We start from the raw sequence: 57,671 nt of genomic DNA, 5'->3' as shown, positions 1-57,671 counted from the left end.
TTTCTCGTTGGTGGCAATACTTAGATGTGCTAATTTTCTTCCGCTGTCTAATGTTTTGATTTCAGGGTCATTACCTACGTTACCGATTAATTGTACTTTGTTTTTCATGGCGTATACTATTTTTTAAAGGTTTATATAAATTGAATCGTTCGTCAAATTCAACGATGCAAAGATGTGGCGAGTCTCAAAAATTAGTCGGTTATCAACTATTTACTTTCGGTTGTAACTGTTTGTAACCGTTTGTAAATGGAAATTAATTTAGTATATTTGAGATAAATCATACAAAATGCAGACAAAAATCAACAAAGTAGAATTACGAAATTTAAAATTTGAAGATTATAAAGAACTCAAAAACTCTATGGTTGAATCTTATCCGGATATGGCCAATTCTTATTGGAGAGCAAATGATATTGAAAGATTGCTTTCTATATTTCCAGAAGGGCAACTGGTAATTTTAGTAGATGGCAAAGTGGTTGGCTCTGCATTATCCCTTATTGTTGATGAAAAATTAGTAGACAAAAGGCACAATTACAGGCAGATTGTTGGAGATTATACCTTTTCTACCCATAATCCGGATGGGGAAATTTTATATGGAATTGATGTTTTTATTCATCCTAATTTCCGAGGATTACGATTGGGCAGACGTTTGTACGACGCCCGAAAAGAATTGTGCGAGCAATTGAATCTAAAAGCCATTGTTTTTGCAGGAAGAATTCCGAATTATGCGCAGCATTCCAAAAAAATGACGCCGAAAAATTATATCGACAAAGTAAAACACAAAGAATTACACGATCCGGTGCTTTCATTCCAGCTGAGCAATGACTTTCATGTTTTGCGGATTATCAAAAATTATCTGGAAGGAGACGAAGAATCAAAAGAATTTGCTGTGCTTCTCGAATGGAACAACGTCTATTATGACGAAAGTCCAAAACTGATTAATCTCGAAAAAAGCGTTATCCGCCTGGGTCTTGTACAATGGCAAATGCGTCAATTGAATAATCTGGAAGAGTTTTTCGAACAGTCAGAATTTTTTATTGATGTCGTTTCGGGCTACGGATCTGATTTTGCGTTATTTCCTGAACTTTTTATTGCGCCTCTGATGGCCGATTACAACCATTTATCAGAAGCAGAAGCCATTCGGGAACTTGCCCGCTATTCTGACCCGATCAGAAAGCGTTTTCAGGAATTGGCTATTTCATACAACATCAATATCATTACTGGTAGTATGCCATATTTAGAAAATGGCAATTTGTATAATGTTGGTTTTTTATGCAAAAGGGACGGAACTTCTGAAATGTATACCAAAATTCACATCACGCCAAACGAAGTGGTTCACTGGGGAATGAAAGGCGGATCCCAATTTAAAACCTTTGATACCGATTGCGGAAAAATAGGAATCCTGATTTGTTACGATGTCGAATTCCCTGAACTTCCAAGATTACTCGCAGATGAAGGCATGAATATCCTTTTTGTTCCTTTTTTGACCGATACACAAAATGGTTACACGCGTGTAAAACATTGTTCGCAGGCACGTGCCATTGAAAATGAATGTTATGTGGCGATTGCAGGCTGTGTAGGGAATCTTCCAAAAGTAAATAATATGGATATCCAATATGCGCAGGCAGCAGTATTTACACCTTCGGATTTTGCTTTTCCGAGCAACGGTATTAAAGCCGAAGCCACTCCAAACACTGAAATGACGCTGATCGTTGATGTTGATCTGAATTTACTGAAAGAACTACATGAGCATGGAAGTGTGCACACGCTGAAAGACAGGAGGACAGATTTGTATGAAGTCAGGAAGATAAATCCTTGATGGAAAAAAGATTTAATAAGTAAGAGACGTCACTTCGAGTGTTTTTGGCTTTTTGAGTTTGTAGTTGAAAACAAAAGTTCATTAACCAAAAATGTATCGAGAAGTCTCGTTTACATAATGGTTCTCGATACAATTTTATAAAAATATTATCGCTATTTAATAAAATTACTCAAACTGACGAATAGAATAAAAAGTAAAGATAAAAATGAAACAATCTTATGTTTATATATTAAATGTTCTGATGGAAGTTATTATACAGGAGTAACTTCAAATATTACAAAAAGAGTTTATGAACATCAGGTTGGGCATTATCCGGATTGCTATACGATAAATAGAAGACCAATAGAATTAGTTTTTTATTGCGAGTTTACAGATATTAATTTAGCAATTGAAAAAGAAAAACAAATTAAAAAATGGTCAAGGATGAAAAAGGAAGCCTTGATTAATGGTGATTTTGACACTTTAGTTAATTTATCTAAAAAAAGATTTGATAACTAAGATACAACGTCACTTCGAGTGTTTTTGGCTTTTTGAGTTTGTAGTTGAAAACAAAAGTTCATTAACCAAAAATGTATCGAGAAGTCTCGTTTACATAATGGTTTTGGATACGATTTTATAAAAATGGTATCGCTATTTATAAAATCGAACTGATGAAGAATATAAAACCATAATTCGCTTAAAATAAAAACCAAATTGTCTATACAAATAAAGACAGATCTATGAAAACATGCCTCGAATGCGCTGAGAAAATTGTAGGCCGGGAAGACAAAAAATTCTGCTCAGACAGCTGCCGTAATGCCTACAACAATAAAATAAACAAGGACAGTACCAATTTTATGCGGAATGTAAACAACAAGCTGCGTAAAAATTACCGAATTTTGTCTGAATTAAACACAGAAGGAAAATCTAAGGCAACCAGGGAAAAAATGCTCAATAAAGGTTTTGATTTTGATTTCTTTACCAATATCTTGCAGACCAAAACAGGTAACACCTACTATTTTCTATACGATCAGGGATATCGGTCTTTGGACAATGATTATTTTATGCTCGTAAAAAAAGAAATTTAATACCACAATATGAAAAAAAATCCTACTTCAATTCTGGCTTTCTTAGGAGTCTTAGGAATTCTGGCTATCATCTATGCCTCAATGATGCCTCAGTATATTTCTAAAGATGAAGAAGCTCTTGCTGAATTCTCAACTGAACGAGCACTAAATCAGGTTCAGATTATAGCTCAAAAGCCCCATTTTGTTGGCTCAACCAATCATGAATTAGTTGCCAATTACCTTAGACTCGAACTAAACAGAATTGGTCTCGAAACCTCGGTTCAGGAAGGTTTTACCCTGAATGACAAAGGTCTTTTGGTAAAATCCAAAAATATTCTGGCGCGTATAAAAGGAACTGATAGTTCAAAAGCTTTATTGTTGCTTTCGCATTATGACAGCGCACCGCACTCTTTTTCTAAAGGAGCAAGTGATGATGCCTCGGGAGTAGCCACAATACTTGAAGGTGTTCGAGCTTTTTTATACGCTAACGAAAAACATAAAAACGACATCATTATCCTTTTTTCTGATGCTGAAGAATTAGGTTTAAATGGCGCCGCCCTATTTGTCAATAAACACCCCTGGGCAAAAGATGTTGGACTTGTCTTAAATTTTGAAGCAAGAGGTTCTTCTGGCCCAAGCTATATGCTGATGGAAACGAATAAAGGAAACCAGGCTCTTGTAAAAGAATTTTCGAATGCCAAAACAAAGTATCCGGTTTCAAACTCGCTGATGTACAGCATTTATAAAATGCTCCCAAATGACACCGATTTAACCGTTTTTAGGGAACAGGGAAACATTCAGGGTTTCAATTTTGCTTTCATCGATGGTCATTACAATTACCACACGCAGCAAGACGATATTCAGCATTTAAACAAAACCACATTAACACATCAGGGATCTTATTTGATGCCGCTTTTAAAATACTTTTCTAATATTGATTTAAACTCTACTCACTCCACAGAAGACAATGTCTATTTTAATGTTCCGTTCGGATTCTTTATAAATTATCCTTTTTCATGGGTTTTCCCAATGAGCGTTATTGCTTTAGGACTCCTTGTTTTCTTTATTTTCGTTGGAAAAGTAAAACATCTCATTTCTTTCAGGGAAATTTTTAAAGGATTTGTTCCTTTGTTAGGCTCCATCATCATTGCCGGTCTGGTAACCTTTTTGGGATGGAAAATCATTCTGCAGATTTATCCGCAATATTCTGATTTACTAAATGGCTTTACTTACAATGGTCACGCGTACATTGGGGCATTTGTAACACTTAGCATCGCGATTTGTTTTGCTTTTTACCATCATTTCTCTGAAGAAAAAATTACGATGAACCATTTCGTAGCGCCGTTATTGTTATGGATTATCATCAATATTGTTTTAGCCAATCAATTAACGGGAGCTGGCTTCCTGATTATCCCGGTGTATTTTGGAGTTCTTTTATTTGGAATTTTTGTCTTCACGCATCATTACAGCGTTGGGCTGAATTTATTATTCAGTATTCCGGCTCTGGGAATTGTGACACCGTTTATTGTAATGTTTCCAATTGGTTTAGGTTTAAAAATCCTTTACGGAAGTGCCGTACTAACTGTTTTACTTTTCGGATTGCTGCTTCCTGTATTTGGATCTTTTGTAAGAAAGGGAATATGGACGATGCTTTTCTTCATCCTGTCGATCGGCTTTTTTGTATATGCCGGTGTAAATTCAGATTATAAACCCGGAAAAGCAAAATCAAACAGTTTATTATACGTTTATAATGCCGACAAAAATTCTGCTGTATGGACTACTTATGATACTAACCTCGACGACTGGACCAAATCATATCTTGGGAATATGAATCAGAAAGCAGTTGGTTTGAACGGTCTTCCAATAGCCAGCAAATACAATACTCCTTTTACTTACAGTGCTGTTGCCCCTAAAATAGAAGTTCCAAAGCCAACTATTTCCTTTGTAAGAGACAGTGTAATAGGAAGCAAAAGATATCTTAAAATAAAAATTACACCAAACCGTAAAGTCAACCGTTACGATATTTATGCCAATCCAAAAATGTCTTTTTATAATTTTAAAGCTAATGGCGTTTCGGCTTCCGGAGAAAAAGGAAACCTTTTGGAAAGAAAGGACAGCAAAATTTTATGCTACTATGTCGTAGGAAATGAACCACTTGTTATGGAATTCATCATCAATAAATCATCTGTTTTTGATATGGATCTGATTGAAAGCTCTTTCGATTTAATGACCAATCCGTTATTTAATATCAAACCAAGAAGCAACTGGATGATGCCAACACCTTTTGTTCTGAATGATGCGGTTTTGGTTCAGCAGAAAATAAAACGATATACACCACCGGTAAAACCTATAGAAACTGCTCCTGTAACAGACAGTGCAACCGTTAAAATAGATAGTCTGCCACCAGTAATGAAAATTAAGAAAGAAGTCATCAATCAATAGTGATTTCTAAAAAGGAAAGGCAGACTTATCAAACAGTCTGCCTTTTTATATTTAACAGGCACATTCAATCTTCAGTCCGCCTTTCACTCCTTCTGAGCCTTCAGTTGCGTATCCATCGAGCTTCCACCACTCCAGCCCTCCAATTAATTCTTTCACTTTAAATCCAAGTCTGACCATTTTTAAAGCTCCTTTTGTGGAAGCATTGCAGCCAATTCCGTCGCAATAGGTCACGTATAATACATCTTTATCCAAATGCTGTGTGGTTTCTAAATTCATATCCCGATGAGGAATATTAATTGCGTTCGGAATATGTTCTTTATCGTATCCTAAAGTTCTTCGGGCATCGATTGCAATTATTTTTTCTCCATTGTTCAGGGCTTCAAATAAATCTGACGAATCCATTTCAAAGGCCAGCTTATTTTCGTAATGCTTAATTTGTGCTTCCATATTTTAGTATTTTAAAGTTTTTTATTCTTTCAAAATTAGAATGGTTTACATTCTCATAAAAACGAAAAGAATTCATCAATCTCATTACTTTTTTTCATACAAAAGCCAATCTAAAATTTTGTTTCTTTGTGTATCAAATGATTAAAAATGGAAATACGCCACTTAAAACTGATAAAAGCAATTGTCGAAGAAGGAAGCATTACCAAAGCTATCGACAAACTTCATCTGACACAATCTGCACTAAGTCATCAACTCAAGGAAGCAGAATATCAATTAGGAACGGCGATTTTTTTACGAACCAATAAAAAACTGGTTTTGACCAAAGCAGGCGAAAAAATCTACGATCTCGCCAACGAAATCCTGAACAAACTCACAGAAACCGAAAACCAAATTAAACAGATGGTGTATGGTGAACATGGCGAAATCAGAATCAGTACCGAATGTTTTTCAAGTTATCACTGGCTCCCATCGGTTTTGAAGCAGTTTCATCTTTTATATCCGAATGTGGAGCTGAAAATAGTAATTGAAGCAACTCATATTCCGTTGCAGAAACTTTTAGACAACACCATTGATATCGCCATTATAAGTGATCCGATTAAAGACAGCAATATAAAATACACCGAACTTTTTCAGGATGAAGTGATGATGGTCGTTTCTGAAAATCATGCCTGGGCAGATAAAAAGTACGTTGTTGCAGAAGATTTTATTAATGAACATCTGATTATTCATTCGCTGCCGATGGAAACCGTTACCATTCATCAGTTTCTTTTGGCTCCAGCCAAAGTGACTCCCAAGAAAATAACGCCAATGCCTTTAACCGAAGCTTCCCTGGAAATGGTAAAAGCCGATATGGGTGTGATGTCAATGGCAAAATGGGCCGTTCAGCCTCACTTGAAATCCAGTCCGATCAAAGCCATTAAAGTTGGAAAAAACGGATTAAAGAGAAAACACTTTATCGCCACAAGAGCAAATGAACATTATCCGGACTATTTCAATCATTTTATCAATTTTCTGCAAACCGAAATCAATCTGCAATGGAATATTCAATAAGGAAATGTGAAATAGCTGATTTACCCAAACTCATCATTTTATGTCAAAAACATGCCGAATTTGAGCAGGCTGATTATGATCCGGAAGGAAAAGAGGAAGGCTTAAAAAAAGAACTGTTTAATGAAAATCCTAAATTGTTTTGTTTAGTTGTTGCTGCAAAACAAACAATCGTTGGTTATGTATCCTATACTTTTGATTTTTCAACCTGGGATGCTTCGACATTCCTGTACATGGATTGCTTATTTCTCGAAGAAGAAGTCCGAAGTTTCGGAATTGGCGAAATTTTAATCGAAAAATTAAAAGAAATCGCAATCAAAAATAAATGTGTCAATATTCAGTGGCAAACACCGCAATTCAACACGAGAGCCATTAAATTTTACAATCGAATGGGTGCAAAAGGAAAAGACAAAGTGAGATTTACTTTAACTTTGTGAAAAATTTAATTTCGCAAAGACACGAAGACGCAAAGTTTTTTCACAATCTTGTCATTTCGAGGAACGAGAAATCGCACATGGGATTCCGCAAAGTAAAGCGCCAATCTTTGCCGAATTTCTACTGCGATTTCTCGTTCCTCGAAATGACAAACTTTGCGACTTTGCGAGATTATTAATTAAATCTCAAAAAAATGACAAAAGTAAGCATATTAGGCTGTGGCTGGCTCGGACTTCCTTTAGCAAAAAGATTAATTGAAAAAGGAAATTCAGTAAATGGATCCACAACTTCAGAGAATAAAATTTCGATTTTAAAAGAAGCCAGGATAAATCCGTTTTTGGTTACGCTTGAAAGCGAAAGTGTCTCTGAAAACATCAATGATTTTTTAGCGGAAAGCGAAGTCCTTATTATTGATATTCCACCAAAACTGAGAGCTGTCAATCCGGATTCTGAAAAGAAAGTTTTTGTCGAAAAGATCAAAAACCTGATTCCTTTTATAGAAAAATCGACGGTTAAGAAAGTGCTTTTTGTGAGTTCAACATCCGTTTATGGTGATAATAATGATTCTGTAACTGAAGAAACTAAACCGAATCCAGATACTGAAAGCGGAAAACAATTGGTTTTAGCTGAAAAGCTTCTTCAAGAAAATCAAAATTTCGAAACGACTATTCTGCGTTTCGGCGGATTAATTGGTGAGGACCGTCATCCAGTTACTTCTTTGTCAGGAAAAGAAAACTTAGCAAATGCAGATGCTCCCATAAACCTGATTCATCAAAAGGACTGCATCAGCATCATCGAAGAAATTATAAACCAGTCAAAATGGAATGATGTTTTTAATGCCGTTGCGCCATTTCACCCAACCAGAAAGGATTATTATACACAAAAAGCAAAAGAACAAAACCTGACTTTGCCGAAGTTCAGGCCTGAAAAGTCAAATGTAAAAAAGGTTATTTCAAGTGCAAAAATTGAAAATAATCTAAACTATAAATTTCAATTAGAAAATTATTAAAAGCATATTATTTCAGGCTGAGCGGAGTCGAAGCCCTTTTTGTTTTCATAAGCTTTAGACTCCGCTCAGATGACAATTGGGTTAGCTAACAGGAAAAAATTAAATGAACTTACATCACTTATATGGTTCAAAAATTTTAGCGAACTTTGCGTAAACCCTTTGTGTCTTTGCGGTTAAAAACCAAAATTATGGAAACAGTTTATATCAATTCACCGCTGGGAATCACCAAAATCATTGGAGATGGTAACGGTATTTCGGTAATTTCTGTTTCTGATGTTGGAACAAATCAAGTCTCAGAAACTATTCCCGGAGTTTTACAGGAAGTTGTTTCGCAGTTAAACGAATATTTCGAAGGCAAAAGAACCGATTTTGACTTAAAACTAAACCCAAAAGGAACCGAATTTCAACATAAAGTCTGGAACGCCTTACTCGAGATTCCCTATGGAAAAACAGTCAGCTATATGGATCAGACTAAAAAGCTTGGCGATGTAAAAGCGATTCGGGCTGTGGCCTCTGCAAATGGTAAAAATCCGCTTTGGATTGTGGTTCCCTGCCATCGGGTTATTGGCACGAACGGTTCGCTTACGGGCTATGCCGGTGAAATTTGGCGCAAAAAATGGCTTCTGGAACATGAAAATCCTTCTGCACAGCAAAGTTTGTTTTAGTTACAATTATAACTCATTCATTATGGCAAAAATAGTTTTAGAAAGCTGGAGAGAAGGTATAAAAGGAATTTCATTTGTAAAATTGCAAAATGAAATACTAGGAATAGGTTTGAAAGAAGCTAAAACTAATTTAGACAATCTTTTAGATGACATTCAAATAATTCTGGAAATTGCTGATGAAAATTCAGCTAAATATTTCTTAGAAGAAGCAGACAAGCTAGGTGTTAATTGTAAATTCATAAAATAAATTTAATAATAGTAAGAATTTTACGCATATTTGCAAAAAGAATCTAACAAAGTCTAACAATCTAAATATCTAAGAAGTCTCCAAAAATGATTGAAAAAATAAACCTGAACAACATTTTATTTCTTGATATAGAAACTGTTCCTGAAGAAGAAAACTTCAATTCGCTAGATCCGGAAATGCAGTCACTTTGGGATTTAAAAACGCAATATCAGCGAAAAGATGATTTTACTCCTGAAGAATTCTACGATCGTGCCGGAATCTGGGCTGAGTTTGGAAAGATAATCTGCATTTCCGTTGGATATTTTACGATTCGGGGAGATATTCGGAATTTTAGGGTAACTTCTTTTTTTGGAGAAGAAAAAAAGATCCTGAAAGATTTTAATAATCTGCTGAACAATCACTTCAATCAGCCACAGCACCTTTTATGCGGACACAATGCCAAAGAATTTGATATTCCTTTTCTCGCACGCAGAATGATTATCAACCAAATTGCAATTCCGGACAAACTGAATTTATTCGGTAAAAAACCATGGGAAATTCCACATCTGGACACTTTAGAATTATGGAAGTTTGGTGATTACAAACACTTTACTTCTTTAAAATTACTGACCAAAATTCTTGACATTCCTTCTCCAAAAGGCGATATCGACGGAAGTCAGGTGGCACATGTGTATTATGTGGAAAAAGACATTGACCGAATTGTAACCTATTGCGAAAAAGATACGATTGCCGTAGCACAGATTTTCCTTCGTTTGCGAAGGGAAGATTTATTGATTGAGGAAGAAATTTTTCATATATAGTTTATTTTTGAGTTACTAAGGTTCTGAGATACTAAGCTACTAAGGTTTTGAAAAGTAAAATTTAAATGAACTTACATAACTTACATGGTTTAAAAAAATGTTTCAAATGACGCACGAGGAAATTTCACATCTTAGACTTGCTTCCCAAAAATTAGACAAAACAAGTCCTTCTTCACCGCAAGAAATTGTCAGACATCTAGGTGCCATGCAGGCTCAGGATTATGCCATGGCAAAATGGGCGATTGGTTCCCGCTGTGATGCTACTGAAAAAGAGATTGAAGAAGCCATTAATTCCGGAAAAATAATCCGTACCCATATTTTACGGCCAACCTGGCATTTGGTTGTTGCCGAAGATATTTACTGGATGCTCGATGTTTCCGGACCACAGGTGAAACGCATTATTCTTGCCGAAACGAAAAAATATGGCTGTGACGAAAAAGAATTTGACAAGATCAACTCAGCAATAGAAAAAATACTGGCCGGAAACAATCATTTAACCCGGGAAGAAATCATACAGGAACTTAATGTTAAAAATTTTTCCGGCGATTATAAATTAAGTCCTGTTCTGATCATGATGTATGCGGAATTGGATGGCGTAGTCTGCAATGGCAAAATGAAAGGCAAAAAAATGACGTATGCTTTACTAGAAGAACGAGTTCCTAAACCAAAAAACAAATTAACCAAAGAAGAAGCTTTGGCTAAACTTGCCCAGCGTTATTTTGAAAGCCGGGGTCCGGCAACAGTTGCAGATTTTTCACATTGGTGCGGTTTTTCTACAACAATTTGCAAATCCGCAATTAATGCAATTTCGTTGCAATTAAACAATATTACTATTGATAATCAGCAATATTGGTTCAGAAAAGACTATCCTAATCCAGATAATTTCCACGAAAGCGTACATTTTCTTGCCGCTTTTGATGAATATTTAATTTCGTATAAAAATCGCGAATCTTCGATTTTATTAGAACATCAACCGAGAGCTTTTACCAAAAACGGCATTTTTAAACCGACAATTGTAGAAAACGGAAAGGTCATCGGAACCTGGAAAAGAACCATCAAAAAAGATCATGTCAAAATTGAAACCGACTTTTTCGATAAAACCGAAATGAGCAAAAAACAAATTCTTTTCGAAGGAATAAAATCTTTCGAAAATTATCTTGAAACGAAAATTTTTATTGAATAAAATTCAAAAAACTACCTAAATCAATTTGCTTTAAACCACGAAATTGACTTTTGCAATTGTCATTACAATTGATTTATTACATTTACAAAAAATTACAATTATGGTATTAAGCAGATTTTGGTTAACGATTTTTATTTCTTCGATTGTGTTCATTGTGGTAAGCTTATTTACTGCGAATACCTATACGATTGATTCTGTTTTGAATGGAAAGAAAGATGATCCGATTTTGGTTTCTGAAAAATACGTTGAGCAACTTCCCGCTTTCATCAAAGACAGTATTAAAACCGCTCCGGAGCAGACCATGATTGTCAATCGTGACACCCTAAATTCTGACACGACTTATGTTTACAAAAACAAAACTGTAAAAATCTACAGCGGGCTTCAAAAATCAGACGGTTTATTACCAACCTGTAAAAGCACTCTCGTTGATTTAATTCTGCCATTGATTGCTTATCTGGCCTTCTTCTGCGGATTAATGGAACTCCTAATCGTTTCAGGAGCTTCCGGAAATTTAGCTAAAGTCCTAAGTCCGGTATTTGTAAAAGTATTTCCGAGTATTCCTAAAAATCACCCTTCGATATCGTATATGACCTTAAACTTTGCTGCAAATTTCTTAGGCTTGGATTCGGCTGCAACACCATTTGGACTCAAGGCCATGGAGAGTTTACAGGAAATAAACCCCGAAAAAGACAAAGCCAGTGATGCACAAATTATGTTTATGTGTCTTCACGCTTCGGGTTTGACTTTGATTGCGACTTCAATTATCGGGTATCGTGCCGCTGCCAATGCCAGTAATCCAGCCGATGTGATGCTGCCTTGTATTATTACATCATTTATCGGAACAATCGCTGCTTTCCTGATTGTCGGTGTGAAACAAAAAATCAATTTTAAAAGTGCTTCGCTTCTTATTGGTTTAATGACTTTAATTGCGGCTATTATTGGATTATTGATGTATGTGAACCATTTGGATTTAATTGGAAAAAACTATTTCACTTCGAATCTTTCGGGATTAATATTGGTTGCGATAATTGCTTTCACGTTGATATTTTCATTTATCCATGAAAAAAAATTCAAAGAAGCCGAAACGACTGTTTTTGACACTTTTGTAGTAGGAGCAAACAATGGCGTTAAAACCGGAGTTACTATTTTTCCTTATGTTTTGGGAATGCTGGTTGCTATTTCGTTATTCAGAAACAGCGGTCTGTTCGAAATTATCAGTGATGCTATCGGATTTATCTTTTCGAATATGGGCGTGAGCAAAGAAATTACCAATGCGCTGCCTGTAGCCATGCTGCGCCCTTTCAGCTCTGCAGGATCAAGAGGATTTTTAATTGATTCAATGAATACTTTTGGTGCGGATTCGTTAACAGCAAGACTGAGCAGTATTTTTCAATGTAGTGCCGAAAGTACGTTTTATGTAATTGCGGTTTACTTTGGTTCGGTAAATATTAAAAATACCCGTTACGCTTTGGGTACGATGCTTTTAGTGGATTTAATTTGTGTGATTACGGCGATTTTTGTGGCGACCTGGTTTTTTTAAATCTTCGAATATGGGTCGATCCTACGGATCTCTTTCTGTTGCGTTCATTAAAACGGGATTAAAATCCGGTCCTACAATATTGGTCGAGCCGATGGCTCTTTAAAATTTTGAAAATTCCTTTGGAATGAATCATATTGTAGCAACTAAATCACCTATCATTTTTGTATTGTATAAAATCCTTATTGGATTATTTAAAATTTCAACATTTTAGAAAGTTCCGGAGGAACAAATCATATTGTAGCAACGGATTTTAATCCGTTGATTATAATAAGAATCCAATATAAAGTTCCGTAGGAACGAATCATACAAGATAAAAAAAAAGAAAGTTAAATATTACAAATAATGTTATAGAATGATTTACTTTGTCAAAAATTAAAATGGCAAACACATATCATCAAATCTATATTCAGGTAGTTTTTGCGGTAAAATATAGAAATGCAGTGATTGAAGAAGAATGGAGATCTAAATTACTTGGTGTTATTGGCAATTTGATTAATGAAACTGGCTGTAAAACGATAATAATAAATGGAGTGGAAGACCATGTACATTGCTTATTTGCACTCAAACCAGCCATTTCTCTTTCTGAATTAATGAAAACTGTAAAAGCAAAATCTTCAAAATATATAAACGACAATCAATTAACCAAAACAAAGTTTTCCTGGCAGGAAGGCTACGGAGCATTTTCATACAGTCAATCTCAAATCGATTCTGTATACAAATACATTGAAAATCAAAAAGAGCATCATAAAAAACAAACTTTCAAAGAAGAATATTTGCAATTTTTGGATAAATTCAAAATCCCTTTTGATGAAAAATATATTTTCAATGGCTTAATATAAATCGAACCTACGGTTCTTAATTAACATTACATAATTTAACCGGATTAAAATCCGGCCCTACAATATTGGTCGAGCCGATGGCTCTTTAAAATTTTGAAAAATTCCTTAGGAATGAATCATATTGTAGCAACTAAATCACCTATCATTTTTGTATTGTATAAAATCCTAATTGGATTATTTAAAATTTCAACATTTTAGAAAGTTCCAGAGGAACAAATCATATTGTAGCAACTTAATATAAATCGAACCTACGGTTCTTAATTAACATTGCATAATTTAACCGGATTAAAATCCGGCCCTACAATATTGATCGAGCCGATGGCTCTTTAAAATTTTGAAAAATTCCTTAGGAATGAATCATATTGTAGCAACTAAATCACCTTTCATTTTTGTATTGTATAAAATCTTTATTGGATTATTTAAAATTTCAACATTTTAGAAAGTTCCGGAGGAACAAATCATATTGTAGCAACGGATTTTAATCCGTTGAAATCAGATTTGAATCTTTTATTAAGTTCCATAGGAACGGATCATATAAAATAATCCCAAACTTTATAAATTTCAATGCGTTTCATAATCAACAATAAAGTTCCTAAACGTATATAATTCAAATTCTTTCTTAGGTAAATAATTTTTAACTTTGCCAAAAACAAAGAAATGATTGATTTTATATACCAGGATCCCTATCCTATTTTAAAAGACGAAACACAATACCGAAAAATTACTTCAGATTTTGTACAACTTGAAAAATTTGGAGACAAAGAAGTTCTTCTTGTTGATCCAAAAGGATTAGAATTATTAGCTGAAGAAGCCTTAACAGATGTGTCGTTCATGTTGAGAACAACACATTTACAAAAACTAAGAAACATTCTTGATGATCCGGAAGCGACAGACAATGATCGTTTTGTGGCTTACAATTTACTTCAAAATGCATCTGTTGCTGCCGAAGGACAATTACCAAGCTGCCAGGATACCGGAACAGCAATCGTTATGGCAAAGAAAGGTGAAAGCATCTTTACCGGAGTTGATGATGCTGAATGGTTAAGCAAAGGAATTTTCAATACGTACCAAAAACGCAATTTAAGATATTCGCAGATTGTTCCGATTTCGATGTTTGAAGAAAAAAATTCGGGTTCAAATCTTCCGGCACAAATTGATATTTACGCCAAAAAAGGAGCTTCTTATGAGTTTTTATTCATGGCAAAAGGAGGCGGATCTGCCAACAAAACCTATTTGTACCAACAAACAAAATCATTGTTAAACGACAAATCTCTTGATGCTTTCATTCGTGCAAAAATCAAAGATTTAGGAACTTCTGCTTGCCCTCCTTACCATTTGGCTTTGGTAATTGGAGGAACTTCTGCTGAAGCTACTTTAGCTACAGTTAAAAAAGCATCTGCGGGTTATTTTGACAATCTGCCTACTTCAGGAAACATGGCCGGTCAGGCGTTCCGTGATTTAGAGTGGGAAGAACGTGTTCAGAAAATCTGTCAGGAAAGTGAAATTGGAGCGCAGTTTGGAGGAAAATATTTTACGCATGATGTACGTGTAATCCGTTTGCCTCGTCACGCAGCTTCCTGCCCGGTTGGATTGGGAGTTTCCTGTTCAGCAGACCGAAATATCAAAGGAAAAATCACCAAAGACGGAATCTTCCTTGAGCAGTTAGAAACGAATCCAAAACAATTCTTACCGGAAACTGCTCCGCATTTAGAAGCTCCGGTTGAGATTGATTTAGATCAGCCAATGGCAGATATTTTATCAAAACTATCCCAATACCCAATCAAAACCCGTTTAAAACTGAACGGAACTGTTATTGTGGCTCGTGATATCGCACATGCAAAAATCAAAGAATTATTAGACGCCGGAAAACCAATGCCGGAGTACTTTAAAAATCACCCTGTGTATTACGCCGGACCTGCAAAAACCCCTGAGGGAATGGCTTCTGGAAGTTTTGGACCAACAACTGCAGGACGTATGGACGTGTATGTTGATGAATTCCAGAAACATGGCGGAAGTATGATCATGCTGGCTAAAGGAAACCGTACGAAACAAGTGACGGATGCCTGCAGCAAATACGGTGGATTCTATTTGGGTTCTATCGGAGGGCCTGCTGCTATCTTGGCTCAGGACAATATCCTGAAAGTAGAAGTAGTTGATTTTGAAGAATTAGGAATGGAAGCGGTTCGAAAAATCACTGTAAAAGATTTCCCTGCATTTATCATTACAGATGATAAGGGGAATGATTTCTTTGAAAATTTATAATACGGAAAAATTAAAAAAAAATCCTGTCAACGAATTCTATTCACTGACAGGATTTTTTATTTACAAATATTTTCCACAAAATATTATAATTTTTTGAGATTACAGCCTAAAAAGTATTTAATCTTCCATATTCTAATATGAAAGATTAAAATTGGCGAATTTGCGGTATTTTTATGCCTTTAAAAACTCATTTTCTATCTAAACCATGAATCCGTTAATCACTATTTTCAACTCCATCCTTCCTATTTCAGAAGAAGAACAAACATTTATGAAACAGCATTTGTTTACAGAAACCCTGAAAAAAGGAGAAAAATACTGTGAACAGGGCAAAATCTGTACTAAAATCGGTTTTGTTCTCGAAGGCGTTTTGAAAGTGATGAAAGTAGATTTTGGAGGAAATGAGTACATTCCGTACTTTACAAGCGAGGGACATTTTGCAGTTGCAATGGAAAGTTTTTCAGATAAAACACCTTCTGATGAATCAGTTGTAGCGGTAACAGATTGTAGAGTTGTTACTATTACAAGTTCTGCTTTTGACTTATTTGAAAAAGAAATTACTAACTTTTCGAAAATCGTTCATCTCTTAAAAGAAAAGGCTTTTATCGAAAAGTTTAAGCTAAAAAGCGAAATGCTTATCGATGATGCCGAAACTAAATATGCCAAATTGTTGCTAAGGCAGCCTTCTATAATTCAGCGCGTTCCGCAGAATCAGATTGCATTATTTCTGGGCATAACGCCGCATACCTTAAGCAGGATCAGGGCAAAAATCTGATTTCTTGCCTTATGTCAACTTTTTTGTTTTTGCTACCCTCTACTTTTACTCCAGAAAAATAGTAAAACAATGAGCAAAGTAAAAAACAAGGTAACCGTGGTTACAGGAGCATCAAAAGGAATTGGTGCTGAAATAGCATTAGAAATGGCAAAGGAAGGTGCGAAAGTTGTCGTAAATTATTTATCTGATAAAAATGCCGCTGAAACTTTATCGGCAGCCATTATTGAAAACGGAGGTACAGCCATAACCATTCAGGCCGATGTGACCAAAAGCACAGATGTCCAGAGATTATTTGAAGAAACCCACAAAGCTTTCGGAAAAATAGATACGCTGATTAATAATGCCGGAGTGTACAAATTTGAACCTTTGGAAATGATTACCGTAGAAGAATTTCGCCGTCAGTTTGACAGCAATGTTCTGGGAACCATTTTACCGATTCAGGAAGCTTTGAAATACTTTAATGAAAATGGCGGAAGCATAGTTAATATCAGTTCGGTTGCCAGTATAAAAGCCACACCTATGACGGTATTATATTCTGCGACAAAAAGTGCTGTAGATTCTATAACAAGAACATTATCAAAAGAATTAAGCGCAAAAAAAATTCGTGTGAATTCTATTTTGCCGGGACCAACCGAAACTGCTGGTAATCCGGTTTTAGGAACAGAAATGGAGCAATACATTGTAGCCAATACTCCTTTTGGAAGAGTGGGTCAGCCAAAAGACATCTCGAAACTTTCTGTTTTTCTGGCTTCTGATGATGCTTCGTGGATTACAGGACAAAAAATAAGTGTTTCGGGAGGGTTTGATTGATTATTATTTGGAATGTACGCAATGTTTGAAGCTATTCCAGCTGTACACTGTATCTTTTGTGGAGAACCCCGCCACAAAAGGATGCCGTTTCCATCTGGGCTAAGGGTTAGTTTTCATGAAAACCAAAGTACTAGCAAGGAAAGAAGAAATCCCTTAAGATAATATTTTTGTACTATCTAAAGATACAATAAAGCTCGTTGATTGGGAGGCTTTGGTTTTTTAACGTTTAAACGGCGGCAAACTCTATAATTTTATAAAGTCGAGACTTCTGTTATAAATTACTAATTTGTAAAATTTATCTTCCTAGTTAAAAATTATTGTTATGTAAAATTTTTTATTAAGATTTTATCTATATCACATAAATAGTTTTCTCCATCCTGTTTTTTTTCAACTTTCACTTTATAATGGTTATACAGATCAATAATTTCTTTTTTAGTATTTTCTTTGAGACTTGCTATATCCAACATTTTTCCCTTGTTTAAGTCGTTTGGTTCAAACTTTTGTAAACCATTTCCATATTCACGACTATTGTCAGCAAAAATTTGCTTTGCAGTATTTGTCAATAGATAAGCAAAAAGCAAATCTATATCAGTACTTTGGAAGAGAGAATTTTGTTTTGGATAGATACAGTGAAAAGTAGTCAAATTTGAAATATTTGCTTCATTTCTAATAAATCTTAAACCTTTTCTGTTAAATACTGAAACCCAAATGGGTGCCGGAGGTCGATTCTCTATTGAAAACCATGGATTTCTTCTTGAAGTAAGAAATTTCTTATCAATATCTTCGTTTTTCCCTTTTTCTAAGTATTTCAAAACATTGACATCATTAGAATTGATCGCATTCAATAAAAAAACTGTTTTATCATCATCGCGTAATTTTTTATAATCGGAAATATTAAAAAACGCTTTCTGTGAATTTATCGACTTACATATACATGGTAGTAGATATTTCTCATCAATTGAATGTTCTTTTGCTTTTGAAATATTGAAAGTGAAATAATCGTTTGCGCCAGTTGCAATACCTCGCACAACTTTTCCATATAGGGAAAATGGAACAAGGTTTTTGAATTTAATTGAATTTTGTTTCTGATAGTAAGCTTTCCATTTTATTTCAGGATTAAGATCTGAAAATTTAAAAATCTGTTCGGAATTTTTAGAAACAGGATAACTATTTATTAGTTCTTCGATTTTACCCAAGTCTTTAATTGATTGAACATTGCTAAAACAAACTTGAGTAGATTTTTTATCATTTGCACACAAAATGATTGATGCAGTAGTCATAGCATCATCAAAAACATTTTCTTTAAAATCGACAACTATTATATGCCTTAATGTTTTACTTTTTATTAAGTATGACTTAATAAGTTTACCATAATCTGAATTAAGAAATTCCGAAGGAATAATGTATGCAGCTCTTCCGTTTTCGCTTAATTGAAAAATAGACTTTAGAAGGAATAATGTATATAAATTTGTAAAACCATTTAGTTTGCAATTTAAATTTATTTCTATTTCTTTTAATACATTTTTATTATCATAGTCATGAAACTTGAAATAAGGAGGATTGCATATAATTCCATCGTATTTACTATTCCAATCATTAAACATATAATCCTGTAAATGAATTGAAACATTTTTATAATCTTCAAATAAATTTAAAGCTTGGTAAAAAATATGTTCGTCAATATCAAACCCTTTAATTTTAATATTTTTATTTTGACTCAATAAGGCTCTTGCAAATACGCCTAAACCAAAAGCTGGATCCAAAACCGTTTTTAAATTATCATTTCCAAGAATCCATTTTGCCATCAAATTTGCAACAGGAAATGGCGTAAAAAATTGAGCAAATTTTTTACGATGCTTTAATGAAACTGATTTAGAATAATCGCCTTCAATTGCATTACTGATAATATTTTGTTGTGTATCAACCATTAAAATTCTATTTCTTCAATTCCTAAAATTTCTCTTAAATTATCAATATCAAGATAAGCGGTTCCCCCTTTAAAAGTTACATAAAATAAAAGACGACCTCTATCCATTTCCTTTCTAACACTCTGATGTAATGGTTCATCAACTTTTGATGCGATCGGAATTCCTGATTTAGATTTAATTTTAATAGTTGTTTTATTTTGATTTCCTGTATCTTTTTCGACAGAAAATATGGTTCCTTCATTATCACTATTTGAAATGATTTCTAAAATTTGTTCAAATGAAATGCCATATGCTTTATCGAAAAAAACTTGAAAATAAAAATGAGGTACATGAAATGTTTCAATCCATTTATAAACAACTTTAATATCCTCTACCTTTGGAGTTATAGAAAGATAATCTCTTTTCTGAATTTCTTTCAATGCAACTTTCAATTTTGAAAAAAGCGCTTTAACCTCCATTAATCGCTCATTTGAACTCCAGCTTGGAACTCTAAAATCTATTGCGTTTAAAGTTGTAGGAGTAATGCTATTTAAAATTGGAATATATGTACTGCGAACTGGATGATTTTCTAATATGTCAATATATTCAGAAAGGATTAATTCTTTTGTATTTAGTGCAATTTGTGCAAATCTTTCTGTCCTGGCTTGCATTGCTAATTCGTATTGGTCAATTAAAAAAGCACTTGACCTAACTTCAATTCCAGCAATTGCTTTTTTTACATATTCAGTTATTTCAGCGTGTGGCAGTTGGCTAATATTTAATCCTAATGAATCATCAAAATCTTCCTTTTTAAATATCAATAAGTCTGGTCGCTTACCGATAGTATCCAATTCTATTTGGAATTCTTTATAGAATTTATCAAAACCTAATTCACCTGCAACCAAATCATCTGATTTACCATATTTAACTGCAATAAAGTTCTTTGAATTTTCATTAATTGCCCTAGTAATTAAATCTTCAGCCCAATCACCCTGTTCTTTGTTTGTAATAAAATTAGATGTTGCTTGAGTAGGAGAATTTGCTTGCTTTCGAGGTAAAGCAAAATCTACTAGAGTAGTAGGAATATTTCTCGTTAATTCTGTAATTCTATCGTAATAACTCATTATTCTTCTTAAATATTAATCGTCAAATTTAAGGTATTTTTTTGACAAACTAATTTATCTGCATTTTGGCTTTTAATCCAATATTTAGCTAAGTTCATTTTAGCATTTATTTAAAATACCATTTCCGGAATTTCCCCCTCAATTATCAAATCAGCTTCGGTTGAAGTGATGATGTTCTCGACAGAAACTCCTGGCGCACGTTCTAAGAGCTTAAAACCTTTTTCTGTTACTTCGAGAACAGCAAGCTCAGTTACGACCTTTTTAACGCAGCCTACGCCCGTTAATGGTAAAGTACATTTTTTTAGAATTTTTGATTCTCCTGCTTTGTTAACATGCATCATGGCAACGATGATATTTTCGGCGGAAGCCACCAAATCCATAGCACCTCCCATTCCTTTTACCATTTTGCCCGGAATTTTCCAGTTGGCAATGTCACCATTTTCAGAAACCTCCATTGCACCCAAAATTGTCAGATCCACTTTCTGGCTTCGGATCATTCCGAAACTAAAAGCCGAATCAAAGAAACTCGCTCCCGGAAGCGTCGTAATGGTTTGCTTTCCTGCATTGATAATATCGGCATCTTCTTCTCCGGCAAAAGGGAAAGGCCCCATACCCAAAACTCCGTTTTCACTTTGAAACTCTACCGAAATATCCTCACGCACGTAATTCGCTACCAATGTCGGAATCCCGATACCCAGATTGACAAAATAACGGTCTTTAACTTCCTTTGCAATTCGTTTTGCTATATCTTCTTTACTAAGTCCCATAATTTTAATGTGTCAATTTCTAAATGTGCCAATTAGCCAATTTGATAATTAGATAATGTTCTCCACAATCTGGTTAATTATCTAATTGTCCCATCATCTCAATTTCTAAATCTGCCAATTTGATAATTAGATAATTTAAAACACACATAAAGAATTATCTAATTGACAAATTATCTCATTATCTAATTCTTTAGGCGAACAGTACGTTGCTCAATTCTCTTCTCAAACTTTTCGCCCTGAAAAATACGCTGTACCATTATGCCCGGTATATGAATTTGATTCGGATCCAGAGTTCCAACAGGAACTAATTCTTCTACCTCAGCAATCGTAATTTTTGCTGCACCGGCCATACAGGCGTTAAAATTTCTGGCTGTTCCTTTGAAAATCAGGTTTCCGGCTTCATCTCCTTTCCATGCTTTTACAATGGCAAAATCGGCTTTGAAAGCTTCTTCCATAATGTGCATTTTTCCGTTGAATTCACGTACTTCTTTTCCTTCTGCAACTTCGGTACCGTAACCTGCAGGTGTAAAAAAAGCGGGAATTCCAGCCTGAGCGGCACGGCATCTTTCTGCTAAAGTTCCCTGAGGTGTGAGCTCAACTTCTAATTCACCAGAAAGCATCTGACGTTCGAACTCCGCATTTTCACCCACATAAGAGGAAATCATCTTTTTGATTTGTTTCTTCTGAAGAAGCAATCCTAAACCAAAATCGTCAACACCTGCATTATTGGAAATACAGGTTAAATCTGAAATCTGGGTTTTAACTAAGGCTGCAATGGTATTTTCAGGAATTCCGCAAAGACCAAATCCGCCAAACATGATGGTCATTCCGGATTCGATACCTGTTATAGCTTCCTGGACATTGTTTACTTTTTTTGTAATCATAACAAACTGTCTTTATTACTGAGTAGTTTTGATAAAAATAAGATTTTTAGATTAAATTATAACGATTTCGTAAAAATAAATCTACATCCATCAAAAAAATATCCTTTTGTATTTATCTGATTTAAGATATCAACAAAAGGATATTTTTTATATTTTAAAAAAGCTAAAACTATAGTTCGAACTCATCTGTATTTTGTTCTGTCTGAGTCGAGTCTTTTACTACAGCAGCGGGTCTGGTATAGCAATCTACTTTAATGGAAAGATTCGCCGGACGTTCAAATTCTGCTTTTGAAACCTGAAGTGCCGGATCGGCATAACATTTTTTCATAAAGTAAGCCCAAACCGGCAATGCAGCTGTAGCTCCCTGACCATAAGTTAAACTTTTGAAACGGGCTGAACGGTCCTCACAGCCTACCCACACTCCGGTAACCAGATTTGGAACCATTCCCATAAACCATCCATCAGACTGATTTTGTGTTGTACCGGTTTTACCCGCAATAGGATTTGTAAACATATATGGATAACCTGTCCAGCGATTGTCTCCGTTACCTCCGCCCTGCGTACGCAAACGTGCACCCGAACCGGTTTCTGTAACTCCCTGAAGCAACTTGATTACAGCAAACGCTATATCTTTATTTAAAACGTCATGCGATTCTGGAATTGGTTCATAAATAACCTCCCCGCTTTTATTTTCAATACGGCTTAAAAACTGAGGTTTTACATACACACCCTGATTTGCGAATGTACTGTATGCGGCAACCATATCTTCAACAGTAATATCAACAGCTCCTAATGCGATGGAAGGCTGGACCGGAATTTCAGTTTTAACACCTAATTTTCGTGTAAGTTCTACAACAGCTTCCGGACTTGTTCTGTCAATTAATTTTGCAGAAACGGTATTGATTGAAGCTGCTAAAGCTTGTTTTAAAGTAACCATTCCGCGATATCTGTAATCAGAGTTTCTTGGCTCCCAGTCTTCTGTAACATGATGACGCCCTTTACGAATCATAAACGGTCCGTCTAAAATGGAATCACAAGGGGACATATTCAATTGCTCAATAGCTGTCGCATAAACAAACGGTTTAAAAGTAGATCCTACCTGTCTTGCTCCCTGCCCTACGTGATCGTATTGGAAATATTTATAATTGATTCCGCCAACCCATGCTTTAATTGCACCTGTTTGCGGTTCCATCGCCATTAAGCCCGACTGCAAAAAGTGTTTGTAATAACGAATAGAATCCAATGGTGTCATGGTAGTATCGCGCTCTCCTTTCCAGGTAAAGACTCTCATTTTTGTTTTTACCTTGAAAGATGCAATAATATCATCTTCACTCTTATCCATTTCCTTCATTTGAGCCCAACGAACAGAATTCTTCATAGCCTGCATCATGATTCTGTCGGTTTCAGCTTTTGTAATATTTACGAAAGGGGCATTTTTATTGGTCTTCATTTCAATAAAAAACTGCTGTTGCAAATTTTTCATGTGCTCTGCAACCGCCTCTTCGGCATGGGCCTGCATTCTTGAATCTATAGTGGTGTAGATTTTTAAACCATCTTTATAAATATCATAATCAGATCCATCTGGTTTTTTGTTGTCTGCCATCCACTTTTTCATGTAATCACGAAGATATTCCCTAAAATAAGTTGCCATACCCTCACGGTGGCTTTCTAATTTAAATTTCAAAGCTATTGGTAATGCCTTATATTTTTCTTTTTGAGCCTCCGTAATCATTTTGGCTTTCACCATTTGGCCCAATACCACATCACGACGGTTTTTAACTCCTTCAGGATTTCGCAACGGATTGTAAAGAGAGGAATTATTAAACATTCCAACTAAAATTGCTGATTCGTCTATAGTTAAGTCCTTAGGATCTTTAGAAAAATAGGTTTGAGCCGCTGAACTTACCCCAACTGCGTAGTTTCCAAAATCATATACATTACAGTACATCGCCAAAATTTCATTTTTGGTATATTGTCTTTCGAGACGGATAGCAATAATCCATTCTTTTATTTTTTGTACTATTCGAAAAGGCAGAAAACTGGATCCTCCGCGATGAAATAACTGTTTTGCTAATTGTTGCGTAATGGTACTGGCTCCTCCATTGGTCCCCAGAGAAAAAGCAGCACGCAAAGTTCCACGGCCATCAATACCTGAATGCTCATAAAAACGGGCATCTTCGGTAGCTACCAAAGCATCTACCAGATTTTTTGGCAAATCTGAATATTTAAGCTGAGATCTATTGGTTTTAAAGTACTTACCAATTACCACTCCATCTGAAGAAATGATTTCAGTAGCCAGATTAGAATCCGGATTTTCTAAATCTTCAAAAGAAGGCATCGAACCAAAAAGTCCCCATGACGCAAATAGAAAAAAGGCCAAAACACCTAATAATCCATAAGCAAAGATTCTCCAGAATTTTTTTTGATAGTATTTAATATCCTTTGTACTGTTTGTTTGATTGTTTTTTTTAGCAGCCATAACTATTTCTGATCTTTTTGTTCTATTCTAAAACCTACATCTGTAATACCTTCTAATTCCTGAACTCCCGGAATTTTTCCTGATTGTCTTACGGCTTGTTTGATGTGCACTTTGTATTTGCCCCTAAACTTAACATTTTCTCTTAAATACAGTTTGCTTTCTTTAATATCCGAAAAACCATTTCCTAAAAGTGTTCCGTCAGGATTTGCCATTTGATATTCTAATGTATCAACTTTCGTAAATCCGTTTGGCATTTCGATAGCTACAATTAAAAACAAATTACTGAAAGGATAATTGTTGTTGTCGCGCACATTTACAAATAAATCGTATCTTTTTGTGGAGTCTAAAACCGGCAGATCGAAGGTTACAATACTGTCTTTGTGCCAGGCACTTCCAACGGATTTGTACTCATCAAATACTCTTTTTTTATCACATGAAAAAAGAAGTATAGCTGCCAAAAAAAGAATTCCGCTATTTTTTATTCTCATTTTTAGTAATAATTATAGGTTTTCTTGGTTCAGCTGGTTTATTCTCATTTGAACTAGGCTTATTCGCGTTGTTTTTATTCGAATTATGCTTTTTCTTATGATTTTGCTTATTTGGGTTGTTTGGTTTAATCAAATTGTTACCATTGTTCGCATTATTATTTCCGGCAGGTTTCGCGTTATTGGTATTTTTTTCCTGTAGTGGTTTCTGCGGAGCACCAACAGTAGCCGCTTCAGCATTTGGTTTACGTTTGCGGTTTGGCTTTTTCTTCTTTTTAGGCTGGTCAAAACGGGTTAAACTTTCCTGACCCATTGCATTATTGAAGTCTTTTTCAGGTTCTAAAGTTACTTCTATAGCGAAATCTTCCAAAGAAGAAACCTTGTTTTTTTGTTTGTTTTCGGCAATGATTTCTTTTACCTGATCTATTTTCAAAACATGCCAGTTTGCAAAATTATTAGTATAAGCAAACCACATTAATCCTTTAAAAATATCCTGTTTCTGGCAAACTGCATCACCTTTTTCCGTAATCAGTTTAGTATCATAATCCGGAAAATCTTTTAATGCGTCCATGTAAGTATCTAACTCATAGTTTAGACAGCATTTTAGTTTCCCGCATTGTCCTGCTAATTTTTGCGGATTCAATGATAACTGCTGGTAACGAGCCGCCGATGTATTGACACTTCTAAAATCTGTTAACCAGGTCGAACAGCAAAGTTCTCTTCCGCAAGAGCCAATTCCGCCTAAACGAGCTGCTTCCTGACGGAAACCAACTTGTTTCATTTCGACTCTTGTACTGAATTCTTTAGCAAAATCCTTAATCAGCATTCTGAAATCGACACGATCATTTGCGGTGTAGTAAAATGTTGCTTTTGATCCGTCTCCCTGAAATTCAATATCCGAAATTTTCATTTCCAGTTTATGCTGAATTGCCAGTTCACGTGCACGAACTTTCATTGGTTCTTCACGATCACGTGCTACAGACCAGATATCGATATCTTTTTGAGATGCTTTTCTGTAAATTTTAGGTACTTCGTTACTGTCCGGATTTACTCCTTTTTTCTTCATTTGAATTTTTACCAATTCGCCTGTCAATGTAACTATTCCAATATCATGCCCTGGTGATGCTACAGTTGCTACAATATCACCAATACTTAAAGTTAATTTCTCTGTATTTCTAAAAAATTCCTTACGGCCGTTTTTAAAACGAACCTCAACACAATCAAAAATTGCTTCTCCATTAGACGGACTCATGTTCGAAAGCCAGTCAAAAACCGTTAATTTATTGCAGCTGTCGGTGCCGCAAGTCCCATTATTTTTACAACCTTTTGGTGCGCCGCCATCTGAGGTTGAACAACTTGTACATGCCATAATTATATATGTAGTGTTGCAAAAGTGCAACTTAAGTTCATAAACGTTTGATCGGTAAAGATAGTATTTTTTTTAGTTTGCATTTTATGGATTAAAACTAAAGGGTTGTTAAATAAAATATCATTCGTTTTTTATCTTCCGTATTTCATAATCCAGCTGTGAGGTCAGCTTGGGGTTTATGATATTTTTGCTTAAAAATTGTATTCTGCATGTTTTATCGGTTAAAATGTAACTTTTAATTTTTATCCTGAAATATATTTCTGAGTTTTATGTTTTATCTTACAGCATCGTTTGTGAAGTCCATAATTACAAACAAAACCTGAGTTGAAACTAAACTTTAATTTTTTTAAAATATATTCAAATGCAAACACAAAACCAGATTGAAAATTTCCTTTTCCAGGGAAAATTTGACGAGGCCAGAGAATCTTTAAATAACGGAGAAAAATTTAATGAACAATATCTTAAAAACAATTTTTCTCAAATCGCAGCCAAAATAATTGAAGCCAAAGAAATTAATTTTATAGAAAAACTAATAAAAGCCCGCATCATCGAAACTGATATCTACGAGCTGGACAGTTTTGACAAATCAATTTTTGCTCCTTTGTGCCTTTATTTAAAAGATGACGAAGAATCAATCTCTTTTTTTAAAGAATTAATGTCGAAAATGGACAATCTGAATGACGAAATCAGCGATCAGACTTTGCTGGGATATTTCCTTGAAAAAGGTATTTCTCCAAAAATCATTAAAGTTTTAATTGATGATTTCGGCACAAATACCCAATATAAAAACAATGCCGGCGAAAATTTAATCTTCAAAACACTCAATACTTATGGATTAGATGCTGAAAAAGTAAAAGAATACATCAAATTGCTTCTTGAAAGTGGAGTTGACATTAACGAAAAAAACATTGTTGGCGCTACTCCGCTTATAGCTGCGGTTAAAAGAAATAAAAAAGAATTGATTCTATTCTTACTTGAAAATGGTGCGGATCCAAACGAAACAGACAATCAGGACAACACTGCCTTTTATTACGCTGTTGCGGAACAGTTTTCTTATGACATGTACGATGCTTTAGCGTCATTTTCTTCACCTGATTTTAATATTGTGAACAAAGACGGCCGGACATTATTGACTAATTTTATCAGTTCTGTTTCTGGTTCAGAAAGTGATATCAGGTTTTTAGAGAGATTGTTGTCTGATGGCGCTGATGTGAACTTTTGTGCACAATATTACGGGCAGCCCAAATCGGGAATTGATTTTATTGTCGAAAAGAAATCAGACATTCTGAAATCGGTTTTAGAAAATGTTTCTTTGGATGTGAATGAACAAGACAATCATGGAAATACCATTTTGCACAAGGTCTGCGCTTACAACGTTAACTATGATGCAGAAATGGCAAAAGAAACCTACCGAAAAGTAAAATTACTATTAGAACAGGGAGCCGATATTTCGATTACTAATGATAAAGATGAAACTGCCTTAATGCTTGCTTCAGGAGATAATCTGAAAATTAAAACGGTAGAACTTTTGATGAAACAATAAACTTAAAATTCTCATACATGTCAATGTCATTTATAATTGCCTGCGAAAACGGGAACAGAAAAATAGCCGAATTGCTTCTTCAGAATAAAGAAGTAGATGTAAAATATACGGACGAAAAAGGAAGAACTGCAATTCATTATGCCGCTCACAGAGGCTATCTGGATATTGTAAAAATCCTGACCGAAGACGGGGCCGATATTAATTACGAAGACCATCAGGGAGAAACACCTTTGTATTTTGCCTGTCTTCAAAAACAAAAACAAACGGCTTTATATCTTTTAGAAAATGGTGCCGAAATTACCAAAAACGACAAATATGGAAACAGCCTTTTGCATTTAGTCGTTCAGACAGCTCAAATTGAAATTGCAACAAAGTTGCTTGAAGCCGGCATTGATGTTAATTCACTGAACAACAACGGAGAAACGCCGCTATTACTGGCATCTGCAAAATTAAACCGTGAAATTGTCCAATTGCTTTTAGACAAAGGTGCCGATATTAATGTAACAGATAAACAAGGAAATACGCCTTTGCTATACGCTTGTTATACCAAATCAATTCCGATGGTGACCTTGCTTTTGGATAATGGTGCAGCTATAAATCACATGAATCATTCGGGAGAAAATGCGCTTTTAATTGCTTGTTATGAAACGAACCGAATGTTGGCGAAATTATTGGTAGAAAGAGGTGCCGATGTTTTCACTTCAAACAATAACGGATACTCGCCTATTTGGTACGCCTGCGCGAATAATCAAAAGGAGATTGTTTCCTTGTTTTTAGAAAACGGAGTTGATGTTAATTACAGTAAACCTGTCGCTCATGACACTTCTTCAATGAACGATTATCTGGATTGGATTGTCAGTGCGACTACTATTTCGAACGACGCAAGTTTTACGCTAAATAGTTCTTATACGTATGGCGGAGAAAGCCTGCTGCATGTTGCTACCAAAAAAGGCAATTTAAGCATGGTCAAATTATTAGTTGAAGCCGGGGCAAACATCAACATTCAGGACGAATCCGGAAATACGCCTTTGCATTACAGCGCAGCAAACGGAAAAAAAGATGTAGTGAAATATTTATTGGATAACAAAGCAGATGCTACAATTGTAAACGTAAAAGAACAAAAAGCAATTGACTATTCGAACGTAAAAGGTTTCAATGAAATCACAGAACTGATTTTGAAATATGCGCCTTCCGGAACGGTTGTAACGCCAATTCAGAAAGAAGAACCTCAAAAAACCAATTCAGGAAATGTTATGGAAGGAAAGAAAAAAGCATTATTAGATTTAAAAGAACTTCTGGATGCCGGAATTCTGACTTCGGAAGAATTTGAAAGCGAGAAAAGCAAAATATTAAAAGGATAAATAATAAACAGAATTAAAAAATGAAAAGAATCTTAAATACTGCCATCCTATTTTTAGTAGTAATCGCGGGAAGTCTGATTTCTACTTCCTGCAGCAATTTATCACCAGAAAAAACTTTTGATATTGCTGTTTTAAATTCCAATTTATTATCCCGATTTGGCGGTAAAGAAATCAGCAATAAGCTGGAATCTGAGCCTCAGGTTTATGATGAAAGCCAAAAAAAGATGATTCCTTCTTCTTATCAGGATGCTTTTAAATACGACATCTCAAATTTAGAAATTCAATTGAAAAAATTAATGAAATAACAGAAGACGATGATAATAAAGATCTTCTTCAGGCTTCAAAAGATTTATTCTCTTATGTAATCGCAAAACAAAAGGAAGGCTATTTGCCAATTGCTAAAATGAAGGATGAAAAGCGTTCACCAGAACAAATTCAAAAAGCAATAGCTGATTTTGATGCTGCAACTCAAACTGAAGCTGATTCCAAATTTGCCAAACTAATGGCTGTAGGAAAAGCCTATGCCGAAAAGCATCATATTGATGCAAAATTTGGCATTTAATAATCAGCGGAAGATTTAATCTCATCATAAAAACAAAAATTCCTGACATGAGTAAGAAATATTTCTTAGCTATTATAACAATACTCCTGCTTAATGTATTAAACAGCTGTAATAAAGATTCTAAAACGAATAAAAAATCACCGGAAGCAGAAGTTGTCGATTTAAAAGAGATTCCCGAAGTCGAAGAACCTGCTATCGAAATCAAAAAGAATCTTGCTGATTTTGTACCTAAAAATCATGTGCCTTTTGACACCATTTACGGCGATCTGAATAAAGACGGATTAGAAGATTGTGTATTAATTATAAAAGGTACCGATAAAAGTAAAATTATTACACATGAATATCGGGGTAAATTAGATCAAAATCGCAGGGGAATTATGGTGCTTCTAAATAAAAAAAGCGGCTACGAATTAGCGGTTAAAAATTATAATTGCTTCTCCTCTGAAAATGAAGATGGTGGTGTTTATTATGCTCCGGAACTTGACTTTCAAATCGATAAAAACAAGCTATTTATTAATTACAGTCACGGCCGTTACGGGTATTGGTCTTATACATTCAGATTTCAAAATAATGATTTAGAGTTGATTGGTTACGATGGAAGCAGTAATCGCGGACCAATTGTTCTCACTGAGACCAGTATCAATTTCCTGACACGCAAAAAAATCGTAAACCAAAACATCAATGAAAACACTTACGATGAGGATGAAATTTTTGAAAAAAAAGAAACTAAAATCAGTAGAACAAAACTGATTAAGTTGTCTGAAATTGAAGACTTTGATGAACTTGATTTTTCCAGCGAATAAGATGAAAAACCTATTCTGTATCTATACAAAATAGGGTTTGCTTTTAAAGTATAGTATTACGTTTCCTTAACGGTAATAATTTTAACCGGACAAGCTTTTGCTGCCAGTTCACACCTTTCTACAATGGTATGCTTTGGCGATTTTAAAGTAAAAAAACCTTTCGAATTCTGCGAATGAAGTAAAACCGATTTTCCGTCTTTTTTTGACATTTGAAAATGAACCGGATCCATTTCCACACAATAATTACAGCCGATGCATTTGTCTCTTTGTAAAGTGATGATAACCATTATGCTTCAACAATTTTATACAGTTTGTCCGACATTCTGATTCTAAATGGTAATTTAAAAGTACAATCGTCACCTTTTGTTGCTTTTTCTGCCGTAAAATCATTTACAAACATTTCGTCGATAATCATTTCCTGAGCTCCGGTACTTGGTCCGGTTACCAGGATTTTGTCACCAATTTTAATATCATAAGCCTCTATTTTGAATTGCCCAACTCCGGCTTTTGGAAAATAATGTGTTCCTTTTCCAATGTAAACTTTCTTCCGAGTTGCTGCTGAACCTGGGATATTGCTCCATTCTCCCAATTCCTGACCCAGATAATAGCCTGACCAGAAACCACGATTGTAAACTGTATTTAAAGCTTCCATCCAAACTGCGGTTTTCTCTTTCGAAAAAGTACCTTCGTAATAGGCATCGATAGCCTCTCGATAGGTTTTAATAACTGTTGCCACGTATTCGGGTGCTCTTCCTCGTCCTTCAATTTTTAAAACCTGAATTCCGGAATCAATTACCTGATCCAGGAAATCCAAAGTACATAAATCTTTTGGCGACATCATGTATTCGTTATCCAATTCGATTTCGAAACCTGTTTCCTGATCAATAACCGTGTATTTTTTTCGGCAGTTTTGTTTGCACGCACCGCGATTCGCAGAGGAATTATGCGAATGTAAACTCAAATAACATTTTCCAGAAACTGCCATACATAAAGCACCGTGACCAAAGATTTCGATTTCTACCAAATTTCCGTTAGGCCCTTTGATCTGTTCTTTTTCAATTTGTTCTGTGATTTTCTTTACCTGACGCAAACTCAATTCACGACTTAAAACCATTGTATCGGCAAATAGGCTGTAGAATTTAATGGTTTCAATATTGGTTACATTCAATTGCGTTGAAATATGAACTTCCATTCCAATCGATCTTGCCATAGTAATTACAGCCTGATCTGATGCAATTACTGCCGTAATATTCGCCTCTTTGGCTTTATTCAATACTGTTTTTACGACAGATAAATCGTGATCGTAAATAATCGTGTTTAAAGTCAGATAGCTTCGAACGTTTTTGATCTCACAACGATTAGCGATTTCTTTTAAATCTTCAACAGTAAAATTAACCGTCGATCTTGCCCGCATGTTGAGTTGTTCAACGCCAAAATACACAGAATCACAGCCATTATCTAAAGCAGCCTGAAGCGACTCAAAATTTCCTGCAGGAGCCATGAGTTCGATTTTGTTGTTAATTGTCATTTTTGATTTTATTATTCAAATGATGTGTTTTAGAATCATCAAACAATTGACAAAAATAATGTGGGTATAAATTGATTTCTATGATTTATATCATAGTGTATATTTAAAAGATTATTTGCGGGAGTATAGTTTCTTGTTAATATAGTCCACGGTTGAAATCGTGGGTACGCAATGCAAATCCACAACGAAATGCAACAATACGTTTCCCACGGTTGAAACCGTGGGCTATGTTTTTAAAAATTGTGTATTTTTTATTTTTATAGATTAGTTGAATTTTCAAAACCATGTAATTTTACAAATTTGTCAAATTCCTGCTGTCCATTCTTTTTGAGATGATGCTGTTTTTGATTTTTGATATAATTATAAACAGCATCAAGCTGAGATTCGCTTACTGCGAAAGCCGCATAGCCAGTTTGCCATGCAAATTTTTCAGGAATTAAGTTTTCCCTATTTATAGAATGAGAAGAGCCTCCTTTCGCTTGACGAATTACATCAGAAATAGATTTTTTCGGATTCAGTAAAAACAAAACATGTACATGGTCGGGCATTCCATTAATGATTGTAACAGGACAACCCGACTCAATTAATTCATCATGAATATAATTGTGTACCTTTTTTTCTATTGAAAAATCAATTAATTCCTTACGATTTTTGGTTGCCCAAATGGCATGAATCCACAATTTGGAAAAAGAATGCGACATTGTAAACTAGCGTTTAAAAAACCGCTAATTTACAATTTTATAGACTTTATCTGACAATCTAATTCTGAATGGAACTTCAAAAGTAACTTTATCACCAATCTTTGCAGATTGAGTCTCTGCACCATTTACAATTAATTTTTCTAATACCAATTCCTGTTCACCTGTTGTTGGTCCTGAAATTAAGATTTTGTCACCTGCATTCAGTTCGTTGTTTTCAACTGTAAATTGTCCTACCTGCGCTTTAACGTAATAATGCTCTGCTTTACCAATCAATATTTTTTTGACTTTTACCTTCTGACGAATATCAGCGCTTTTTTGTGCAGTTGCTAAAGCAGTTTCGGGCAAGTCTCCAGAATGCTTGAATTTCAAATTTTCTGATTTTCCTTTTCTGAAAACTTTATTTCCTACCTGTTTTCCGGCCCTTAATCTTACCTGATCCACCAAAGGCATATTTACAACTTCCAGACACTCCGCAGAACAGCAGTTTTGCATAGCGGCTTTACATTCATCACACTGAATAAACAATAAATGGCAACCATCGTTTTCACAATTGGTATGATTATCACAAGGTTTTCCGCATTGGTGGCATTGCGAAATGATATCGTCTGTGATTCTTTCGCCCAGACGATTATCGAATACGAAGTTTTTACCAATGAATTTGCTTTCTAAGCCTTCTTCTTTCAATTGCTTCGCATAGTTGATGATTCCACCTTCTAATTGATATACGTTTTTAAAACCCTGATGTTTGAAATACGCACTGGCTTTTTCACAGCGGATTCCACCAGTACAATACATGACCAGATTTTTATCGTCTTTATGGTCTTTAAGCTGTTCGTTGATAATTGGCAAACTCTCTCTGAAAGTTTCAACATCCGGAGTAATTGCACCTTTAAAATGCCCCACTTCACTTTCGTAGTGGTTTCTAAAATCGACTACAATTGTGTTTGGATCATCAAGGATTTCGTTGAATTCCTTAGCTTTAAGGTGAACACCTATGTTAGTTACATCAAAAGTATCGTCATTTAGACCGTCAGCAACGATTTTATCACGAACTTTAATGGTTAGTTTTAAAAATGAATGATCATCATGTTCAACTGCCTCATTTAATCGTATGCCTTTCATAAAGTCGTAAACTTCAAGAGTTGCTCTAAAAGCTTCCAAATTTTCTTCCGGAATACTCATTTGAGCATTTATTCCTTCTGTAGCAACATAAATTCGGCCTAAAGCATCGAGCTTATTCCAGGCTAAAAATAAATCGTCGCGAAATTTTTTGGGATCTTGAATTTTGGCATACGCATAGAAAGACAACGTTAGTCGTTGTTTACCGGCATCATCGATCATGATGGCCCTTTCTTCTGCGCTTAAGGTGTTATACAGTTGCATGCTATAAACAGTTTAAGTTGAGAATATTTTTTGAAGCCGCAAAGTTAGGAAAAAAGGTTCTAAGTGGCAAAGCTTCTGAGTTTCTAAGATTTTAAAATTGCTGAAAAACTTAAAGTTCTTAGCATTTTGATTTTTTTAGCCCGGATGGAAACGGCATCCTTTTGTGCGGTCCCGATAGCTATCGGGAGGCACAAAAGATATAGTGGACAGCCGGAATAGCTTCTAATAAAAAAGACTGCCTAAATAAATAGACAGTCTTCATATAATTTCAAACCTTTAGAATTAACAGAACTCGTTAAAAGCATCCTGTAAATTCTCAGCAATCATTTCTGCAGGACGACCTTCGATATGGTGACGCTCTAACATGTGAACCAATTCTCCGTTTTTGAACAAAGCCATAGATGGCGATGATGGAGGAAAAGGAAACATGTGTTGTCTTGCAGCATCAACCGCTTCTTTGTCAACACCGGCGAAAACTGTAATTAAGTGATCTGGTTTTTTAGCACCTTCTAAACTCATTTTTGCTCCCGGACGTGCATTTCTTGCAGCACAACCGCAAACAGAATTTACAACAACTAATGTGGTACCTTCAGCTTTGATAGCGTTATCAACAGCTTCCGCACTATGTAAATCTTGAAAACCTGCAGAAGTTAATTCAGCCTCCATTGGTTTTACCATTTCTTGTGGATACATATTTTTATTTTTTAAATTTTACTTTTGAAATGCAAAGTTACAAAGTTTCCCTTCAACTACTTAATTTGAAGTATAAAGTTTTGTTATAGTTGAATTGATGGATTCGAAATTGGAAAGTCATAAAATTAAAAGTTCAAATATAAGGTGACAAAACCTGTTTCTTCATTTCATTAAAGTCCTAAATAAAGCTTTTATAAACGGCATTTTCGGACATTTTAAAATCACTTTCAAATCCTCAATCAGATTCGTTTCTTCATCTAAAAATTTAAAGATCAGACATGGTTTTCCATTTTTGAATAAAGAAGAAAAAATAGAACTTCCTAATTCATTATTTCTCTGAAGAATATCCAAAAGCAATAAATCATAGAACCAGAATCTACTTTTTTTATGAAAATCTTTCATCTTGAAATTAGAACCCTGAAGAAAATTAACTAATGCCGAAGATTTTTTATCCGAATTTCTAAATGTATAACCTGTACTGGCTTTTGTCCATCCACCAGCAGTTCCGATATTGAGGACTCTTTTGGTGTTTCTTTTCCAAAAAGGATAACAGGTCATTGGAATACTTCCCTGCTCTTCTTCCTGAATTTTGTATTGGCTTACGCCGAGTTTTTTCAGGTAAATTTCAATTTCTTTTTCATATTCTTCTTTCGGAAGCAAGTTTTCTGAAAACAATGTATATTCTACCAAAGCTTCGGTTTTAGAGGTTGGCAAAACATACATAAAACGCGTATTTCCCCTTTGTTCCACAGAAAAATCCATGAAAGTTGCTTGTTCAGGATTGAAAATTTCATTTTCTGATTTTACAAACCAGCCCACAAAATGCTGCTGCAAAACCGGATATTTTGTTTGCCTTTCGGCGAAAGCCTTCGTATAAATGCTGTTGAACAGGTAATCAGAAGTATATCTGTTTTCTTCCGTACCGATAAAAACATGGGTTTCGAGTTCGTTGATGTCGGTTACTTTTTCGTTTAGAAAAGTAATATTGTCTTGTTTGGAAAGTACTTCGAAAACAAAATTATAAAAATCCAATCCACGAATTTGATTGTACTGATAGGGTTTCAGATCTAAATTCCGTTTGAAATCCTCATTCGCAAACAAAGCCGAATCCCATTTTTTGGATATAACAGAATTCCAGAGCGTTTCTTCCTCTGCCCAGAAACACCAGGTTCTGTCATTGGTTTTCTTAGAATTGTGGTCTAACAGCAAAATCGATTTATCACTAAATTTTCCGGACAAAAACATTTTATAAACCGTCATCAGAGCTGCAAGACCTGTTCCTGTAAAAATATAATTGAAATGTTTGATTTGAGGAGAATTCATTCTCAAAAATAAGGAATTTTATTCTTTCATTTTTTCTAAAAGCTGTTTAAAATCTTTTGAGCTGAGGTAATTATTGTATTGAAAAAGGATTTCGTTTTTATTATTCAAAACACATAAAACCGGATACACAATCTGGTTATTCATAGTTCCTAACTGCAGAGCCAGTTCATGAACCCCGACATTATTGCCAGTTGGCTGATATTTAAAGATGTGATTATTAAAATTTATATCCCTTTTTTCCTCGGCATTGAAATCAACAAAATAAAAATCTGAATTCAGTTTTTGAATAATTTCCTGATTTTTGAAAGTTGTATTTTTCATGTGTTGACAAAACTGACACCAGTCTGTATGGATAAAAACGATGAGTTTTCGCTTCTGGATCTGCTGTAAACTATCTATTGCTTCAAAAGAATGACTTTTCAACTGGCAAAATCCGGCTGAAGTTATTCCAAAGAAAAGGATGAATAGAAATAGCTTTTTCATATTGTTGTTATTTTTTTGCCACAGATTCCACAGATTAAAAGGTTTTTAAAATTAAATACCTCTCTTTATTATTGAATTAGTTTGTCATTCCGTAGGAATCTCTACACAACGATTATTAGTATCTTGAGATTCCTACGGAATGACAAGATTGTGTAAAAAAATTACCTAAACGTATATCGCAATCCCCAAAATCCTCTAATAGTCTGATTCTGGCCATACACATACGTTGTATCAAACGGCAGTCCATCGGGATTTTTATCAAAAGGATCATCAGCTCCTGAAATCAAAAACGGATTATTTTGCATTGGCGTAAAATTAAGCAGGTTCTTGATTCCGCCATAAATCTCAAAATTCTTCCAGCCCGAATACGTAAACTGAATATTCTGAATGCTATACCACGGCGATTCAGGACTTCTTGGATCGGTTTCACTCAACAAAGGTAGTTTCATTGGACTGTATAAATTTCCTGTATAGTCTAAAGACAGATTCCAGGGCTGGATTTTATACGAAACACTCCAGGTTCCTGTAAATTTCTCCGTTAAAAAAGGCGTTTCAGAGATTCCGTTTTCTACATTTTTGTTATCCAAAAGCGTTGCTCCAACAATAAACTTTAATCCCGATGGAAAATTAAGATCGATATTGGTACTTATTCCCTGGCTCAACGCATAACCCTCGATATTATCGTAAATGATTTTGTTTGGATCACTTTCGTAGTCTGAAATAATTTTATTGCTGAATCTGGTATAAAAAGCCGTTGTTTCGATTCCCATAAAAGTTCCGTTACCGAAATTAATTTTCTGAATGTAATTCAGATTTACATTTACCGATTGCTCGGGATTCAGATTATTCGCAATTACAACATCACGTGAACCTGTAAGCGCTGCATGATCTTCTGTAAATAAATTCACAACCCTAAAACCTGTTCCGGCGTTTAACCTGAAAATTGTGTTTTCATTTGCTTTAAATCTATAGGCTATTCTTGGTGTCAAAATCGAGCCGTGAATAGAATTATAATCGTAACGCATTCCCAGCAAAATCTGACTTTTTGGAGAAAAGGTAATTTCATCCTGAACAAAAACTCCGGGTAACCAGGTGCTTTCAGCTTCTTTGGTTGCAGGAGTATTATCGTCATAATAGGTATAACGGCTGGCAATTCCGGCAAGGAAATCGTTGCGGCCTAGTTTTTTATCCCACGTTAATTGCAAAAAACCAATTTTCTGATTAGCGATATACGATGTCGTTCCGTAACGGCTGTCCTGATAATGTACGTTTCCGGAAAAGGAAAGCATTAGTTTTTCTTCAAAAGGCAACTGATAGCTTCCTATTAATTCGCCACGTTTAGTATAAATACTTTCTCCATAAATTTCGTCACCTCCGCGGTATTGCTTCTCCCAGCGTACATCTCCGCCCCATCGGTCTTCATACATTCCGCGTGCTGCGATGGTAAATAACCTATTATTATTTCGCTGAAAACTCCATTTATTAAAAACCGAAATCCGTTCTGAAAGCGTTACATCGGTAAAATTATCATGATCCTTATCAATTACCTGATCGTAATTGAAATAATTCACACCTAAAATTGAAACTGCTTTTTTTCCGGTATTGAACTTCATTCCTAAATCGAGATTGCTTTCAAAGTAAGTGGTTGTAAAATAATCCGCAGAAAAGACCGGAGCATTTGTTGGATTTTTGGTGATGATGTTAATTAGCCCGCCAACAGCCTCACTTCCATAGAGGGAAGATGCCGGGCCTTTTACGATTTCTATTCGTTCTACCAGCGAATTTGGAATTCCGGATAATCCGTAAACTGTCGAAAGACTGCTAACAATTGGCATTCCATCAATTAAAACTAAAGTGTACGGGCCTTCTAAACCGTTTATGTGTATATCGCCTGTGTTACATACACCACAATTGAGCTGTGGCCGAACGCCATTGATGTTCTGAAGCGCATCATAGATACTTGGCGTTGGATTTTTCTTGAAGAAAGCCGGCGAATAAACCTCAACCGGAACAGCGCTTTCCAATCTTTTTACAGGTTTTAAGGTTCCGGAAACTACTACTTCATTCAATTCGTTTTTGTCTTTCTGCAATTCAAAATTCAAAATCAAATTCTGTTCGTCCACAATCGATATTTTTTGGGTTTGTGGTTTGAATCCAGTCGAGGTTACTTGTATTTTGTAAGTTCCTTCCGGAATATTTAGAAGCTGATAAAATCCTAAGGAATCGGTTTGGGTTTTAAATTCTGTATTCAGTAAATGAATAGTGATTTCCTGGTCATTAGAAGATTGAAATTCTACTTTTCCGGAAATATTTTGAGAAAAAATGCTTTTAGTTGAAATTATTAATATTGTCAAAAATAAATATTTCATTATTATAAAATTAAATTTAGACAAAACTAAAAATTAAATTTGAAATAGAATTATTGTGAAATAGAATTTTTAAAACATTTCAATTTCAATCCGTTAAAAAGAGTATTAAAAATCTTCGTCGATAAGTTCTTTGTTCATGGCTGCTCCTGCAAAAGATCCGGAAGAAACCGCCAAAGCCACAGAACGCATTTGAGTAGTAGCATCTCCACTGGCGTAAATGCCAGGAACGGATGTCTTCTGCATAAAATCAATCTTTATCAATCCTTGCTCAGTAAGTTCACAGCCTAAAATTTCTGGTAACGGACAATGCTGCTCTAATTTTGGTCTTGCATAAACGGCTTTGACAGTACTCTTTTCTCCGTTTTTGAAAACAAGATTCGAAATATACCCGGCATTATGTTCGAAAGAATCTATTTGTTCTTCCAAAATCAAAATACCATGATTTCTAAGAATTTGTGATTGTTCCGAAGTTAATTCTGATTTTCCATTGGTACATAATTTAAGATCTTTAGTCCAATTGGATATCAGTTTTGCATATTCAAAACCCATTTCACCATTAGCAACAATAGCCGTCTTTTCATTTTTGACTTCATAGCCGTGACAATACGGACAATGTAAAACCGATATTCCCCAACATTCCTCGAAACCTTTAATCTGAGGAAGTAAATCTTTAACTCCTGTCGCAAATAATAGCTTTTTAGAAGTAAACAGTTCTCCGGATTCTGTTTTAATTTCGAAACTATTTTGTTTTTTAACTGCATCAATGGCAAGTCCTTCATAAAACTGAACCGTCTTGTAAAAGCCGACTTGTAATCTGGCTTTGGCCGAAATTGCAGCCGGAGTCTCGCCATCATGCGTGATAAAATTATGAGAATGCGGTGTTTGTCTGTTGCAGGGCAAACCGCTATCAATAACCAAAACCTGACGTAAAGAACGCCCTAAACTCATTGCGGCAGACAATCCGCTGTAACTGCCTCCTATGATAATCACTTCAAAATTTTTCTGATTCATAATACTAATTTTTAATGATGTTGTTTTTTGTGTAATTTATAATTCAATAAATGTCCAATGATCATTCCGATACCTCCGAAGTAAATTAAGTCGATATGAATTTCAAATATTATTTCACCCAAAATACTGATCCAAATTATACCCATAGAAACAACCAGAATCAACGACACTAAAACCGATGATTTTTTTATAATTTTGAAAATAGCAAAAACACCAATTGAAGCAAATAACAAATCAATTACCGGATTATGATTTAGACTCAATGGAAGAACCGTTAAAAGAGGAAATACCAAACAATGTAATAAACAAAGAGTCGCTGATGACAATCCTAAAATATCGTAAAAAGTTGTTGTAATTTTCTTCATTTGATGTACATTTGCTTTAATGCAATTTTGTTGCAAATATACACATAAAAACCAAATCGCAACATTGTTGCGATTATTTCTATTTCGAAAAAAATGAAAACAGCAAGGAATACCACAGCAAAGACAGCCGTTTTAGAGATTTTTGGCAAATCCAAAATAGCGCTGTCACATACAGAAATATACAGACAAATTGAAGATGTATGTGATCGCGTTACTGTTTACAGGATATTAGACCGCCTTGTAAATGATGATATCGTTCATAAAATAGTTGACCTTGATGGTACTGTAAAATATGCAAAATGTCATCATCAGGCACAGCGTGTACATATACATAACCACGCACATTTTAGCTGTGAAAAATGCCTTGAGATCACCTGCCTTGTAAATGTGAAACCAAGCTATATTATGCCTCACAATTATAAAGTCAATGATATAAATTTTACTTTATCAGGTTTATGCCCAAATTGTTTAAATTCTAACATTTAATATTTAGGCTCGTCTAAAAATATTGTTTCTCTAATGAAATTTTTCTATATATTTGGGAAATCAATATTTTACGAATGGCAAAATCATTAGAAGAAGTTCATGAATCGGTTGCAACCGAAAATAAAAAAACAGGATTTAGAAAAATTCTTGCCTTTTTAGGTCCGGCCTATTTAGTAAGTGTGGGCTATATGGATCCGGGAAACTGGGCAACTGATCTGGCTGGCGGAAGCCAGTTTGGGTATACTCTTGTCTGGGTTTTGCTCATGAGCAATTTAATGGCCTTGCTGCTGCAGAGTTTAAGTGCACGTCTCGGAATTGTGACACAGCGAGATCTTGCGCAGGCCTCCAGAGAAACGTATTCAAAACCGATTAACTATATTTTATATTTTCTGGCTGAAATTGCGATTGCGGCCTGCGATTTGGCAGAAGTTCTCGGAATGGCAATCGGAATTAATTTACTTTTTGGGATTCCTCTTTTAGAAGCTGTGCTAATTACTGTTTTAGACACGTTTATATTACTTTTCCTGATTAATAAAGGAATTAAAAAGATGGAAGCGTTCATTATAGCTTTGGTAGCCATTATTGGATTTTCATTTATTTTCGAAATGATTTTTGCGGAGCCTGAAATGCATAAGGTTTTAGAAGGATTAATTCCTTCTATTCCAAATTCAGCAGCATTATATATCGCCATTGGAATTATAGGTGCAACTGTAATGCCGCACAATCTTTACCTGCATTCCTCTTTGGTACAAACACGAAAATTCGACAGAACTCCGGCCGGAATCAAACAAGCTTTGAAATACAACTTTATCGATTCTACAATTGCCTTAAACCTTGCCTTTTTTGTAAATGCTGCAATATTGATTCTCGCCGCTGCCACCTTTCACAAAAACGGAATGTACGAAGTTGCAGAGATTCAGGATGCACATCAATTTCTGGAACCGCTTTTAGGAACTAAATGGGCGCCAGCATTGTTTGCTATTGCACTCATTGCTGCCGGACAAAGTTCTACAATAACCGGTACATTAGCCGGACAAATTGTAATGGAAGGATATCTCCATTTCAGAATACAGCCCTGGGTTCGCCGAATCATTACCCGTTTGATTGCGATTATTCCGGCTGTTATCGTCATTTTAATTTATGGTGAAAGCGTAACAGGAAAACTATTGATCTTAAGTCAGGTCATTTTGAGTCTTCAGTTGGGATTTGCCATTATTCCGTTAATTCATTTTGTGAGCGATAAATCCAAGATGAATGGTTTCCATATCTCTAAACTTACACAGTTTGTTTCCTGGATTATTGCTTTAATTATTGTTTCGCTTAATGCCAAATTAGTTTATGATGAAATCACTTCCTGGCTTGAAACTTCAGAGAATCCAATTATTTTATGGCTTACTGTAGTTCCATTGGCAGTGGGTCTTTTAGCATTATTGCTTTACATTGTCTTTAAACCTTTTATTGCTAAAGCAAAATCAAAAACATTAAACCATTCGCCACACCATCTTCAACTTCAATTTACGGCCAGGGAAAGTCAAAGTATTAAAAACATTGCTGTTTCTGTAGATTTTTCGAATGCTGATAGCGTTGCTCTGAATAAAGCTTTTGAATTAGGCGGAATGAATGCTCAATACACACTTATACATATTGTAGAAACGGTTGGTGCTTTGATGTACGGAGTTCACATACACGATCATGAAACGACCATTGACGAAAAATTATTATTAGAATATAAAGAAATGCTTTCGCAGAAAGGGTTTAAGATCGAAACCGAATTAGGTTTTGGAAAACCAAACTCCATAATACCGAAAATCATAAATGAAGGTAATTTTGATATATTAGTTATGGGAACCCACGGCCACACTGGTTTAAAAGATATTTTATTTGGCACAACTGTAGATAAACTGAGACATAAAATTTCGATACCTTTGCTGATTGTTAAATAAAGTTGCTAAGATGCTAAGCTCCTAAGTTTCTAAGCTTTTTAATAAAAGCCTCAGAAGAAAACTCAGAATCTTAGAATCTTAGAATCTTAGAATCTTAGAATCTTAGAATCTCCAAAAAATGACCTTTTCAGAAGAAAACTACCTTAAAGCGATATATCACCTGACTGCTTCGCTGGAAACAGAAGTGAGTACAAATGCTATTGCCGAAATGATGGAAACCAAAGCTTCATCCGTTACAGACATGCTTAAGAAGCTGTCTGACAAGGATTTGGTGAACTATAAAAAATACCAGGGAGTTTCATTAACCGAAAATGGAAAACTGGCGGCCAAAATGATTGTGAGAAAACATCGTTTATGGGAAGTATTTTTAGTAGAAAAATTAAACTTCAGCTGGGATGAAGTTCACGAAATTGCAGAACAACTCGAACACATTAAGTCAGAGCAGTTGATTAACCGCCTGGATGATTTTCTCGGCAATCCGACAGAAGACCCGCACGGAGATCCTATTCCTGATGCAAATGGACGAATAATTAAAATTGAAAAGCAATTGCTTTCTGAATTGTCCGAAAACCAAATTGGTGTTTGCGTAGGCGTAAAAGACACTTCCTCCGAATTTCTGAAATATCTGGACAAACAGGAAATTGCCTTAGGTTCTAAAATTGAATTCTTATCGAAAGAATCTTTTGATTTGTCTGTGAAAATTAAAATTGAAAACAGGGAATTGTCTATTTCGAATAAAATTGCCTCTAATTTGTTTGTGAAGCTGGTTTAGAAAGAAGTCATTCCGCAGAGAAGAACGGAGAAATCCGCAAAGATTCCCAAAAATTTTATTTATCAGATGACCGTTTAAAATTTTCTCTAAAAATAAATCAAACCAATGGCTTATCTATGTCAAAAATTTCATGAAGTTTGGATAAAAGTTCCGTAGGAACAAATATATTGTAGCAACGGATTTTAATCTGTTTGATAAAGACGTAAAAGGATATGAGTTCCGTAGGAACGGCACATTTTATTTCACAATACCCTTTTCAATCATTTCCAGCATAACTGGCGAAGCATTTTTAAATGTTGGCGGCTGTTCTATAATACTACCGGCGTTCTTTTTGTTTACTTTGAAAGTTACATCATGCTCTGTTGTGAAAAGTAACGCGGTTAAAAAGGGCTTTTTGATGTACGAGCCCAAGATCAGTAACGCTTCATCTAATGTATGAATGCTTTCTATTTCTTCTGTTTTGTAACGGGTAGTTAGCGAAATCGAGAATGCATCATCTTCATTCAGCACTAATCTGAAGTAAATGTTTTTGATTTCGGTGTCGCCCATCGTTTTGGCCAAAGTCAGTTTTGCAAAAGTGCCGGCCTGGATACTTTCTTTAACCCGTTCGCAAAAAAGGGCAAATATTGGTTCGTACATTTTTTTAAGGTTCTAAGGTTCTGAGATGCTTAGGATTTAAGGTTATCCTCTTTCTAAATTATTTTAAAGCAAAGTTGGGCAAAGATTTCGCAAAGTTACACAAAGCTTTATATAAAATCCTTGGCGAATCTCTGTGAAATCTTGGTGCAGCTTTGTGGAATAGCTTATTTCCCTGTAAATTCAGCTTTCCGTTTTTCTAAAAAGGCAGTAGTTCCTTCTTTAAAATCCTGAGTACCGAAACACTCTCCAAAAGATTTGATTTCGGTATCGAAACCATTTTTGCCGTCTTCGAAATTTGCATTTATCGCTTTTATCGCTTTTCCGATAGCAAAAGGGGCATTTTTCATGATTTTATGGGCGATTACGCTTGTAAATGTTAACAATTCAGTCTGAGGCACTACATGGTTCACTAAACCGTATTGTTTTGCTTCTTCGGCAGAAATCATTGCTGCGGTCATAATCATTTCCATTGCACGACCTTTTCCTATTAATTGAGGCAGGCGCTGTGTTCCTCCATAACCTGGAATTAGTCCTAAAGATACTTCCGGCAAACCCATTTTGGCATTCACCGAAGCTACCCTGAAATGACAGGCCATAGCCAACTCTAATCCGCCTCCTAATGCAAAACCATTTACAGCAGCAATTACAGGTTTCTTTAAATTTTCGATGTAATCAAAAAGTGACTCCTGTCCTTCCGCAGCTAATTGTGCACCTTCAACAACAGTATAATTGGCAAATTCAGAAATGTCAGCTCCGGCTACAAAAGCTTTTTCGCCGCTTCCTGTCAAAATGATAACGCGAACATCTTCATTTTTATTTAATAATTTAATAGCCTCACTAAGATCAGTTATAGTTGCCTTGTTTAAAGCATTGAGCTTTTCAGGTCTGTTAATCGTTACTGTAGCGATTTTTTCTTCAATAGAAATTAAAATATTTTTGTAGTTCATGACCGCTTTTTTAAGAGTTGGTGATAGGCAGTGAAACTGTAAATGTAGTCCCCTTTCCGTAAGCTGACTCAAAGGTAATTGTTCCTTTGTAATTTTCGATAATGTTTTTTATAATTCCGAGACCAAGTCCCATTCCGCTGGTTTTGGTCGTAAACTTAGGTTCAAAAATTCGGCCAATGTCGAGCTTTTGAATACCGATTCCGTTGTCTTTAACTGCAATTTCTACATTGTCGTCACGGCGTTTTACAGCAACAACTATTGATTTGTGAAATTGACTTTCGGGAATCGCCTGAGTTGCATTTTTTACCAGATTGGTAATCACACGGATCAGTTGGGTACGATCCATTTTGGAAATGATTTCTTCTTCCTCTTTTTCAAAAGAAATATAATCTTCGTTGAAAATATCAAGTGCCAGTTCGACAACCTCCACTACATTTAAAGTCTCATTTTGCTGAGCCGGCATCGAAGCAAAGTTTGAAAAAGCAGAAGCTACAGATGTCATTGTATCAATCTGCTGAATTAGAGTTTCCGAGTAATCGTTCATTTTCTGCTTTACGTCAGGATCATTCGGATCAAACTTTCGTTGAAAACTCTGAACCGTTAGACGCATTGGCGTAAGCGGATTTTTAATTTCGTGTGCAACCTGTTTTGCCATTTCGCGCCAGGCTTCTTCACGTTCGCTTTGCGCTAATTTTATCGCACTCGTTTCCAGCTTGTCCACCATTCCGTTGTAAGCTTTGATCAGAAAGTTAACTTCTTTACTATTCGCTTCTAAAACAATTTTTTCATTTTTCTGATCCAGATTGGTCTCTTCCAAACGATCTGAAATAGTTTTCAGTGATTTTGTAATATAAGTCGAAAGGAAATACGCTAACGCGAAAGCAACCAGCAACATAAACGAATATACCTGACTTAACCGGATCAGAAAAGTATTCAATTCATTGTCGTAATAACCATCGTCTTCTAAATAAGGAAGATTCAGAATTCCAAGAGGTTTGAATTTTTCATCTTTTATTAAACTGTAAGAAGATCTGTTTTTAACGCCATTAATCGTTTTAATATCTACAAAACGCTTTTCTATAGAAGAACGGACCAATTTTAAAATAAAGTCAGGAATTGGAGGCGCAACCTTATCAACAGCAAAAGACTCTTTTGATGATTTTAGCAGTTTTCCATCAAGGCTGTAAATATTGATTTCGATTTTGTGAATCTGGGCCAATTCATGGATTTTATCTTTAAAAATCAAATCTAGATTTCCTGTTTTTAAAGGATACGTTGTGGTTGCCAGAACGTAATTAATGTGTTCTTTTACAGCATTTTCTTTTCGTTCTAAACGTTCCTGATGGTATTCTTTGGCTTCGTTTTTAAACTGAATAATTGAAATAGAGGCTAATAAAAAAGATGCCACAATAATCAATACAATCATCGACAGGAAAATCCTGATACGAAGGGAGAGCATTGACATTTTGAAGTTTAGCATGTTTTTTTGTTTTTGTTTGTTTCAGGTTTCAAGTTTCAGGTTACGTTGCGATTGGCAACTTGAAAATTGAAACCTGAAACTAAAAAAACTATTTTCTCTCTCTAATTCTCTTATAAAAGCGGAATCCAAGCATAATTAAAACCGAAAATAAAATAATTCCGATTACGCCGAAGATCCAGTTGATGGCACTTTTTAAAACTACTAAAAAAACTACGGCAAACAAAATTATTGTTGCGCCTTCGTTCCATAAACGCATGAAGTTGTTAGAATATTTTACTTCGTTGTTTTGCAATTGCTTAAAAATCTGATGGCATTTTCCGTGATACAAATACAAAAGAAAGACGAAACATAATTTTACGTGCATCCAGGGCATTTTGAGCCACGCATTTCCTAAATCTGTAAAAAGCAGCATCCAAAAAGCAAAAATACTCGCCAAAACCGCTGATGGCCACGTAATAATGTACCAAAGGCGATAACTCATTATTTTAAATTGCGCCTGCAGAATTTCCTTTTCAGGAGATGGTTTTTCACTGGCTTCTATTTGATAGACAAATAAACGCACAATATAAAATAAACCTGCAAACCAGGTAATTACAAAAATAAGATGCAGTGATTTTAAATAATTATAATATTCCATTCATTATTTGTTTCAGGTTTCAGGTTTCAGGTTTCAGGTTGTTTCTCAAAGTTGAGCATAACTTGAAACCTGAAACTTGAAACAAAATATTATTTTGCCCAATCGTTAATCCAGTTTGATACCGTTTGGCACCACTCATCGTCGTCATTCAGGCACGGAATTGCTAAAAATTCTTCTCCTCCATTTGCTTCGAAATCTTCTTTGGCGCGCATGGCGATTTCCTCTAAAGTCTCTAAACAGTCTGAAACGAAAGCCGGTGTTACAACTGCTAATTTCTTGATTCCTTTTGCAGGCATATTGTCAATTTCAACATCGGTGTATGGTTCTAACCATTTATCACCTGCTAAACGGGACTGGAAAGTCAAACTGTATTTATCTTCAGGAATTCCCAACAACTTAATAACTTGTTTTGTCGTTTCATAACATTGGTGACGGTAACAGAATTCATGCGCCGGAGATGGCGTGTTACAGCAGGAACCATCAATTTTGCAATGTGATTTTGTTACATCCGTTTTACGGATATGACGTTCCGGGATTCCGTGGTACGAAAACAATAAATGATCGTATTCAAATCCAGTTAAATGTTTCTGAATCGAATCTGCTAAATTTTTGATGTAATCCGGTTTGTTATAAAAAGCCGGAACATCTGTAAATTTCATGTGAGGAAATTTCTTCTTGCGGATTTCTTCTGCTTTAACCAAAATAGTCAAAGTCGAAGCCATTGCATATTGCGGATATAACGGAAAAAGCATTACTTCGTTAACTCCTTTATCGTGAAGCTCCTGAAGCCCTTTTTCGATTGTCATACTTCCGTAACGCATTGCAAGCGCAACTGGAATATTTACTAAAGGCTGTACTTTCTTTTGCATTCTTTCTGAAAGAACTACTAACGGAGAACCTTCTTCCCACCAGATTTTCGCGTAAGCATGTGCCGATTCTTCGGGTCTTTTTCTTAAAATAATGCCGCGAACCAATAATGCTCTCAATAAATACGGAACATCGATTACGTATTTATCCATTAAAAATTCATCTAAGTACGGTTTTACATCTTTTGGAGTTGGACTGTCTGGAGATCCTAAGTTTACTAATAATACGCCTTTCATTATGTGTTTTGCTTTTAAGCTTTATGTTTGTTTTTAAAAATTTCGGCAAAAGTAAACGCTGTACTTAATTCGAAATATGATATTTATTACTTTTTAATTATTGTAGAATATTCAAAATTGATTTTAAATCGTTCGTGAAATTTTCTCTCGCAGATTCAGGAGATTTGCTTCGCCTGTTCGCTATCGCTCGGGTAGCAGATTCTAATTGTGCTAATTCGTGAATTCGTGGCTAACTAAACATTCGCATTAATCGACATCAAATACTTTTTAGGCGTTGTGCCAAATTTTTTTTTGAATGCGGCTATAAAGTGACTTCCGGTGCTGTAACCAATTTTCAGTCCCACTTCATTTACATTATAAGAACCACTGTCTAACAATTTTCGGGCGAAATCCATTTTGTAATCGAACAAGAAACCGTAAACCGTATCGCCGTAAATTTGTTTGAAACCCATTTTCAGCTTTTTCAGATTCAGGCCAATCTCATCTGCCAGTTCCTGCAATCCCGGAGGCTCTGCCATATTAGCAATTAGGATTTCTTTTGCCTTTCGGATTTTTAGAACATTATCCTCATCAATCAAAAACGGACATTGCTCTGCATTTGGATCTTCGGTCCTGTTGAAATACAGACTCAATAATTCGTATCCTTTTCCTTTATAATAGAGGTTTTTGATTGATGGGTGAAGGTTATAATGAAAAAGCTGACTCAGCACAATCGCCATTGACGGACTGATATTTCCTTCGTTATAATACTTTTTATCTTTATTATCAGGACTTAAAAATGTAATATAATCCGCTTCCGCAGAAAATAAAGCATGAAATTTCTTGATGGACACAATGACTGAAATCACCCAGGAATTTTGAGCCAATTCTAAATTCAGCGGCAATTCTTTCTGCGGGTTGTATAAAAGCAACGATTTTTCTTCTTTAAGTTCCAAAGTATAATTACCCTGATTGAACAAAAATTTCGCATTCCCTTTTAGCCCGAAATGAAACTGTATCAGTCCACTACCTACTTCTCGTTGCGCAAAAAAAGGTTCTGAGCCATCGTTTTGAAAACGGATAAGCGTAAAATCGTCTTCAATTTTAATTTCCTCCTCCATTGATTTCTTTATTCAGGTTACTATTCCCGTTTTTAATAAAACGAATAATTGGACATTCAAAATTAAATCTTTTTGATGGTTTATCCGATTACCTGCACTTAAATTTATAAAATCTTTATTGTTTGATTATTCAAATGCAAGTTGAAATCACTTATCTTTTTGATGGAGTTGCCATACTAAAAATTACTCCAAATCACTGGCTTTAAGCCTCAAATCTGTTTTCTGACTCCAAAATAAATTTGGCATTTTAAGAATAGTGATAACGTTTTAGCTATTCATAACAATTCTAAATTAATATTTTTCCTATATAAATTAAAACCACACTCAAAAAGCATCCGTATATAATTTTCAAAATCTAACCATTTTAAAAATTACAAATATGAAAACAAACAAAACAATAAAAAAGATCCTTAGGGCAGGTTTGGTGATTACCATACTATTCTTTTGCATTTTGCTTTTTCACATTATTACTGCCAAACCTGCAGTTTATGAAAGCCCGAATTTACAGGTAAGCCGTATTGATTTTAAGGAAAACATCGATTCTGTCCAGGCCAGACAAATATGCTCTGATTTAAGATCTATCAAAGGACTTACCTCTGATTCGATTATAGTGAAAAGAAATGTGGTCGTGTATTTCCACAACAATAAAATCACGAATTCTGAAAAAGTATATAATGAATTAATGAGCAAAAGACCTTATGATGCCAAACGTTATATTCTGCCGGCAAATTTAGCCAACAAGGAAGTTTGCCCTGTAAATCAAAATAGTATGAGCTATAAATTATCTCAAAAAATAAATCAGTTTTTTAATTAACCCTTTAAATATTTTATTATGAAAAATTTTTCTAAAATTACACTTAGTGTTCTGATAATGGCATCGGCAACTTTAACTTCCTGCAGCAATGATGATGATTCTGCACCTGTAAAAGCATCTATCTACAGTCGTCTGGGTGGAACTACAATGGTTGCAGATCCCGATAACTCAGGACAAATGATCGAGAAGGGGCGTTTAAGTTTCCGCAAAGTGGTGAACTCCACTATAGGATTAATTGTAGCCGATATCCAGGCTAATGCATCCGGTAATTTGCAGGCGCACTTTGCCCCTCTTTTAGCAGAAACAGGGAATACTCAGGCTACTAACATTGCTAAATTATCAGATAACTTAACTGATTTCTTCTCTTATAATACAGGAGGAACAAATGCAGTGAATACTTATTCAGGCTTAAATATGGTTGCTGCACATGATCCGGCAGTCAATAAACGTATGGGAACAAAAGCCAGTAATGCAGATTATACAAAATTCGAAGGATATGTTGGTGCTGCAGCTAATGCAAACGGTGTTGCTTCTAATACTGAACTTTACACTGATATTGTAGCTGTATTAGAATCTTTAAGAACACCAATCGTTCAAAAATAATTGATTTTTCTTAAAACCCTGCCTGTTGAAGGTAGGGTTTTATTTCATGAAACTGTTTTTATATTTAAATTTCTACCGCAATGAAATTGAATAAGATATAAAACAGAAAATGAATCCGAACTCATAGCGATATTTTTTCGCAAGCTATTTAAAACAAAAGCCAGATTGTTATTTAGAATAAATATACATAACAAGTTGTTGAATCCTTGATATCATTATAAGCGGCAATAAATCCTATTTAAAACAGCCAAAATGAATCAATTTATTCCATAGCGATATAAAAAGTACCTCTAGCGTTGTTTTTATAAATTACTTAGTAATAATTTTGTTGCACTTTTTAACGAAAGTATAATATGGAAAATTTTAATATGTCCAGAACTACCACTTTTTACGCTTTAGGTTTAAGTTATAAAAAAGCAGATGCTACAATTAGGGGAAAATTTAGTTTAGACGCTAAAGCACAATCTGATTTACTTGCTCAGGCAAAAACCGAAGGAATAGAATCATTAATTGTCACTTCTACCTGCAACAGAACTGAAATTTATGGTTTTGCCAATCATCCGTACGAATTAATCAAATTACTTTGCGATAACAGTAATGGTTCCGTTGAGGAATTTCGCGAAGTTGCCTATATCTACAAAAATCAGGAAGCTGTAAACCATATGTTTCGCGTAGGAACAGGTTTAGACAGTCAGATTTTGGGTGATTTTGAAATCATCAGCCAAATTAAAATCGCTTTCAACCTTAGTAAATCCGAGGGCTTAATTAATACTTTTATTGATCGTCTTGTTAATAGCGTTATTCAGGCAAGCAAGAAGGTCAAAACAGATACTGAAATTTCTTCTGGTGCAACATCGGTTTCGTTTGCATCGGTTCAATATATTATTAAAAACGTAGAAGATATTAGAAACAAAAATATTCTGCTATTCGGAACTGGAAAAATAGGACGAAATACCTGCGAAAATTTAGTAAAACATACAAAAAACGGTCACATTACGCTTATCAACAGAACGAAAAACAAAGCCGAAATCCTTGCCGGAAAACTAAATGTAATTGTAAAAGATTACGCTAACCTGCAGGAAGAACTACAACAAGCCGATGTTTTGGTTGTAGCAACAGGAGCAAAAAATCCAACTATTGACAAAACATTACTAAATTTAAAAAAACCGTTATTGATTCTGGATTTATCTATCCCAAGAAATGTAAATCCTGATGTGGAACAAATACCGGGTGTAACTTTAATACATTTAGATTATCTGTCACAAATGACAGATGATACCCTTGAAAGAAGAAAACAGCATATTCCGGCTGCCGAAGCTATAATTGAGGATATGAAATTAGAGTTCAATATTTGGATGAATGGCCGTAAATATGCTCCTACCATTCATGCGCTAAAAGCAAAACTAAACGATATGGTTGCCGGAGAACTGGCTTTTCATAAAAAGAAAATGCTAAATTTTGATGAAGAACAGGCTGAATTAATCAGTTCCCGAATTATACAAAAAATCACCAGTCAGTTTGCCAGTCACTTAAAAGACGAAAACACATCGATTGACGAAAGTATTGAGTTTATTGAAAAAGTATTTCAGATTGGACAGCTTGCACCAAAAATTATCCCTTCCCCAATTGAAGAAAAATACAAAATCAACCTCTCATAACAGTTAAACAGAATGTTCCTTACTTTTAAGGATCCAAAAAAATATGGCTCAAAAAGTTATCAGAATAGGAACCCGCGATAGTGAGCTCGCACTTTGGCAGGCCCACACAGTCGAAAAAAAATTAAATGATTTAGGCTTTAAAACTGAAATTGTTGCCGTAAAATCCCAGGGAGATATTATTCTCGACAAACCTCTTTACGAACTCGGCATTACCGGAATCTTTACTAAAACTTTAGACATTGCCATGATTAATGGCGATATTGATATTGCAGTGCATTCGATGAAAGATGTTCCAACTGCTTTACCAAAAGGGATTGTCCAGGCTGCAGTTTTACCAAGAGCGAACGTTTTAGACATTTTAGTCCATAAAGGAAATCCTGATTTTGCCAATCCAAGTACCATCGCAACCGGAAGTCTGCGCCGCCAGGCACAATGGTTTAACAAATATCCAAATCATACTGTAGTTGATTTACGCGGAAATGTAAACACACGTATGCAGAAATTGCAGGACAACAACTGGGACGGAGCTGTTTTTGCAGCAGCAGGTTTAGAACGGATTAATCTAAAACCAGAAAGCTACATCAACTTAGACTGGATGATTCCCGCACCCGCACAAGGAGCAATGCTGGTTGTGGCAATGGAAAGCGACAATTATACTTTAGATGCACTTTCGCAGTTAAATGATATTGAAACTGAAATTTGCACTTACATCGAACGCCAATTTTTAAGAACGCTGGAAGGCGGTTGTACAGCACCGATTGGAGCTTTGGTTACCTATAACGAAGATGAAGACACTTTACATTTTCAAGGCGTTTTACTTTCTATTGACGGAAAACAGAAACTAGAAATAAACAAAACGGTTGACATTTCAGAATGGAAAAAACTAGGTTTCAACTCAGCTCAGGAGATTTTGAATAATGGTGGAACGGAATTAATGCAGAAAATCAAAGAATCCCTGAAAAAATAATGGCAAATCCAGTTCAGATACTATCTACTAAAATATTATCTCCGCTTCACAAGCAAGAGTTAATGAAATATGGCATTGAAATAATCGAAGCCGATTTCATCAAAACTGAAAACAAACCTTTCGAATTAAAAGACCTCAACGAAAATCTGATTTTTACAAGTCAGAATGCGGTTCACAGCGTTTTATCTCATCCAAAATCAGAAGAGCTTAAAAAGAAAAACGTGTATTGCGTTGGGCTTAAAACCAAAAATTTACTGACGGATAACGGATTCAACATTGTTGCTTACACGGGTTATGCCGCAGATTTAGCCGAAATCATTACTTTGATTTATGGAAGTGAGAGCTATACTTTTTTCAGCGGAAATCTTAGAAGAGATACTTTGCCTGAAGCTTTAAAAGAAAACGGCATTAAATTCAACGAAATTCAGGTGTACGACACAACATTACAGCCTCAGAAAATAAAAGCAAATCCGGAAGCGATTTTGTTTTTTAGCCCGTCCGGAGTTAAAAGTTATCTGAAAGACAATAAAATTCAAAAACAAATCTGTTTCTGCATTGGTGATACCACCGCAGATGCTTTAGCAAAAATCACTAAAAATATCATCATCGCAGATCAGCCTACAATTGAGGACGTGATTGAAGATGTAATTCAGGAATATAAATAACAATAACAAACCTAACAGGTTTCAAAAACCTTGTAGGTTTCTATAGTAATCAACAATAATACCTACAAGGTTTTGAAAACCTTGCAGGATAAAGAAAATTAAGAGATGTTAAAAAATGACCTATTTTTAAAAGCTTTAAAAGGAGAAACAGTACAGCGTCCACCAGTATGGATGATGCGTCAGGCAGGAAGATATTTACCTGAATTCAGAGCCCTGCGTGATAAATATGATTTTTTCACCAGATGCGAAACTCCGGAATTAGCTGCAGAGATCACAGTTCAGCCCATTCGCAGAATTGCTCCGGATGCTGCGATTTTATTCTCAGATATTTTGGTTGTTCCAAGAGCAATGGGAATTCACGTAGAATTGAAAGACAATTTAGGTCCGATTATTCCGGATCCGATTCGTACGATGGAACAGGTAAATCAGGTTTTTGTTCCGGATGTAAATGAAACTTTAGGATATGTTTTTGATGCTATTAAATTAACCAAAGAAATGTTGAATGATGAAGTTCCGTTAATTGGTTTCGCAGGTTCGCCTTGGACCATTTTCTGCTATGCTGTGGAAGGAAAAGGTTCTAAAAGTTTTGATACTGCAAAAGGATTTTGTTTTTCAAACCCAATTGCAGCGCACACTTTATTACAAAAAATCACCGATACGACTATTTTATACTTAAAAGAAAAAGTAAAATCGGGTGTAAATGCCGTTCAGATTTTTGATTCCTGGGGCGGAATGCTTTCTCCGGTTGATTATCAGGAATTTTCATGGAAATACATCAATCAGATTGTTGACGCTTTAGCTGAAATCACGCCAGTTATTGTTTTCGGAAAAGGATGTTGGTTTGCTTTGGGTGAAATGGGCAAAAGTAAAGCTTCTGCATTAGGAGTTGACTGGACATGCTCTGCAAGAAATGCACGTTACTTGTCGGGTGGAAATGTTACTTTACAAGGGAATTTCGATCCGTCAAGATTACTCTCCCCAATTCCGACTATCAAGAAAATGGTTCACGAAATGATCGACGAATTCGGAAAAGATAAATATGTAGTGAATTTGGGGCACGGAATTTTACCAAATATCCCTGTAGATCATGCTAAGGCGTTTATTGATGCGGTTAAGGAGTACGGGCAGTAAATAAGTTGAAAGTATTCCGTGTGCATTCCTGCAAGGTTTCCAAAACCTTGTAGGTATATTTGCAAAGTTTCGAGCAGCAAATATGAAGAATGTCTAAAAGGTTTAAAACTTGCAGAATAAAAAACTAATAACAATATGAAATTAGAAGTTTTAGAAAAAGATTGTTATTATCATATTTATAATCGAGGGATAAACGGAAAAACTGTTTTTGAAAATGACGCTAACAAACTTTATTTCTTAAAACAGTTAGCTAAATATTCCAAAGACAAAATTTCAATTTTTGCGTATTGTTTAATGAATAATCATTTTCACTTGATTATTCGTCTTAATTCAGAAGAAAAAGAGGTTACTCAGGCATTCTCAAACTTGTTTAATTCATATGCAAAAGCTTTCAATAAGCAAGTTAACAGAACTGGAAGTTTATTTGAAAAACATTTCAAAAGAATAAAATTAAAAGACGAAACTTATTTAAAACAGTTGATTGTTTATATCCATTTGAATCCTAAACATCATTTTGATTTAGATTTCAAAAGTTTCCAATTTTCATCCTATCAGACCTATTTATCTGATAAAGAAACTAAAGTAGAAAGAGATGAAATCATAAATTTATTTGGAGGTTTAGAAAATTTTATCTTTTCTCATAATCAAAAGAATGATTTTTTAAACGAAACTTATACTTTTGAATAATAGGTTTCATCTTTCAAATTTTATAAAACCTTAAAGTCTAATAAAATTCTATAAATAGTAATCAATTGATACCTACAAGGTTTTGAAAACCTTGCAGGAGAACGAACAGAAAATCATGCTCAACAAAGGTTTAAGAGACGAAGAAAAAATCAGAATCGACAATGTTCTAAAAATATTGCGTACTCTTGTTTTTGTACCTCAGCCTTTAAGCAATATTCAAAAAGGAGATATTGAAAATCAACTAAAAGACTTTGGTTTAAACATTGAAACTTTAGTACAACATTCTAATGAAGAACTTATAGATTTATTAGTGCGTTGTCATTTGGATTTTGATCATTTAGAACAGTTTGCCGATTTTCTTTTAGAATTATCTAAAACCGAAGAATATAACTTTCAGGAAAAAGCTTTGGCACTTTATCAATATATTCAACTGAAAAGCAACGTTTTTTCTTTTGGAATAAATTCGAAAATTGCTTCAGCGAAAGCCAAAAAATAATAACAATGAAAGACAAATTTTACGCCTACATACAACAATTACAAGACCAAATTGTAGCAGGACTAGAAGCCGTTGACGGAACCACAAAATTCCGTGAGGATTTATGGAAACGTGCTGAAGGCGGTGGCGGGAGAACGCGCGTTATTGAAAACGGAGCTGTTTTCGAAAAAGGCGGTGTCAACATTTCGGCCGTTCATGGGAAATTGCCGGAAACCATGCAAAAAATGTTTGGCGTTGGCGAAGCTGATTTCTTTGCCTGTGGATTAAGTCTGGTGATTCATCCAAAAAACCCAATGATTCCGACGGTTCATGCCAACTGGCGCTATTTTGAAATGTACGACGAATCAGGAAATGTTATCCAGCAATGGTTTGGCGGCGGACAGGATTTAACGCCTTATTATTTGTTTGAAGAAGATGCCAAACACTTTCACCAAACATGTAAAATGGCCTGCGACAAACACAATCTGGAGTTTTATCCAAAATATAAAAAACAATGCGATTCGTATTTTTGGAATGCACACCGCAATGAAGCCCGTGGTCTTGGCGGTTTATTCTTTGATTATTGCAAAGCAAATGAGTCAATGTCAATGGAAGATTGGTACAATTTTGTAACCGAAGTTGGAAACAGTTTCCTTAAAGCGTATGTTCCTATTGTTGAAAGAAGAAAAAATTTAGAATATACACCAGAAAACAGAAACTGGCAGGAAATTCGTCGTGGTCGTTATGTTGAGTTTAATCTGGTTCATGACAAGGGCACTTTATTCGGATTAAAAACCAACGGAAGAATCGAAAGTATTTTGATGAGTTTGCCTCCTCACGTGCAATGGGTTTATGACCATCATCCGGAATCTGGAAGCGAGGAAGCAAAACTGATAAAAGTATTGGAAAATCCTGTTGAGTGGATTTAATTACAAAGCATAAAAAAGAGGCTGTCTCAAAAGTGAGGCAGCTTTTTTTGTGGCATAAAAAAAAGGAAAGTTTTCGCTTTCCTAATTCTTGCAATTTAATTAAATTGCGGTGTGTGTATAGCTTCAAAAGTAGTC

At 35.1% G+C, this 57,671-nt stretch carries 58 protein-coding genes (1 of these 58 running past the window's edge); 33 read left to right on the top strand and 25 right to left on the bottom strand.

Translation table 11 applies throughout. The features are described from left to right. Positions 1-108, bottom strand: partial view of a single-stranded DNA-binding protein gene (locus tag K8B81_RS16990; protein WP_223682745.1) — the 5' end (the start) only. 216 nt of this gene lie to the left of the window's left edge; only the first 108 of its 324 coding nucleotides appear in the window; the start codon lies at positions 106-108; its stop codon lies beyond the left edge, outside the window. A 178-nt stretch (positions 109-286) separates the two neighbouring features. Here K8B81_RS16990 and K8B81_RS16985 point away from each other — a divergent pair, with 178 nt between their 5' ends. The 4 genes from K8B81_RS16985 (at position 287) to K8B81_RS16970 (ending at position 5,304) form a co-directional block, all read left to right on the top strand. Beyond that, on the top strand, positions 287-1,816 hold the full coding sequence (locus K8B81_RS16985; protein WP_223682744.1) for a bifunctional GNAT family N-acetyltransferase/carbon-nitrogen hydrolase family protein: 1,530 nt from the start codon (positions 287-289) through the stop codon (positions 1,814-1,816). Between the two features lie 159 nt (positions 1,817-1,975). Then, positions 1,976-2,314: a GIY-YIG nuclease family protein gene (locus tag K8B81_RS16980; RefSeq protein WP_317196965.1), complete on the top strand. Its 339-nt coding sequence runs from the start codon at positions 1,976-1,978 to the stop codon at positions 2,312-2,314. A gap of 221 nt (positions 2,315-2,535) precedes the next feature. Continuing rightward, a complete protein-coding gene (locus tag K8B81_RS16975; protein WP_163396300.1) occupies positions 2,536-2,883 on the top strand; it encodes a hypothetical protein in 348 nt (115 codons plus the stop codon). Positions 2,884-2,892: 9 nt separating this feature from the next. Then, positions 2,893-5,304: a M20/M25/M40 family metallo-hydrolase gene (locus K8B81_RS16970; RefSeq protein ID WP_223682743.1), complete on the top strand. Its 2,412-nt coding sequence runs from the start codon at positions 2,893-2,895 to the stop codon at positions 5,302-5,304. A gap of 51 nt (positions 5,305-5,355) precedes the next feature. On the opposite strand, the gene K8B81_RS16965 is transcribed toward K8B81_RS16970, so the two are convergent. Further along, positions 5,356-5,751 carry a rhodanese-like domain-containing protein gene (locus K8B81_RS16965; RefSeq protein ID WP_223682742.1) on the bottom strand — a complete coding sequence of 132 codons (396 nt, stop codon included), beginning with the start codon at positions 5,749-5,751 and terminating at the stop codon, positions 5,356-5,358. Between the two features lie 147 nt (positions 5,752-5,898). On the opposite strand from K8B81_RS16965, the gene K8B81_RS16960 reads away from it, so the two are divergent. The 12 genes from K8B81_RS16960 to K8B81_RS16905 all read left to right on the top strand — a co-directional run bounded on the left by K8B81_RS16960 (position 5,899) and on the right by K8B81_RS16905 (position 17,360). Further along, on the top strand, positions 5,899-6,801 hold the full coding sequence (locus tag K8B81_RS16960) for a LysR family transcriptional regulator (RefSeq protein WP_223682741.1): 903 nt from the start codon (positions 5,899-5,901) through the stop codon (positions 6,799-6,801). Beyond that, positions 6,786-7,235, top strand: coding sequence for a GNAT family N-acetyltransferase (locus K8B81_RS16955; protein WP_223682740.1), 450 nt, complete (start codon positions 6,786-6,788; stop codon positions 7,233-7,235). Before K8B81_RS16960 ends, K8B81_RS16955 begins: the two co-directional genes overlap by 16 nt. Before the next feature lie 191 nt (positions 7,236-7,426). Then, positions 7,427-8,242: an NAD(P)H-binding protein gene (locus K8B81_RS16950; protein WP_223682739.1), complete on the top strand. Its 816-nt coding sequence runs from the start codon at positions 7,427-7,429 to the stop codon at positions 8,240-8,242. A gap of 188 nt (positions 8,243-8,430) precedes the next feature. Next, positions 8,431-8,907 (top strand): methylated-DNA--[protein]-cysteine S-methyltransferase, encoded by a 477-nt coding sequence (locus K8B81_RS16945; protein ID WP_223682738.1) that lies wholly within the window; start codon positions 8,431-8,433, stop codon positions 8,905-8,907. 22 nt (positions 8,908-8,929) lie between these two features. Further along, positions 8,930-9,154: a hypothetical protein gene (locus tag K8B81_RS16940; protein ID WP_223682737.1), complete on the top strand. Its 225-nt coding sequence runs from the start codon at positions 8,930-8,932 to the stop codon at positions 9,152-9,154. 86 nt (positions 9,155-9,240) lie between these two features. Then, positions 9,241-9,954, top strand: a complete 714-nt coding sequence (locus tag K8B81_RS16935; RefSeq protein WP_223682736.1) for a 3'-5' exonuclease — start codon at positions 9,241-9,243, stop codon at positions 9,952-9,954. Between the two features lie 106 nt (positions 9,955-10,060). Then, positions 10,061-11,137, top strand: coding sequence for a winged helix DNA-binding domain-containing protein (locus K8B81_RS16930; RefSeq protein WP_223682735.1), 1,077 nt, complete (start codon positions 10,061-10,063; stop codon positions 11,135-11,137). A gap of 100 nt (positions 11,138-11,237) precedes the next feature. Beyond that, entirely contained in the window at positions 11,238-12,677 is a 1,440-nt protein-coding gene (locus K8B81_RS16925; RefSeq protein ID WP_223682734.1) for a nucleoside recognition domain-containing protein, read from the top strand. Between the two features lie 377 nt (positions 12,678-13,054). Beyond that, a complete protein-coding gene (tnpA, locus tag K8B81_RS16920) occupies positions 13,055-13,516 on the top strand; it encodes an IS200/IS605 family transposase (RefSeq protein WP_223682733.1) in 462 nt (153 codons plus the stop codon). 657 nt (positions 13,517-14,173) lie between these two features. Beyond that, a complete protein-coding gene (locus K8B81_RS16915; protein WP_223682732.1) occupies positions 14,174-15,778 on the top strand; it encodes a fumarate hydratase in 1,605 nt (534 codons plus the stop codon). 205 nt (positions 15,779-15,983) lie between these two features. Further along, positions 15,984-16,550, top strand: a complete 567-nt coding sequence (locus K8B81_RS16910; protein WP_223682731.1) for a Crp/Fnr family transcriptional regulator — start codon at positions 15,984-15,986, stop codon at positions 16,548-16,550. Positions 16,551-16,619: 69 nt separating this feature from the next. After that, a complete protein-coding gene (locus K8B81_RS16905; protein WP_223682730.1) occupies positions 16,620-17,360 on the top strand; it encodes an SDR family NAD(P)-dependent oxidoreductase in 741 nt (246 codons plus the stop codon). Between the two features lie 320 nt (positions 17,361-17,680). On the opposite strand, the gene K8B81_RS16900 is transcribed toward K8B81_RS16905, so the two are convergent. From K8B81_RS16900 to K8B81_RS16870, 7 genes are all read right to left on the bottom strand, one after another. After that, a complete protein-coding gene (locus tag K8B81_RS16900) occupies positions 17,681-19,288 on the bottom strand; it encodes an HsdM family class I SAM-dependent methyltransferase (RefSeq protein WP_223682729.1) in 1,608 nt (535 codons plus the stop codon). Next, positions 19,288-20,391: an AccI family restriction endonuclease gene (locus tag K8B81_RS16895; protein WP_223682728.1), complete on the bottom strand. Its 1,104-nt coding sequence runs from the start codon at positions 20,389-20,391 to the stop codon at positions 19,288-19,290. Before K8B81_RS16895 ends, K8B81_RS16900 begins: the two co-directional genes overlap by 1 nt. Positions 20,392-20,501: 110 nt before the next feature. Next, entirely contained in the window at positions 20,502-21,158 is a 657-nt protein-coding gene (locus K8B81_RS16890) for a CoA transferase subunit B (RefSeq protein WP_223682727.1), read from the bottom strand. Between the two features lie 182 nt (positions 21,159-21,340). Further along, positions 21,341-22,042, bottom strand: a complete 702-nt coding sequence (locus K8B81_RS16885) for a CoA transferase subunit A (protein ID WP_223682726.1) — start codon at positions 22,040-22,042, stop codon at positions 21,341-21,343. Between the two features lie 169 nt (positions 22,043-22,211). Beyond that, positions 22,212-24,521, bottom strand: a complete 2,310-nt coding sequence (locus tag K8B81_RS16880; RefSeq protein WP_223682725.1) for a penicillin-binding protein 1A — start codon at positions 24,519-24,521, stop codon at positions 22,212-22,214. A gap of 2 nt (positions 24,522-24,523) precedes the next feature. Continuing rightward, positions 24,524-25,009 carry a gliding motility lipoprotein GldH gene (locus K8B81_RS16875; protein ID WP_223682724.1) on the bottom strand — a complete coding sequence of 162 codons (486 nt, stop codon included), beginning with the start codon at positions 25,007-25,009 and terminating at the stop codon, positions 24,524-24,526. Continuing rightward, a complete protein-coding gene (locus K8B81_RS16870; protein ID WP_223682723.1) occupies positions 24,993-26,375 on the bottom strand; it encodes a PSP1 domain-containing protein in 1,383 nt (460 codons plus the stop codon). Before K8B81_RS16870 ends, K8B81_RS16875 begins: the two co-directional genes overlap by 17 nt. A gap of 361 nt (positions 26,376-26,736) precedes the next feature. On the opposite strand from K8B81_RS16870, the gene K8B81_RS16865 reads away from it, so the two are divergent. The 5 genes from K8B81_RS16865 to K8B81_RS16845 all read left to right on the top strand — a co-directional run bounded on the left by K8B81_RS16865 (position 26,737) and on the right by K8B81_RS16845 (position 30,644). Beyond that, positions 26,737-27,918 carry an ankyrin repeat domain-containing protein gene (locus K8B81_RS16865; protein WP_223682722.1) on the top strand — a complete coding sequence of 394 codons (1,182 nt, stop codon included), beginning with the start codon at positions 26,737-26,739 and terminating at the stop codon, positions 27,916-27,918. Between the two features lie 17 nt (positions 27,919-27,935). Further along, positions 27,936-29,279 (top strand): ankyrin repeat domain-containing protein, encoded by a 1,344-nt coding sequence (locus tag K8B81_RS16860; protein ID WP_223682721.1) that lies wholly within the window; start codon positions 27,936-27,938, stop codon positions 29,277-29,279. A 20-nt stretch (positions 29,280-29,299) separates the two neighbouring features. After that, a complete protein-coding gene (locus K8B81_RS16855; protein WP_223682720.1) occupies positions 29,300-29,584 on the top strand; it encodes a hypothetical protein in 285 nt (94 codons plus the stop codon). A gap of 83 nt (positions 29,585-29,667) precedes the next feature. Then, the gene (locus K8B81_RS16850) at positions 29,668-29,841 is read left to right on the top strand and encodes a hypothetical protein (protein WP_223682719.1); all 174 of its coding nucleotides are present in this window, start codon (positions 29,668-29,670) and stop codon (positions 29,839-29,841) included. A 47-nt stretch (positions 29,842-29,888) separates the two neighbouring features. Further along, positions 29,889-30,644, top strand: a complete 756-nt coding sequence (locus K8B81_RS16845) for a hypothetical protein (protein ID WP_223682718.1) — start codon at positions 29,889-29,891, stop codon at positions 30,642-30,644. 56 nt (positions 30,645-30,700) lie between these two features. Here the strand turns inward: K8B81_RS16845 and K8B81_RS16840 are convergent, their stop codons facing one another. The 10 genes from K8B81_RS16840 to K8B81_RS16795 all read right to left on the bottom strand — a co-directional run bounded on the left by K8B81_RS16840 (position 30,701) and on the right by K8B81_RS16795 (position 40,500). After that, the gene (locus tag K8B81_RS16840) at positions 30,701-30,931 is read right to left on the bottom strand and encodes a ferredoxin (protein WP_223682717.1); all 231 of its coding nucleotides are present in this window, start codon (positions 30,929-30,931) and stop codon (positions 30,701-30,703) included. Then, a complete protein-coding gene (locus K8B81_RS16835; RefSeq protein ID WP_223682716.1) occupies positions 30,931-32,172 on the bottom strand; it encodes a peptidase U32 family protein in 1,242 nt (413 codons plus the stop codon). The genes K8B81_RS16840 and K8B81_RS16835 overlap by 1 nt, the downstream gene beginning before the upstream one ends. Before the next feature lie 257 nt (positions 32,173-32,429). Beyond that, a complete protein-coding gene (gene tnpA, locus K8B81_RS16830) occupies positions 32,430-32,873 on the bottom strand; it encodes an IS200/IS605 family transposase (RefSeq protein ID WP_223682715.1) in 444 nt (147 codons plus the stop codon). A gap of 24 nt (positions 32,874-32,897) precedes the next feature. Then, complete coding sequence (gene trhO / locus K8B81_RS16825) at positions 32,898-34,256, bottom strand: oxygen-dependent tRNA uridine(34) hydroxylase TrhO (RefSeq protein WP_223682714.1); 1,359 nt, start codon at positions 34,254-34,256, stop codon at positions 32,898-32,900. Positions 34,257-34,538: 282 nt separating this feature from the next. Then, positions 34,539-34,949, bottom strand: coding sequence for a BrxA/BrxB family bacilliredoxin (locus tag K8B81_RS16820; RefSeq protein ID WP_115887696.1), 411 nt, complete (start codon positions 34,947-34,949; stop codon positions 34,539-34,541). 162 nt (positions 34,950-35,111) lie between these two features. Further along, positions 35,112-36,272: a lycopene cyclase family protein gene (locus K8B81_RS16815; protein WP_223682713.1), complete on the bottom strand. Its 1,161-nt coding sequence runs from the start codon at positions 36,270-36,272 to the stop codon at positions 35,112-35,114. A gap of 18 nt (positions 36,273-36,290) precedes the next feature. Beyond that, on the bottom strand, positions 36,291-36,755 hold the full coding sequence (locus K8B81_RS16810; RefSeq protein WP_223682712.1) for a thioredoxin family protein: 465 nt from the start codon (positions 36,753-36,755) through the stop codon (positions 36,291-36,293). Positions 36,756-36,916: 161 nt separating this feature from the next. Beyond that, complete coding sequence (locus tag K8B81_RS16805; RefSeq protein ID WP_223682711.1) at positions 36,917-39,124, bottom strand: TonB-dependent receptor; 2,208 nt, start codon at positions 39,122-39,124, stop codon at positions 36,917-36,919. 105 nt (positions 39,125-39,229) lie between these two features. Further along, positions 39,230-40,135, bottom strand: a complete 906-nt coding sequence (locus K8B81_RS16800; RefSeq protein ID WP_223682710.1) for an NAD(P)/FAD-dependent oxidoreductase — start codon at positions 40,133-40,135, stop codon at positions 39,230-39,232. An 11-nt stretch (positions 40,136-40,146) separates the two neighbouring features. After that, positions 40,147-40,500, bottom strand: coding sequence for a MerC domain-containing protein (locus K8B81_RS16795; RefSeq protein ID WP_223682709.1), 354 nt, complete (start codon positions 40,498-40,500; stop codon positions 40,147-40,149). Between the two features lie 93 nt (positions 40,501-40,593). On the opposite strand from K8B81_RS16795, the gene K8B81_RS16790 reads away from it, so the two are divergent. From K8B81_RS16790 to K8B81_RS16780, 3 genes are all read left to right on the top strand, one after another. After that, entirely contained in the window at positions 40,594-40,986 is a 393-nt protein-coding gene (locus K8B81_RS16790; protein ID WP_223682708.1) for a Fur family transcriptional regulator, read from the top strand. A gap of 74 nt (positions 40,987-41,060) precedes the next feature. Then, complete coding sequence (locus K8B81_RS16785) at positions 41,061-42,929, top strand: Nramp family divalent metal transporter (RefSeq protein WP_223682707.1); 1,869 nt, start codon at positions 41,061-41,063, stop codon at positions 42,927-42,929. Positions 42,930-43,047: 118 nt separating this feature from the next. Further along, the gene (locus K8B81_RS16780; RefSeq protein WP_223682706.1) at positions 43,048-43,701 is read left to right on the top strand and encodes a metal-dependent transcriptional regulator; all 654 of its coding nucleotides are present in this window, start codon (positions 43,048-43,050) and stop codon (positions 43,699-43,701) included. Positions 43,702-43,938: 237 nt separating this feature from the next. Here K8B81_RS16780 and K8B81_RS16775 read toward each other — a convergent pair whose 3' ends face one another. From K8B81_RS16775 to K8B81_RS16750, 6 genes are all read right to left on the bottom strand, one after another. Continuing rightward, on the bottom strand, positions 43,939-44,340 hold the full coding sequence (locus K8B81_RS16775) for a hypothetical protein (RefSeq protein ID WP_223682705.1): 402 nt from the start codon (positions 44,338-44,340) through the stop codon (positions 43,939-43,941). Positions 44,341-44,504: 164 nt separating this feature from the next. Then, positions 44,505-45,287: an enoyl-CoA hydratase/isomerase family protein gene (locus tag K8B81_RS16770; RefSeq protein ID WP_223682704.1), complete on the bottom strand. Its 783-nt coding sequence runs from the start codon at positions 45,285-45,287 to the stop codon at positions 44,505-44,507. 10 nt (positions 45,288-45,297) lie between these two features. After that, on the bottom strand, positions 45,298-46,713 hold the full coding sequence (locus tag K8B81_RS16765; RefSeq protein WP_223682779.1) for a sensor histidine kinase: 1,416 nt from the start codon (positions 46,711-46,713) through the stop codon (positions 45,298-45,300). Positions 46,714-46,855: 142 nt separating this feature from the next. Further along, positions 46,856-47,404, bottom strand: coding sequence for a CopD family protein (locus K8B81_RS16760; protein WP_025572429.1), 549 nt, complete (start codon positions 47,402-47,404; stop codon positions 46,856-46,858). 89 nt (positions 47,405-47,493) lie between these two features. Continuing rightward, the gene (hemH, locus tag K8B81_RS16755) at positions 47,494-48,507 is read right to left on the bottom strand and encodes a ferrochelatase (RefSeq protein WP_223682703.1); all 1,014 of its coding nucleotides are present in this window, start codon (positions 48,505-48,507) and stop codon (positions 47,494-47,496) included. A gap of 233 nt (positions 48,508-48,740) precedes the next feature. Next, positions 48,741-49,607, bottom strand: coding sequence for an AraC family transcriptional regulator (locus K8B81_RS16750; RefSeq protein ID WP_223682702.1), 867 nt, complete (start codon positions 49,605-49,607; stop codon positions 48,741-48,743). A gap of 379 nt (positions 49,608-49,986) precedes the next feature. On the opposite strand from K8B81_RS16750, the gene K8B81_RS16745 reads away from it, so the two are divergent. The 9 genes from K8B81_RS16745 (at position 49,987) to hemF (ending at position 57,536) form a co-directional block, all read left to right on the top strand. Then, positions 49,987-50,421, top strand: a complete 435-nt coding sequence (locus tag K8B81_RS16745) for a beta/gamma crystallin family protein (protein WP_223682701.1) — start codon at positions 49,987-49,989, stop codon at positions 50,419-50,421. 18 nt (positions 50,422-50,439) lie between these two features. Next, positions 50,440-51,024: a globin family protein gene (locus K8B81_RS16740; protein WP_025572421.1), complete on the top strand. Its 585-nt coding sequence runs from the start codon at positions 50,440-50,442 to the stop codon at positions 51,022-51,024. Positions 51,025-51,377: 353 nt separating this feature from the next. After that, on the top strand, positions 51,378-52,682 hold the full coding sequence (hemA, locus tag K8B81_RS16735) for a glutamyl-tRNA reductase (RefSeq protein WP_223682700.1): 1,305 nt from the start codon (positions 51,378-51,380) through the stop codon (positions 52,680-52,682). A gap of 43 nt (positions 52,683-52,725) precedes the next feature. Continuing rightward, a complete protein-coding gene (gene hemC, locus K8B81_RS16730) occupies positions 52,726-53,649 on the top strand; it encodes a hydroxymethylbilane synthase (RefSeq protein WP_223682699.1) in 924 nt (307 codons plus the stop codon). Next, entirely contained in the window at positions 53,649-54,314 is a 666-nt protein-coding gene (locus tag K8B81_RS16725) for a uroporphyrinogen-III synthase (protein WP_223682698.1), read from the top strand. The genes hemC and K8B81_RS16725 overlap by 1 nt, the downstream gene beginning before the upstream one ends. A 105-nt stretch (positions 54,315-54,419) precedes the next feature. Beyond that, positions 54,420-55,445, top strand: coding sequence for a uroporphyrinogen decarboxylase (hemE, locus tag K8B81_RS16720; protein ID WP_223682697.1), 1,026 nt, complete (start codon positions 54,420-54,422; stop codon positions 55,443-55,445). A gap of 135 nt (positions 55,446-55,580) precedes the next feature. After that, positions 55,581-56,132 carry a transposase gene (locus K8B81_RS16715; RefSeq protein ID WP_223682696.1) on the top strand — a complete coding sequence of 184 codons (552 nt, stop codon included), beginning with the start codon at positions 55,581-55,583 and terminating at the stop codon, positions 56,130-56,132. A 91-nt stretch (positions 56,133-56,223) separates the two neighbouring features. Further along, a complete protein-coding gene (locus K8B81_RS16710; protein WP_223682695.1) occupies positions 56,224-56,628 on the top strand; it encodes a hypothetical protein in 405 nt (134 codons plus the stop codon). A gap of 5 nt (positions 56,629-56,633) precedes the next feature. Next, entirely contained in the window at positions 56,634-57,536 is a 903-nt protein-coding gene (hemF, locus tag K8B81_RS16705; protein WP_223682694.1) for an oxygen-dependent coproporphyrinogen oxidase, read from the top strand. Positions 57,537-57,671 lie beyond the last annotated feature (135 nt).

Source organism: Flavobacterium hibisci (assembly GCF_020026925.1).
Lineage (GTDB): Bacteria > Bacteroidota > Bacteroidia > Flavobacteriales > Flavobacteriaceae > Flavobacterium > Flavobacterium hibisci.
This window is presented reverse-complemented; position numbering and strand designations above follow the sequence as displayed.

Excerpts from the sequence above, each read along its gene's own strand:
- K8B81_RS16985 (WP_223682744.1), top strand. The coding sequence starts at position 287 with ATGCAGACAAAAATCAACAAAGTAGAATTACGAAATTTAAAATTTGAA.
- K8B81_RS16975 (WP_163396300.1), top strand. The coding sequence starts at position 2,536 with ATGAAAACATGCCTCGAATGCGCTGAGAAAATTGTAGGCCGGGAAGAC.
- K8B81_RS16970 (WP_223682743.1), top strand. The coding sequence starts at position 2,893 with ATGAAAAAAAATCCTACTTCAATTCTGGCTTTCTTAGGAGTCTTAGGA.
- K8B81_RS16965 (WP_223682742.1), bottom strand. The coding sequence starts at position 5,751 with ATGGAAGCACAAATTAAGCATTACGAAAATAAGCTGGCCTTTGAAATG.
- K8B81_RS16960 (WP_223682741.1), top strand. The coding sequence starts at position 5,899 with ATGGAAATACGCCACTTAAAACTGATAAAAGCAATTGTCGAAGAAGGA.
- K8B81_RS16955 (WP_223682740.1), top strand. The coding sequence starts at position 6,786 with ATGGAATATTCAATAAGGAAATGTGAAATAGCTGATTTACCCAAACTC.
- K8B81_RS16950 (WP_223682739.1), top strand. The coding sequence starts at position 7,427 with ATGACAAAAGTAAGCATATTAGGCTGTGGCTGGCTCGGACTTCCTTTA.
- K8B81_RS16945 (WP_223682738.1), top strand. The coding sequence starts at position 8,431 with ATGGAAACAGTTTATATCAATTCACCGCTGGGAATCACCAAAATCATT.
- K8B81_RS16940 (WP_223682737.1), top strand. The coding sequence starts at position 8,930 with ATGGCAAAAATAGTTTTAGAAAGCTGGAGAGAAGGTATAAAAGGAATT.
- K8B81_RS16935 (WP_223682736.1), top strand. The coding sequence starts at position 9,241 with ATGATTGAAAAAATAAACCTGAACAACATTTTATTTCTTGATATAGAA.
- K8B81_RS16930 (WP_223682735.1), top strand. The coding sequence starts at position 10,061 with ATGACGCACGAGGAAATTTCACATCTTAGACTTGCTTCCCAAAAATTA.
- K8B81_RS16925 (WP_223682734.1), top strand. The coding sequence starts at position 11,238 with ATGGTATTAAGCAGATTTTGGTTAACGATTTTTATTTCTTCGATTGTG.
- tnpA (WP_223682733.1), top strand. The coding sequence starts at position 13,055 with ATGGCAAACACATATCATCAAATCTATATTCAGGTAGTTTTTGCGGTA.
- K8B81_RS16915 (WP_223682732.1), top strand. The coding sequence starts at position 14,174 with ATGATTGATTTTATATACCAGGATCCCTATCCTATTTTAAAAGACGAA.
- K8B81_RS16910 (WP_223682731.1), top strand. The coding sequence starts at position 15,984 with ATGAATCCGTTAATCACTATTTTCAACTCCATCCTTCCTATTTCAGAA.
- K8B81_RS16905 (WP_223682730.1), top strand. The coding sequence starts at position 16,620 with ATGAGCAAAGTAAAAAACAAGGTAACCGTGGTTACAGGAGCATCAAAA.
- K8B81_RS16900 (WP_223682729.1), bottom strand. The coding sequence starts at position 19,288 with ATGGTTGATACACAACAAAATATTATCAGTAATGCAATTGAAGGCGAT.
- K8B81_RS16895 (WP_223682728.1), bottom strand. The coding sequence starts at position 20,391 with ATGAGTTATTACGATAGAATTACAGAATTAACGAGAAATATTCCTACT.
- K8B81_RS16890 (WP_223682727.1), bottom strand. The coding sequence starts at position 21,158 with ATGGGACTTAGTAAAGAAGATATAGCAAAACGAATTGCAAAGGAAGTT.
- K8B81_RS16885 (WP_223682726.1), bottom strand. The coding sequence starts at position 22,042 with ATGATTACAAAAAAAGTAAACAATGTCCAGGAAGCTATAACAGGTATC.
- K8B81_RS16880 (WP_223682725.1), bottom strand. The coding sequence starts at position 24,521 with ATGGCTGCTAAAAAAAACAATCAAACAAACAGTACAAAGGATATTAAA.
- K8B81_RS16875 (WP_223682724.1), bottom strand. The coding sequence starts at position 25,009 with ATGAGAATAAAAAATAGCGGAATTCTTTTTTTGGCAGCTATACTTCTT.
- K8B81_RS16870 (WP_223682723.1), bottom strand. The coding sequence starts at position 26,375 with ATGGCATGTACAAGTTGTTCAACCTCAGATGGCGGCGCACCAAAAGGT.
- K8B81_RS16865 (WP_223682722.1), top strand. The coding sequence starts at position 26,737 with ATGCAAACACAAAACCAGATTGAAAATTTCCTTTTCCAGGGAAAATTT.
- K8B81_RS16860 (WP_223682721.1), top strand. The coding sequence starts at position 27,936 with ATGTCAATGTCATTTATAATTGCCTGCGAAAACGGGAACAGAAAAATA.
- K8B81_RS16855 (WP_223682720.1), top strand. The coding sequence starts at position 29,300 with ATGAAAAGAATCTTAAATACTGCCATCCTATTTTTAGTAGTAATCGCG.
- K8B81_RS16845 (WP_223682718.1), top strand. The coding sequence starts at position 29,889 with ATGAGTAAGAAATATTTCTTAGCTATTATAACAATACTCCTGCTTAAT.
- K8B81_RS16840 (WP_223682717.1), bottom strand. The coding sequence starts at position 30,931 with ATGGTTATCATCACTTTACAAAGAGACAAATGCATCGGCTGTAATTAT.
- K8B81_RS16835 (WP_223682716.1), bottom strand. The coding sequence starts at position 32,172 with ATGACAATTAACAACAAAATCGAACTCATGGCTCCTGCAGGAAATTTT.
- tnpA (WP_223682715.1), bottom strand. The coding sequence starts at position 32,873 with ATGTCGCATTCTTTTTCCAAATTGTGGATTCATGCCATTTGGGCAACC.
- trhO (WP_223682714.1), bottom strand. The coding sequence starts at position 34,256 with ATGCAACTGTATAACACCTTAAGCGCAGAAGAAAGGGCCATCATGATC.
- K8B81_RS16820 (WP_115887696.1), bottom strand. The coding sequence starts at position 34,949 with ATGTATCCACAAGAAATGGTAAAACCAATGGAGGCTGAATTAACTTCT.
- K8B81_RS16815 (WP_223682713.1), bottom strand. The coding sequence starts at position 36,272 with ATGAATTCTCCTCAAATCAAACATTTCAATTATATTTTTACAGGAACA.
- K8B81_RS16810 (WP_223682712.1), bottom strand. The coding sequence starts at position 36,755 with ATGAAAAAGCTATTTCTATTCATCCTTTTCTTTGGAATAACTTCAGCC.
- K8B81_RS16805 (WP_223682711.1), bottom strand. The coding sequence starts at position 39,124 with ATGAAATATTTATTTTTGACAATATTAATAATTTCAACTAAAAGCATT.
- K8B81_RS16800 (WP_223682710.1), bottom strand. The coding sequence starts at position 40,135 with ATGAATCAGAAAAATTTTGAAGTGATTATCATAGGAGGCAGTTACAGC.
- K8B81_RS16795 (WP_223682709.1), bottom strand. The coding sequence starts at position 40,500 with ATGAAGAAAATTACAACAACTTTTTACGATATTTTAGGATTGTCATCA.
- K8B81_RS16790 (WP_223682708.1), top strand. The coding sequence starts at position 40,594 with ATGAAAACAGCAAGGAATACCACAGCAAAGACAGCCGTTTTAGAGATT.
- K8B81_RS16785 (WP_223682707.1), top strand. The coding sequence starts at position 41,061 with ATGGCAAAATCATTAGAAGAAGTTCATGAATCGGTTGCAACCGAAAAT.
- K8B81_RS16780 (WP_223682706.1), top strand. The coding sequence starts at position 43,048 with ATGACCTTTTCAGAAGAAAACTACCTTAAAGCGATATATCACCTGACT.
- K8B81_RS16775 (WP_223682705.1), bottom strand. The coding sequence starts at position 44,340 with ATGTACGAACCAATATTTGCCCTTTTTTGCGAACGGGTTAAAGAAAGT.
- K8B81_RS16770 (WP_223682704.1), bottom strand. The coding sequence starts at position 45,287 with ATGAACTACAAAAATATTTTAATTTCTATTGAAGAAAAAATCGCTACA.
- K8B81_RS16765 (WP_223682779.1), bottom strand. The coding sequence starts at position 46,713 with ATGATTGTATTGATTATTGTGGCATCTTTTTTATTAGCCTCTATTTCA.
- K8B81_RS16760 (WP_025572429.1), bottom strand. The coding sequence starts at position 47,404 with ATGGAATATTATAATTATTTAAAATCACTGCATCTTATTTTTGTAATT.
- hemH (WP_223682703.1), bottom strand. The coding sequence starts at position 48,507 with ATGAAAGGCGTATTATTAGTAAACTTAGGATCTCCAGACAGTCCAACT.
- K8B81_RS16750 (WP_223682702.1), bottom strand. The coding sequence starts at position 49,607 with ATGGAGGAGGAAATTAAAATTGAAGACGATTTTACGCTTATCCGTTTT.
- K8B81_RS16745 (WP_223682701.1), top strand. The coding sequence starts at position 49,987 with ATGAAAACAAACAAAACAATAAAAAAGATCCTTAGGGCAGGTTTGGTG.
- K8B81_RS16740 (WP_025572421.1), top strand. The coding sequence starts at position 50,440 with ATGAAAAATTTTTCTAAAATTACACTTAGTGTTCTGATAATGGCATCG.
- hemA (WP_223682700.1), top strand. The coding sequence starts at position 51,378 with ATGGAAAATTTTAATATGTCCAGAACTACCACTTTTTACGCTTTAGGT.
- hemC (WP_223682699.1), top strand. The coding sequence starts at position 52,726 with ATGGCTCAAAAAGTTATCAGAATAGGAACCCGCGATAGTGAGCTCGCA.
- K8B81_RS16725 (WP_223682698.1), top strand. The coding sequence starts at position 53,649 with ATGGCAAATCCAGTTCAGATACTATCTACTAAAATATTATCTCCGCTT.
- hemE (WP_223682697.1), top strand. The coding sequence starts at position 54,420 with ATGTTAAAAAATGACCTATTTTTAAAAGCTTTAAAAGGAGAAACAGTA.
- K8B81_RS16715 (WP_223682696.1), top strand. The coding sequence starts at position 55,581 with ATGAAATTAGAAGTTTTAGAAAAAGATTGTTATTATCATATTTATAAT.
- hemF (WP_223682694.1), top strand. The coding sequence starts at position 56,634 with ATGAAAGACAAATTTTACGCCTACATACAACAATTACAAGACCAAATT.